Raw genomic sequence first — 54,634 nt, 5'->3', positions numbered from 1 at the left:
CCGGTCTTCGGCACCCGTCCGGGCTGGCTGCATCACACCGCGCGCCGGGCACCGGGGATGCCGGAGGGCGCCCTGGAGGCGGTCAACCTGGAGGCCGTACGGGTCTTCACGGCCGAGGAGGCGCAGTGGCTGCACCTCGGATTCACCCCGTTCGCCGGACTCGGCGCCCAGTACGAGCTGGCGTCCGCGAGCGTGGCGGCGGCGCGGCTGCTGCGACTGGCCGCCGCACACGGCGAGTGGCGCCGCGCGGCGGCCGCGCGGCTCGCCTACCAGCGGATCTGGGATCCGCATCTGGTGCAGCCCGGCTATCTGGCCTGGCGGGGCCGGGCGGCCGCCGGGGCGCTCGGCCGGCTGCTGAAGCTGGCCGAGTCGCCCTGACGGACGCCTCGGGGATCACAGCGTGACCGGCTCCCTGCGCAGGATGTCCTGGAAGCGGGCGCGCAGCGCGTCCCCCGGCTCCAGGCCGAGGCTGTGCGAGAGGCGCTGCCGGGTGCGGTGGTAGGCGTCGAGTGCCTCGGCCTGGCGGCCCGACCGGTACAGCGCGGTGATGAGCTGCTCGCAGAACCGTTCGCGCAGCGGGTACTGGGCGTGCAGCTGCTGGAGTTCGGTGACCACGTCTCGGTGTCTGCCGAGGTCGAGCTCGGCGTCGAAGAGGTGCTCGTACGCCATCAGCCGCACTTCGGTGAGCCGGGTGTAGGCGAGCCGGCTGATCATGCCCTGGCCGGTGTCGAGGAGCGCGGGCCCGCGCCACAGGGCCAGGGCCTCGGTGAGCAGCTTGACCACGCGCTCGGGTGAGGCCCGGCGCGCGGCGGTGGCCTGCCGCACCAGGGCGGTGAACAGCGAGGCGTCGACGTCCCGTTCGGGCAGCGAGAGCGCATAGCCGAAGCTGGACGTCTGGATGAGGCCGCGCAGCCCGTCGCGCCCCGTGCGGGACTCGATGATGCGGCGCAGCCGGGCGACATGGCCCTGGAGCGAGTTCTCGGCGTTGCGGGGGAGTTCCTCTCCCCACAGCTCGTCGATGAGATCGTGCCGTGAGACCGGCCGGTTGGGCGTCAGGGCGAGTGCGGCCACGATGGCCCGTAACTTCTCGCCGGGAATCCGGAAGGTGAGATGGCTGTCGGTGATTTCCAAAGATCCGAGCAGGCGAACTTTCAACGTGCTTCCCCCGTGCTTCGTGCTGGAATCCTGCGACTCCGCCGACGCCTTGAAGGGATCTTCCGGCAGCGCCGGTGGATGTTGATGATCTCCGCTTCGAAGAGCGGTGATCTTACCCCGTAACGAACATGGATGAAGAGTATTTGTCGCTTCTGACAGGGTCAACGCAATTGAAAGTCGAGTGACGCACTGTGAGGTGGCTCACGCCGGAACGCGCCCACCGCCCGGCGCGATTCAGCCGACCAGCCGCAGCGCGGTCTCCGACCGTCCCACGCTCACCGTCTGACCCCACGTCAACTCCAGTGCGTCCGACTCGATTCCGTCGCCGAAGGCGACCAGCCGGTCCGACTCGACGGTCAGACGCAGGCGCTCGGCGCTCTCAAGTACCCCTTCCACCAGGCTCGTTCCGGTCGTGGGCGAGGGCCAGGCCTCCCGTACGAACCAGATGAGCCGGGGGTCGGCCGGGCCAGGCAGGGCGAGGGCGCTGCCGCGCTGCTGCCAGAGCGAGCGCAGCCAGCCCGTGGACCCGGTCCCGGTGCCCACCAGCAGGCCGGAGGAGGCCTGCGGCTCCGGGACGGCGGCCGGGTCGTCCGGGCCCAGGCGGTAGCGGGCGGTCTGGTGGCCCGGCGGCCCCAGATAGATCTCGTTCAGCGCGAGCAGCCGCTGGGTGTCGTCCGCGACCGCCTCCACCATGGTGAGCTCGTCGGCGCGGGTCGTGGCGGCGCTCGGCAGCAACTTTCCGGCGTCGGACGGGCGGTGGCGCACCAGGACGCCCGGGTTGCGACCCGGGTCGGTGTCGATGCCGACCACCGGCTGGCCCGAGAGGTACTTGGCCGCGTTGGCGACCAGTCCGTCCTGCCCGACCACCACGACCACGTCCTCCGGCGCGAACAGGAACCGGTCCAGATCGGCGCGCTCCACCCGCGACTGGCGCCACTGGAGCGGCACGGCCGCCGCCACCTCGGCGAGCGCCCGCCGGGTGCGGTGGTGGCGCTCCGCCACCTCGTCGAGGTCGCGCCCGCGCGAGGCGAGGAAGAACGCGGCCTGGCCGTGGGTGCCGTGCCGGGCCAGCAACTCCTCGTACTCCGTGGTGCGGTGGACGAGCACCGCGCGCTGCGCGAGGCTCACCGGTCCTCCCCGCCCGGGCGGGCCAGCTTGGCGAGCAGCCCGGTGAGGACGTCGGGGGAGAGGGTGAGGCTGTCGATCCGGGGCAGGTTCTCGGCCAGCCGGGTCGCGGTGAGGGCGTGGAGCGTCGCCGTGTCGGCCTCGCCGTGCACGCCCAGCCAGGCGGCCTGCGCCTGGGCGCGGGCCTCGCCGGTCGTGCGGGCCGCCTCGGCCTCGGCCCGGGCGAGCCGGACCGTACGGGCGGCCTCGGCCTCGGCGCGCACGCCGTCGGCGGCCGCGTTCTCCTCGGCCTCGCGGCGGGCGTTGGTGCCGCGCTGCTCGACCAACTGCTCCTCCCTGCGGGCAAGTTCGATCTTGCTGGCGAGTTCGTTCTCGGCGATGGCGCGCTCGCGCTCGACGGCCACGGCCCGGCGCTCGTACGTCGCCCGGTCGGCCTCCTGCTGGATCTGCTCGCGGGCCGGGGTGCGCAGCGCCCGCTCGACCTCCGGCTCCGGGCGGATGGCGACCACCCGTACCGCCACCACCTCCAGACCGGTGGCGGGCAGCCGGGGCTCGGCCGCGAGGCCGTCCGAGATCCGCTGGCGCACCGAGGCCACCCCGTCGACGAGGGCCGCCGCGAGCGGGGTGCGGGCGAGCACGTCGAGCGCGTGCTGCTGGGCTGTCTCGGTGAGCAGCGTGGCCAGTTGCTCCAGCGGGGCGCCGCGCCAGCCGCCGCTGTCCGGGTCGATCGAGAAGTCGAGCCGGGCGGCGGCGACGGCCGGGTCACTGATCCGGTACGTGACGGTGGCCTGCACGGTGACGTCCTGGAAGTCGGACGTCCGGGCGTGGAAGGCCATCGCCAACTCCCGGTCGTCGACGGGCACTTCGGAGAGCGCGGCGGTCAGTGGCCGGAACCAGAAGCTGAGTCCGGGCCCGTCGTGGACGAGCCGTCCGCGCCTGTGGTGGCGGATGTGGGCGGTGGGCGCGGAGCGCAGATGGCGCAGGCCCAGGCGGCGGTTGATGTCGGCCATGGTGGGACCCCCTTGTTTTCGTCATGACGACGATATTGGCTCTCCGGAATATCGTCAAGGTGACGAGATTGGGTGAGAGGGAGTCCCTGCGGGGGTGTGCGGGGTTCACGGCTTTACCCGTCCGGTATGCGCGAAGCCGTTGACATGTACCGGCCGCGTCATGAATCTTTATGCTCGAAACTCCACCGTTCCAAGCATGAACGCGCACGCACTGCACCCTCGTTGTTCGGAAGTGGCTCCGGAATCAGCTCCGGAAGCAGCTCGGTACGAACGGAGAACACTCCTTGCGGAACCTACGACACCGCCGGGGGAGAGTGGCCGCCGCCGTGCTCGCGGCAGCCGCGCTCACCCTCACCGCGCTCACGGTCCCGGCCGCCTCGGCGGCCGACGCCACCCCGCCCTCCGGCACCCTCGACGGCGCCTCCAAGTCCGTCACCTGGCAGAGCCCCGTCTACCCCAAGGGCACGGTCGGCTCGCCCGACAAGTGCGGCACCCCCGCCGAGGACCCGGGCAACGCCGTCTGCGCCCGCTTCGACCTGACGGTGAACCCGCCGGCCGGCGAGTGGGACGACAACCCCGAGGGCGGCGTCCCCGTCTCCATCCAGTGGGAGAAGCCCACCGACGACTTCGACCTCTACATCTACGACTCGGCGGGCAAGAAGGTCGCCGAGAGCGCCGGGACCGCCGACCCCGAGGCCACCGTCATCCCCAAGGCGTCGGGCACGTACCACGTGGTCGTCGTCCCGTACGACGTGCACGACAACTCCTTCACGGGCAAGGCCTATCTGCCCGAGGCGAGCGACGCCGGGAACCTCACCGGCTTCACCGGCGGACACGGCACGTACGAGATCGCGGCGGGCGCGCTCAAGGCCCGCGCCGAGTTCTTCGAGGACGACACCCTGCGCCTGCAGGCCTCACCCGACGGCGTCCTCGCGGACCCGCCGGGCAGCCGCATGATCCAGCACCAGCCCAAGCCGAGGCGGGCGACCAGCTCCTTCGACGCGGGCGCCTACTACGGGATCCGCGCCAAGGACACCGTCCTGCGCGTCTACAAGAAGCCGCTGCGGTTCGGGCTCTACAAGGCCGACAACCGCACCGCGATCTGGCAGGAGGCCGACCCGCTCCGCTGGACCACCGGCGGTCTGCGCCAGAGCCTGACGCGCGGCGCCACCGAGCAGTTCTTCGGCGGCGGCGAGCAGAACGGCAGCTTCTCCCACCGCGACCAGGTCATGAACGTCGGCAACAACACCAACTGGAACGAGGGCGGCTACAACAACTCCCAGCCGTTCTACATCTCCTCGGCCGGCTACGGCGTCTTCCGGAACACCTTCGCGCCGGGCGTCTACGACTTCGGCCCCCACGTCCGCACCGGCCAGCAGGAACGGCGCCTGGACGCCTACTACTTCACCGGTGACGTGAAGTCCGTGATCGGCAAGTACACCTCGCTGGTGGGCAAGCCGTTCATGCCGCCGGTGTACGGGCTCGAACCCGGCGACTCCGACTGCTATCTGCACAACGCCAACCGGGGCGAGCGGCACACCCTGGACGCGCTCAAGGTGGCCGACGGCTATGTGCAGAACCAGATGCCGCTCGGCTGGATGCTCGTCAACGACGGCTACGGCTGCGGCTACGAGAACCTCGCCGAGACCGGCCAGGGCCTCCAGGCGCGCAACGCCCAGCTGGGCCTGTGGACCCAGGACGGCCTCGACAAGCTCGCCGAGCAGGTCAAGGCGGGCCAGCGGGTCGCCAAGCTCGACGTCGCCTGGGTCGGCAACGGCTACGGCTTCGCCCTGAACGCCTGCGACCAGGCGAAGGCCGGCATCGAGGACAACAGCGATGCCCGCGGCTTCGTCTGGCTGCCGGTCTCCTGGGCGGGCGCCCAGCGCTGCGGCGTCCTGTGGAGCGGCGACCAGAAGCTGAGCTGGGACTACATCCGCTGGCAGATCCCCACCTACGCGGGCGCCACCCTCTCCGGCATCGCGTACAACACCGGTGACGTCGGCAGCATCTACACCCACGACCCGAAGATGTACGCCCGCGACCTCCAGTGGAAGGCGTTCCTGCCCGCCATCATGACCATGGACGGCTGGTCGAGCGACCTCACCACGCACAAGCCGCACGACCAGCAGCCGTGGCTGGACGGCGAGCCGTACACCTCGATCAACCGCAAGTACCTCCAGCTCAAGGAGCGGCTCATCCCGTACATGTACGGGCTCTCCAAGGACGCCACGAAGACCGGCGTCGGCGCGGTCCGGCCGCTCTCCCTGGAGTACCCGGACGATCCCAACACGCTGGGGCCGAACGCCAAGTACGAGTTCCTGGCGGGCCCGGACTTCCTGGTCGCCCCGGTCTACAGCGACACGGAGGTACGCGACGGCATCTACCTGCCCAAGGGCACCTGGACGGACTACTGGACCGGGAAGACCTACCAGGGCCCGACCACCGTCAACGGCTACAAGGCCCCGCTCGACACCCTTCCCCTGTTCGTCAAGGGCGGCTCGATCGTGCCGATGTGGCCCAAGGGCACGCTGTCCTGGCAGACCCGGGACAAGGGCGAGCTGGACTACGACATCTACCCGCAGGCCGGCAGGTCCGCGTACACGCTGTACGAGGACGACGGGGTGACCCGGCAGTTCGCGCAGGGCTCCTCGGCCACGCAGAAGGTCCAGGTGCGCTCGGCGGGCCACGGCTCGGTCATCGAGGTCGGCCCCAGCGTGGGCTCCTACGCGGGCAAGCCGTCGGCGCGCGCGTACCGCTTCACCGTCCACGCGAAGTCGGCGCCGGGCGCGGTGACCGCGAGCGGCGAGCGACTGCACCGCTACGGCTCCGCGCAGGAACTCGCGGCGGCGGGGTCGGGCTGGTTCTACGACGCCAAGGCGGGGGTGACGGAGGTGAAGACCGCCTCGGTCCCGACCGCGCACGGCTTCACGGTCACGCTCGGCTGACCCGACGGGCAACCTGACGGGCATACGGAAGGGGCCGCACCGGACATCCCCGGTGCGGCCCCTTTGCCGTCAGCGCGTTGCCGGCCGGGGTGCGTACGTACGGTGCTCAGACCGGCACGCGGGCCGGTTCCGGGGTGCGCGGGGCCGGGGCCGGAACCGAGACCGGGGCGGGTACCGGTTCCTGTACCGGTTCGGCGCCGGTCAGCATGATCACACCGCGCGCGGCGACGGCCGCCGCCGCTGCCGCCGTGAGCCAGCCGAGCGGCCCGCCGTGGAAGCGCTCGCCGAGCAGGGCCACGCCGATCACGGCGGCCGCCGCCGGGTTGGCGAGGTTCACCACGGCCAGCGGCGCCGCGAGCCCGCCCCGGAACGCGCTCTGCGAGAGCAGCAGCCCGCCCACCGCGAACGCCGCCACCAGCACGGCGAGCAGGGTCGTCTGCCACCAGGCCATCGGCCCGCCCGGCAACTCCCGGGCGAGCGAGGCGGTGACGGTCTGGGTGAGCGCGGAGGCCACGCCCGAGGCGACGCCGGACGCGGTGGCGTGGCCGAGCCCGACGCGGCCCGCGCCCGATCCGGCGCGGGAGGCGACCGCGATCAGGAGCGCGGTGGCCGCCGCGACGGCGAGCCCCTCACGCAGGCTGAGCGCGTCACCGGGCGTCGCGGGCCCGGTCACCGCGATCAGTCCGGACAGCCCCGCCAACGTCCAGGCGGCGCCGCGCCATTCGCGGCGCGTGACCCGGCGCCGCTGGTAGTACGCGCCGATCGGCAGCGCCGCGACCAGCGTGAGCGCGCCCAGCGGCTGGACCAGGGTGAGCGGGCCGTAGTGCAGCGCGGCGACGTGCATCAGCGCGCCCGCCGCGTTGAGCCCGACGGCCCACCACCACTGGGGCCGGGCGAGCAGGGCGGCGAGTCCGCCGCCCCCGTTCGCGGAGGCCAGCCGGGACTGGGCGACGGCCGCGAGGGCGTAGCCGGCGGCCGAGGCCAGCGAGAGCAGGATGGCGAGAACCGCGGACTCGTTCATCGCAGCAGCTCCGCGAGCCGGGGAGCGTCGGCGGAATCGGCGGCGGGACCGGCGCTACGGGGAACGCCCGTGCGCCCGGAGATCAGGGCAGAATCCGGGGCACGGGCGGGTTCGGGGGCCACGGCGCGCGTCTCGTGGCCGTTCACCAGCTGCCTGCCGAACTTGTACACGACGAAGAGCGCGGTCACGAGCAGCAGCTCGCGCACCAGGGGCGGCCGGGAGGTACCGGTCGTCTCCGGTCCGGTGGGACGCCTGGTCCCTGGACGTATACCGGCAGCCATTCTCCGGCCCCTCTGAGCAAGAAATCGAGTAGAAGATCGAGCGGAAATCGACAAGCGAACGTAGGGAAGGCTAGATCGGATTTTATCGAGACGCAAACGTCTCGATACGTTTGCGTCTCGGGTGAGCGGGGCCTACTCTCGTACGTGCAGGAGCACTGCCCCACGCACCGGAGGGACACGATGTCCACGCAGGCCGCGACGGCCGCCGCACGCCGCAGCAAGATCAGCCCCGAGCGGGAGCTGGAGCTGTACGAGGCGGTGCTCGACCTGCTGCGCGAGGGCGGCTACGACGCTGTGACCATGGAGGGCGTCGCCGCGCGCACCAAGTGCGGCAAGGCCACGCTCTACCGTCAGTGGAAGTCCAAGCCGGTCCTGGTCACAGCGGCGCTCGACCGGTGCGGCTGCCAGTTCTTCATCGGGATCGACACGGGCACGCTCGCGGGCGACCTGCGCGAGGCGGCGCAGGCCGCGTCCCGCAACAAGGGTCGCGACACCGAGCTGATGGAGGCCGTCGGCCAGGCCTATGTGATGCACCCCGACCTGCGCGAGGCGCTGCGCGAGACCGTCCTGAACCCGGAGATCGCCGCGCTCGACGCGATGCTGCGGCGCGGGGTCGAGCGCGGCGAGGTGGACGCCGGGAACCGCGCCATCGACTTCGTCGCCCCCGCCTTCATGGGCGTCCTGCGCGTCGAGCGGCTCTTCGAGGACCGGTTCGCGGACGCGGACGCCCTGCCGGACTTCCTGGAAGCGGTGATCCTTCCGGCGCTGGGACTGTCCTGACGCCCAGTCAGTTGCCGTACCTCGTACGGGAGTTCACGCCGCCCGGCGCCGTATCCCTTACGGAAGTCACACCGCGAGCACCGTCACGCCCGCGTCGGTGAACCGGGCGAGCGTCTCCTCGGAGGCAGCGGTGTCCGTCACCAGCGTGCCGACCTGATCGGTCGCGCAGATCCGCGCGAAGGTCCGCTTGCCCAGCTTGGTGGAGTCTGCGGCGACCACCACCCGCTCGGCCCGCTCGCACAGCAGCCGGTTGATCCCGGCCTCGTCCTCGTCGTGCGCGGAGGCGCCGTGGGTGACGTCGAAGGCGCCGACGCCCAGCACGGCAACGTCCATGGTGATCTGGTTGAGCACGCCCCCGGCCAGCGGGCCGGTGAGCTCGTACGACTGGGGCCTGGCCACCCCGCCGGTCACCACGATCTTGAACTGGGGCCGTACGGCCAGCTCGTTGGCGATGTTCAGCGCGTTCGTCACGATCGTCAACGCCGGTGAGCCGGAAGCGAGTTCGGGCCGTACGGCAAGGGCGCGCGCCACCTCCGTGGTCGTGGTGCCGCCGGTGAGCCCCACCGCCTCGCCGGGCGCGATCAGATCCGCCACGGCCTTCGCGATGCGCTGCTTCTCCGAGGCCTGCCGGGCCGTCTTGTAGCGCAGCGGAAGCTCGTACGAGACCCCGTGCACCACCGCGCCGCCCCGGGTGCGGACCAGCATCTGCTGCTCGGCGAGCTGGTCGAAGTCGCGGCGGATGGTCGCGGCCGACACGCCGAGCGCCGTCCCCGCCTCCTCGACGTCGAGGCGGCCCTGCTCCACGAGCAGTTCAAGGAGCGCCTGCCAGCGGGCGTCGCGCGACATCCGGACCCTCTTCTCTCCCGTGCTCTCACGCACATTTCACCGTCGTCACCGTCGGTGATGACTTTAACCCACCCCGATATGCTTGATTGTGCTCGAAAGCTAGCTATATTTTGCACAAACACGCATCACGCCTACGTGTCACGCCTACGCATCACGCACACGCATCCAGATCGCGGATCCGGACGACGGATCCGGAGTGAGGGGGAGCCCGGCATGAGCCATGTCGAGAACGAACTCAGCAGCCAGCCCGAGTGCTGGAAGCGCGCCGCCGAGCTGGCGGCGCACCACAAGGACGCCCTGCCCGCGCCGGGCGAGCGGGTCGCGATCGTCGGCTGCGGCACCTCGCTGTTCATGGCCCAGGCCGCCGCCGCACTGCGCGAGAGCGCGGGCCAGGGTGAGACCGACGCCTTCGCCGCGTCCGAGTACCCGACCGGCCGCTCCTACGACCGGGTCGTCGCCCTCACCCGCTCCGGCACCACCACGGAGGTCCTCGAACTCCTCGCGACGGTGCGCGGCGGGGCCCGCACCACCGCGGTCACCGCCGACCCCGAGACCCCGGTGATGCGGGCCGCCGACGACGTGGTCGTGCTGGAGTTCGCGGACGAGGAGTCGGTGGTCCAGACCCGCTTCGCCACCACCGCGCTCACCTTGCTCCGCGCCCACCTCGGCCTCCACACCGAGCAGGCCGTCGCCGACGCGCGCACCGCGCTGGCCGAACCGCTGCCCGAAGGGCTCGTCGAGCGCACCCAGTTCACGTTCCTGGGCCGCGGCTGGACCGTGGGGCTCGCTCAGGAGGCCGCGCTGAAGATGCGCGAGGCGTCGCTGTCCTGGACCGAGGCCTACCCCGCCATGGAGTATCGCCACGGCCCGATCAGCATCTCCACCGGCACCACCGCGACCTGGATGTTCGGCGAGGCCCCGGACGGGCTCGCCGAACAGGTGCGGGCCACCGGGGCCCAGTGGGTGGCCGGGCACCTGGACCCGCTGGCCGAGCTCGTACGGGCCCAGCGCCTCGCCGTCGCCGTCGCGGCCGCCCGGGGCCTGGACCCGGACCGCCCGCGCCACCTCACCCGCTCGGTGATCCTCGACGGCCAGTCGTAGGGGCACGGGGTCGTGACACGTGCGGCTCCGCCGCGACGGGGGTCCCCCCTGTTCGAGCGAAGCCGAGAACTCGGGGGGAGCGACCAGCCACCCACAACCCTCAGCCGACAGACCGTACGAAGAAGGACCCCGGATGCCACTCGCTCAGACCGCCACCCTGGTGACCAACGCTGCGGCCAAGCGCAGCGCGGTCGCCGCCTTCAACATCATCACGCTGGAGCACGCCGAGGCCGTCATCGCCGGCGCCGAGGCCGCGCACTCGCCGGTCGTCCTGCAGATCAGCGAGAACGCGGTGAGGTTCCGCTACGGCCGGGTGCTGCCGCTCGCCCGGGCCGCCGTCGCCGCCGCCGAAGCCGCCGCCGTACCCGTGGCGCTCCACCTCGACCACGTCAAGCGCGACGACCTGCTGCGGCAGGCGGCCGACGCCGGATTCAGCTCGGTGATGTACGACGGCGGCCATCTGCCGTACGACCAGAACCTCGCGGCGACGCGGGCCGCCGCTGATTGGGCGCACACCCAAGGCCTGTGGATCGAGGCCGAGTTGGGCGAGGTGGGCGGCAAGAACGGCGAGCCGCCGCTGGACGCGCACGCGCCCGGCGCCCGGACCGATCCCGAGGAGGCGCGCGTCTTCGTGGCCGAGTCGGGGGTCGACGCGCTCGCCGTCGCCATCGGCAACACACACGCGATGACCACCCGCACGGCCGCGCTCGACCACGGTCTGCTCGCCCGTCTCGACGCGGCGCTGCACGTCCCGCTGGTGCTCCACGGCTCCTCCGGCGTCCCCGACGACGAGCTCACGGCGGCGGTCGCCGGCGGGATGGCGAAGATCAATATCGGCACGGCGCTGAACATCGCCATGACCGACGCGATCCGCGCGTACCTCGCCGCCCACCCGGAGGCGGTGGACGCCCGCAGCTATCTGACGGTCGGGCGTCAGGCGATGGTGCAGGCGGTCACCCGCCTCATCGGGGTGCTGACCACCGAAGCCTGACGCGCACGACGCAGCCGCCGGGCCCCCTTCCCCGGGCCCGGCGGCCGTACGGCGCGCGCGGGGCGGCCGGGCCGGGCGCACCGAACCGGAAGACAGGCCGCCCCGGCGCTCGTGGACCCCCACCCGGCCGGGCACTTCCGGCCCTACCGGTGCTCTTCCGCCACGGGGCCGCTTCGTACACGATGAGCCTGTGGACAGGCATGAGCACGCACGGCTCGACGCGCTCCAGCGCGACCCCTATCCGCACTACGCGCGCGCCCGCCGCGCCGAGGGTCTGACCTTCGTCCCCGAGCTGGACGCCTGGCTGGTCGCGCGCGACGCCGACGTACGGGAAGTGCTGCGCCGGCCCGAGGCGTTCTCCTCGGCGAACGCGCTGCGGCCGGACGTCATCCCGGGCCCGGCGGTCCTCGCCGAGCTCGGCAGCGGCTTCGGCGGCCGCCCGGTCGTGGTCACTTCCGACGGCCCCCAGCACCAGCGGCTGCGCGCCCCCATCGTCCACGGCCTCTCGTCGGCCCGGGTGACCGCCGTACTCCCGTACGCCACCGAGCGCGCGACCGCCCTGGTGGAGTCCTTCGCGGGGCGGGGGCGGGCGGAGCTGATGGGGGAGTACGCGATGCTGCTGCCCGGGGACGTCGTCGGGCGGCTGATCGGCCTGGACCCGGTGGACGTGCCGGTGGCGGTACGCGGCGGACACCGGGCGGAGCAACTGCTGTTCCGGCCGATGGAGGAGGCCGAGCAGATCGCGGCGGCGCGGGACGTCGTGACGATGCAGCAGCTGCTCGACACGTATCTGCGGGCGAGACGGGCCCGGCCGCGCGACGACCTGTGCACGGGCCTGCTCACGGCGCTCGCGCCGGGCACCGGGGAGCTGACCCTGGAGGAGCGCCACGAGCTGGTGGCCCACCTCCAGAACTTCCTCCTGGCGGGCCATCTGACGACGACGGCGCAGATCGGCACGACGGTCCTGCATCTCCTGCGCCACCGCGCGCAGTGGGAACTCCTCTGTGAAAAGCCGGAGTTGATCCCCGCCGCGATCGAGGAGGCGGTACGTTACGACACGGCGCTGCAGGGTTTCCGGCGCATCACGACGCGTCCGGTGCTGCTGTCCGGGACCGAACTTCCGACGGGGGCCGCCGTCTTCGTGGCGTTCGGCTCGGCCAACCGCGATGCGCGCCGCCACGAACGCCCCGACGTCTTCGACATCACGCGCCCGCCGTCCCGCCATCTGTCGTTCGGCCACGGCGCCCACAGCTGCCCCGGCGCGCACCTGGCCAGAGAACAACTCCGCCTGACGATCCACCTCCTGACCACCCACTTCCCGACCCTCCGCCTGGCGGCCCCGGACGCCCCGGTCCCGATGCGTCCGACGCTGATCCATCGGGCGCCGGAGGGGGTGGAGGTGGTGTGGTGAGGAGGGCTGCGAGGCGCTGCGCTGTGCCGGCGGACGGGTGGGGATTGACCTGGCGGTCGTCAGGCGCGGGCCGGTCGCGCAGTTCCCCGCGCCCTTAAAGACCTGGCCGTCGGTCAGGCGCGGGCCGGTGGGGGCTGGTCGCGCCCGCGTGGCGGAGCCGCATATGTCACAGCCCCGCGCCCCTAAAGGCCTGGCCGTCGGTCAGGTGCGGGCCGGTGGGGGCTGGTCGCGCCCGCGTGGCGGAGTCACATATGTCACAGCCCCGCGCCCCTAAAGGCTTGGCCGTGGGTCGTCTGCGGGTCCGTTTGGGCTGGTCGCGCCCGCGTGGCGGAGCCGCATATGTCACAGCCGCGCGCCCCTAAAGGTGCGGGGTGCAGCGGCCGCAACCCCCTAAGGGGCGCGGGGAACTGCGCGACCAGCCACATGCGGCCCGCAGACAAACAGGGGTCCGGGGCGCAGCCCCCGGTAGCCGGCCTGCCCCGCACGCGGGGTCCGGGGCGCAGCCCCCGGCGGCCCGCCCGCCCCGCACGGGGGGACCTCAGCCCACCCCCACCCCCGGAGGGTTAAGGGAACGGGCGGGGTGGGGGAGGCAACTATCCTCAGCCACATGCACGCCCTCATCCTCGCCGGCACCACCGAGGCCCGAGCCCTGGCCACCGCGCTCACCGCGACCGGCATGCGCGTGACCACATCCCTCGCCGGCCGCGTGCGCGAGCCCAAGCCCCTCCCGGGCGACCTCCGCACCGGAGGCTTCGGCGGCCCCGACGGCCTGGCCCGCTGGATGCGCGAGCACCACGTCACCGCACTGCTCGACGCCACCCACCCCTTCGCCACCCGCATCAGCGAGAACGCCGCCGAGGCCGCCCGCCGCACCGGCATCCAGCTCATCGCCCTGCGGCGCCCCGGCTGGACCCCCATCCCCGGCGACCGCTGGCACAGCGTGCGCACCCTCGACGAAGCCGCCGCCCTGCTGCCCACCCTCGGCCGCCGCGTCTTCCTCACCACCGGCCGCCTGGGTCTGCACGCCTTCGTCCCGCAGGGCGAGGCCCACGACCTCTGGTTCCTCATACGCTCGGTGGAGGAGCCCGACCCCCCGACCCCGCACGCCTGTCAAGTCCTCCTCGACAGAGGCCCGTTCACCATCGACGGCGAGCGCGCACTCCTGCGCGAGCACCGCATCGACGTGCTCGTCACCAAGGACAGCGGCGGCCCCGCCACCGCCGCCAAGCTCACCGCCGCCCGCGAGCTCGGGCTGCCGGTCGTGGTGGTGCGGCGGCCCGACCCGCCCGCCGGGGTGCGTACCGCCCCCGACGTGGACACCGTGCTCGCGCTGCTCAGCCCCGCCGCAGCAGATACGTATCCATGATCCACCCCTTGCGCTCCCGCGCCCGCGCCCGGAGTTCCTCGATGCGGTCGGAGACGTCCGACAGCCGCCCCTGCACCAGGATCTCGTCCGGCGTGCCGACGTACGCGCCCCAGTAGATGTACAGGTCCTGGTCGAGGTGGCGCGTGAAGGCCTGGCGCGCGTCCAGCATCACCACCACGTCGTCGACGTCCTCGGGCCAGCCCTCCGCGAGCCGCCGTCCCGTGGTGATCTGCACGGGCCGGGCCACCCGGTTCAGGCCCGTCCGGTGCCTGGCGAGCAGCGCCGAGACGCTGCTGATGCCCGGCACCACCTCGTAGGCGAACTCCACCGAGCCCCGCTCCAGGATCTCCTCCAGGATGCCGAGCGTGGAGTCGTACAGCGACGGATCGCCCCACACCAGGAACGCCCCGCACTCGTCCTCGGCCAGATCCTCCACGATGAACCGCTCGTAGAGGTCGGCCCGGCGGCGCCGCCAGTCGTCGACGGCCGGTGAGTAGTCCGATGTCTTGCGGTCGCGCTCGGGGTCGCGCGCCTCGACGAGCCGGTACGGGCGGCCCGTCACATGCGCGTCGAGAATGTCCCTGCGCAGCCGGGTCAGATCGGACTTCTCCTCGCCCTTCTCCATGATGAAGAAGGCATCCGCCTTGTTCAGCGCCTTGACGGCCTGGAGCGTCAGATGGTCGGGGTCGCCCGCCCCGATGCCGATCACATAGATCTTTCTCACGGCCCCGAGTCTGCCGCATCCCTGCGACGGCGCGAACAGCGAGGCCTACCGGCGCCGGGAACCACCGCCTATCCTCCGACCATGCGTGTCGCACTCTTCGTCACCTGCGTCAACGACGCGGTGTACCCGGCCACGGGCATCGCGACGGTGAGACTCCTCGAACGCCTCGGCGTCGAGGTCGACTTCCCGCCTGGTCAGACGTGCTGCGGACAGGCCCAGTTCAACACCGGCTACCGCCGCGAGACCGAGCCGCTGGTGCGCCGGATGGGAACCGTGTTCGAGGGGTACGACCACGTGGTCACCCCGTCGGGCTCCTGCGCGGCGATGGTCCGCGACAACTACCCCCGCATCGCCCGCAAGGCGGCGGCCGAGGGCCGGGGCAGCGAGCTCGGCGGGATCGCGAGATCGCTCGTCCCGCGCGTGTACGAGCTGTCGGAGTTCCTCGTCGACGTGCTCGGCGTCACGGACGTCGGCGCGTACTTCCCGCACACCGTCACCTATCACCCCTCCTGTCACGGTCTGCGCATGCTGGGTCTGGGGGAGCGGCCGCGCCGGCTCCTGGAGGCCGTCAAGGGCCTGGAGCTGCGCGAACTGCCCGGCGCCGAGGAGTGCTGCGGCTTCGGCGGCACCTTCGCCCTCAAGAACCCGGACGTGTCGGCGGCGATGGGCACCGACAAGGTGAACAGCGCGCTCACCACCGGCGCCGAGGTGCTCTGCGGTGCCGACAGCTCCTGTCTGATGCACCTCGGCGGTATCCTGCGCCGCCGGGGCGACTCCCTGCGCGCCCTGCACCTCGCCGAGATCCTGGCCAGTACGGAAGCGGAGCCCTACGTATGAGTGCCACCTTCGTCGGTATGCCGTCCTTCCCGGTGGCGGCCAAGGGCGCCGTCCACGACGCGACCCTGCGCGCCAACCTCCGGCACGCCACCCACACCATCCGCGACAAACGCGCCAAAGCGGTCGCCGAGCTCTCCGACTGGCAACAGCTGCGCGAGGCGGGCCGACAGATCAAGGACCACACCCTGCGCCATCTCGACCGGTATCTGATGCAGTTGGAGGAGTCCGTCGTACGGGCCGGGGGCACCGTCCACTGGGCCGCCGACGCCGACGAGGCCAACCGCATCGTCGCGGACCTGGTCAAGGCCACCGGCGAACGCGAGGTCGTCAAGGTCAAGTCGATGGCCACACAGGAGATCGGCCTCAACGAGGCGCTCGCCGCCGAGGGCATCTCCGCGTACGAGACCGACCTCGCCGAACTGATCGTGCAGCTCGGCCACGACCGTCCGTCCCACATCCTGGTCCCCGCGATCCACCGCAACCGGGGTGAGATCCGGGACATCTTCCGTGAGGAGATGGGGAGATGGGGCCGCCCTGCTCCGGGCGGCCTGACAGACAGCCCGGCCGAGCTGGCCGAGGCGGCGCGGCTGCACCTGCGGGAGAAGTTCCTGCGCGCCAAGGTCGGCGTCTCCGGCGCGAACTTCATGGTCGCCGAGACCGGCACCCTCGTCGTCCTGGAGTCCGAGGGCAACGGCCGGATGTGCCTGACCCTCCCCGAGACGCTGATCTCCGTCGTCGGCATCGAGAAGGTGATCCCCACCTGGCGGGACCTGGAGGTCTTCCTGCAGACCCTGCCGCGCTCCTCCACGGCCGAGCGGATGAACCCGTACACCACCATGTGGACGGGCACCGCGGACGGCGACGGACCCTCGGCCTTCCACCTTGTCCTGCTCGACAACGGCCGCACCGACACGCTCGCCGACGAGGTGGGCCGCCAGGCGCTGCGCTGCATCCGCTGCTCGGCCTGCCTCAACGTCTGCCCGGTGTACGAACGGGCCGGCGGCCATGCGTACGGCTCGGTCTACCCCGGCCCCATCGGCGCCATCCTCAGCCCCCAACTGCGGGGCACCACCAGCGAGATCGACGCCTCGCTGCCATACGCCTCGTCGCTCTGCGGGGCGTGTTACGAGGTGTGCCCGGTCGCGATCGACATCCCCGAGGTGCTGGTCCATCTGCGCGAGCGCGTGGCGGACCGGGGCGGCAAGGGGCACCGCCTGGAGAAGGCGGCGATGAAGGCGGCGAGTTGGGCGATGGACCGGCCGGGAGTGATGGCGGCGGCCGAACGCGCGGCGACCCGGACGCGCCGACTGCACCCGAAGAAGGTGCCGGGCGCCGGAGCCTGGACGGACAGCCGCGCGCTGCCGGAGCTGCCGCAGGAGTCGTTCCGCGACTGGTGGAAGGGGCGGGGCCGATGACGGACGCCGTTTCGCGTACGGACGACGCCACGGGCCGAAGCTCCCGCGAGCGCATCCTGGCCCGCGTCCGCACGGCCGTGGCCGACGCCCGCGAGGCCCCCGAGGTCAGCCGCGACTACCTGAGCGTCCACATCCCGGAGGACCCCGCCGCCGTACTCGACCTGCTGCACGAGAACCTCGCCGAGTACCGCGCGATCGTGCACCGCACGGACGCCGAAGGGCTGCCGGCGCTGCTGGCGCGGCTGCTCGCCGAGCGCGGCTCGGCCACGGTGCTGGTCCCGCCCGGGCTGCCCGCCGAGTGGCTGGGCGAGGCCGGTCCCGTACGCGTGCGGGACCGCGCGGAGTCCACCGCGGCCGAACTGGACGCCGTGGACAGCGTCGTCACCGGGTGCGCCCTCGCCATCGCCGAGACGGGCACGATCGTCCTGGACGGCGGCCCCGACCAGGGCCGACGCCGTATCACCCTCGTCCCCGACCACCACATCTGCGTGGTGCGGGCGCCGGAACAGGTCGTGGCGTCGGTGCCGCGCGCGATGGCGCGCCTGGACCCCACGCGCCCCCTGACCTGGATCTCGGGCCCGTCCGCGACGAGCGACATCGAGCTGGACCGGGTGGAGGGGGTGCACGGGCCCCGCACGCTGGAAGTGGTCCTGGTCAGCGGCTGAGCCGACGCGCTTCGGGTTGGTTTCCGGGACAGCGGGGGCCCTCGGAGTGGAACCAGAGGTCGCCGGCCCAATGGGCCTCCTCGGACGCCCGGGGTCTGGTTCAGCCCGTGAGCCTCGGGGCCTCGGCCCGCGCGTCCACCGGCCCCGGCAGCCGCTCCGCCAGCCCCCGCGCCCACGCCATCAGCCCGCCCAGGTCGATCCCGTACAGCGGAATCCCTACATACCGCCCCAAGGAGTCGGCGCCCCGCGCGAGCAGCGTGGCGCCGCCCTTCGCGTTGCCGCGCGCGGCGTGGGTGAGCCCGACGGAGAGCTGGGCGAGCCCCCGCCACAGCTCGCGCTCGCTCTCCGGCCCCGACTTCCACGCGTCCTCGAACACCTCGTGCGCGTGGAACGGCATCCCCGCGTCGAGCAGCCGCTGCGCCTCCCGCACGGTCTCGTCCGGGGAGCGCACCACGCCCTCCGGCTGCCGCTCCACTCCGGGTGCCCCGTACGGCAGCGGCCGCCCGAGCCCGTCCCTGGGCCGCGCGTTGCGCGCCCGTCCCTCGGCGTCCCGGTCCCGGCGCGAAGAAGTCTCCATGCGCCCATTGTCACCCGGCGCCACGCCCCGTACCGGATCACGGCCGTGAGTGAGGTATGGTTCTCATGCACGACCGGCCAGGGGAAACCCCAGGTCAGACGGGCACCGGGACGTGGCGCAGCTTGGTAGCGCACTTGACTGGGGGTCAAGGGGTCGCAGGTTCAAATCCTGTCGTCCCGACTCTGCTTCGCGCAGGTCGGAGGCCGTTCTCTCGCTGATGAGAGGGCGGCCTTTTGTGTGTCCGGGGCCATGATGGTCGCAGCGTGGTCGCGCGTCCGGTCTGGGGCTGGTCGGCCGTAGCGCTGAAGGCTGGTGGCGCGGGGAGCGGAGTCGGCGCACAGCCTCGCGGAGCCGGTGGAGGTCGTCGCCTGGTGGTCGCAGCCACGCCGGACGGTCCGTTTGGTTGCGGGCTTGCTCGGCTCCGGTGAGGGTGTGGTCGATGGTGTCGACGGCTTCGCGTGCTGCCTGTTGGGTGAGGTGGCTGTAGAGGTGACGTAGGCGTAGATGTGCCGGTGGGCGAGTTGGTCGAGCTTGAGGTTGCCGAAGGCCGGGATGAGGTCGTTGCGGACATAGTCGCGGTAGCGGGCCATGGTGGTGGGCTTCAGTACAAGGGCCTTCGCTTCGAGCCACGTGTTCAGGTAGGCGGCGACGGTCTGGTTCGGGTCGGCGTTGTATCCGCCGGCTTCGCCTTCGAGGAAGCGGCCCAGGGCCTGCTCGGCTGTGTCCTGGGTGGAGAATCCGCCCCCGGCGCACCGTGGTGCGGCGGTGGTCAGGGGTGGGGACGTCGACGGCGAAGCCCCACGTGCCGTGTTCGCTGTCGGCGACCAGGTGAGGACGACGAGCACCGAGCTGATGGCGATTTCTTCACGTTCGGCATCTTCAGCGTGTCGCTGGAAACCTGTCGTCGACGGCTGAAGATCCGCCCGTCGGCCGCCTGCTGACGGCGAAGCCGGACAGGGCGCCGTCGTGACCGACCATGGAGAAAGAGAGCCCACCCAGAACCAGACGTACTCACCGCGTGCCCTGCCGTGCTGCCTCTCACCAGGGTTGAATCCGGTTTCAGGGACAAGTCGCAACCGGAACCGCCGACGGCGGTCGCGGCACCGCCGAGTGCGTTCGATCGGACGGGCCGCGGTCAATGGGTGTGGCCGTGTGCGCCTGCGGCCGGCGTCCTCCAGTCGATGCCGTGTCGACGGGCCGCGGCGAGAGCTGTGGGCACGCCTTCCGCGTAGGGCTCGCCGTGGCCGGGGAGCAGCGTCGTGGCTGTGATTCCGGCCAGAGCGGTCAGGCTGTCCCATGCCTGTTCGGGGTCGTCGTTGAGGGTGCCGGGCATGATTCCCAGGCCACGTCGGCCGGTGACGACGTCGAGGGTCACCAGGGCGTCTCCCGTAATCAGGACGTCTCGGTCGGCGAGCAGCAGGCAGCTGCTCCCTGGAGTGTGGCCGGGAGTGTGGATCGCCCGAGGCGATCCCGGTACGTCGAGACGCTGCCCATCGGTGTAGCACTCGGCGTGCAGGATGGGCGGGACGGTAAACAGGCCCGCGCGTGCCCAGTTCAGGTTGAGTGCGAAGACGTGAGGCTTCCACAGGTTTCGCCGAATACGGCGGGGTGGTGTGTGGAGCCGGGCGCCTTTGGCCAGCGCCTCGTCGTCCGGGTGTATGGACACCGGCCGGCCGGTGGCGTCGGAGAGCCGGCGGACGATGCCCAGGTGATCGGCGTGTCCGTGGGTGAGCACGATGGCCCGAACGGCGTCCAGACCTTGCCCCCGCTTCGTCAGCCAGTCCATCAGCGCGGGCCAGTGGCTGGGCATACCGCCGTCCACTACGGTCAGGGCGCCCTCCTGCTCGATGACGTACCAGTTGACGTGGCCGTCTCCGAAACGGAACACCCCACGGGCAACCTCGATACCGGCCTGACGCAGTCTCTGCATCTGGAAGCACCTTTCCCCAGCGGCTTCCACGATGGAAGTAATGGGAGGCTAGCAGTTCACTTCCAACATGGAAGCCGCTAGGCTGAGGGCATGCGCTCGACCCTCGCCCTCGACAACTGTCCCGCCGCCCGAGCGCTGGACGTGGTCGGCGAACGATGGGCGCTCCTGGTGGTGCGTGAAGCCCTCGCCGGAGCCCGCCGGTTCGACGAATTCCGCGATCGGTTGCGGATGAGCGAGAACACGCTCGCCCGACGACTGACGGAGCTGACTGCCTCCGGCGTCCTCAGGCGCACGCAGTACAGCCTCAAACCCGCCCGCTTCGAGTACCTCCTCACTGAACAGGGATGCGCCTTGGTGCCGGTGCTCGCAGCCTTGGCCGCCTGGGGAAACGAGTGGACGGATCCCGATCCCGATCTGCCGAAGCCGCCCGCGCGACCGAGCTGGCTCGCCGAAGACGCCGAAGACGCCGAGGTGCCGCAGGCACCGCCGGGCGGAGGGCGTGATCGCCTCTCAAGCGTCCGACGACATCAGTTGTGACAGCCGCGACCCGGCCGTAACCCACCCGCCACCCTGCGTCCGAAGTGGCAGCGCGTGCCGACGTCGCCGGCAGGATGCACGACGACCGCGAAGCCGATGAGTTGACACGAAGGAGACGGTCACCACTGAGTCCGCTGTTCCTGCCCCAGACCCGCGCGCCCGGGTCAGCGAAGGCGGACCAGGGCAAGGCCGCCCGCCGCCCTGCGGCATTTCCGACGACATCGGGCGTGTGGAGAAATGGCAGCTCGCACCCGACATCGCGTCACAACAACACCCAACCCGCACGACCCTGTTCATGCCATGACGTTCATGCCATGACAGAAGCGTGATCGTTGCAGCGTGCCAGGTTGTCGTGCTCTGCCGCCAGGTCAGCCCGGGCTCGCGAGGGTGGAGATGAGGGCTGCGGCGGCTCTGTCGAAAGGCGCGATGCTGCCCGCGGCGCGACACAGGATGTGGGCGCCTTCGAGTGTGACGATCATGAGGGTGGCCAGATCGGCGGCCTGGGATGAGCTCATTCCGGCCTGAGTGAGTTTTCCGGTGAGCTCGCCGACCCAGCCGGTGAACGCTTCGGCTGCGACCGCATGCAGGCTGCTCTGGTCGGCAATGGCTGCACCGCCGTCGACGGTGACCGCCGCGATCGCGCAGCCGCCGCCCCCGGCGGACGCCTGCACCACGGGGCGGACGTTGCCGACGAACGCCTCCACGACTTCGCGGGGCGTGCGGGCCGGCAGTGCGTGCAGGTGACCGCGGACGTCCTCCGCGTTGCGGCGAGCGGCTTCAAGCGCGAGTTGGTGTTTGCCGCCCGGGAAATGGTGATAGATCGCCCCGCGCGCGGCACCGCTCTCGGTCAGGACGTCGGTGAAGGACATCGCGGCCAAGCCGCGGCGTTGCAGCAGTCCGATCGCTGCGCTGATCATGCGGGACTTCGTGTCCGCGGCCATCGCACCCCCTTGACTAGTACGGCCATCCTACTTCATGCTCCCCTTACTAGGACGCACGTACTAGTAGGTGGGCTGGACAGGCCCCGAAACCGGAGGTTCGTGATGGGCAAGACGTTTCTTTACACCGAGATCCAGGCGGCAGTGCCGTTCGAGCAGTTCGACTGGCACCAGGTCAACGCGGCCCTGAAGACTGCGCCGGGTCTGATCCGCAAGACGTGGCTGTCCGGGATCGGCACCCACACCGTCGGCGGTTTCTACGAGTTCGACAGCGCCGAGAATGCCCTGGCCTTCGCTCAGGGCCCCTTCGCCGAAGAGGCCCGCCGGGCCGGCGCCCCGGCCACGACGCGACTCTTCGACGGCGACATCGTCAAAGACGCCAGCATCGACCTGAACTCGCCCTACTACACCTGACACCGCAGGCCGCCGCGGAGTCAGCCCTGGACGCCGCCTCGCTCCCCTGTCGGGGCGAGGCGGCCTCAACGGAAAGTCATCTCGATGAACGTCACGCGGCACCCCGAGAACAGCGTGAGCTGGATCGACCTCGGCACCCCCGACATGGAGACGGCGACGGCGTTCTACACCACGCTGTTCGGTTGGGCCGTCGCCCGACCGGACTCCCATGGCTACAGGCTCTGCACACTGCGCGGACACCTCGTCGCCGCCCTGGGGCCGGCCGAGGACGCCGGCGCACCCTACTGGACGATCAACGTCACAGTGTCGGACATCCAAGCCACCGCCGGCCGCTTCACAGACCTGGGCGCCCAGATCATCGTGCCACCCACCCAGGTCGGGACGTTCGGCCACGCCGCCGTCACCCTCGACCCCGTCGGCGCACCCCTGTCACTCTGGCAGCCGGGCACCCATACCGGTATGCAGCTGACACACGAACCGGGCACCTTCGCCGGCATCAGCCTGCTCACCGACCACCCCGCGCATGCCGCCGCCTTCTACCGACCGGCTCTGCACTGGAACGTCGACCCCCAGCACACCGAGTTCCGGCTGCCGGACAACTCCATCGCCGCCACCGGCCCGCCGCCGGGGAAACCAACGGCACAACGATCACTCTGGCTGGTCAGTTTCGCCAGCAACAGACCCGATACCGACGCCAAGCAGGCCCTGCAGCTCGGCGCAACCGAAGTTCGCCAGGACTCCAACGGAGACGTGGTCCTACGCGATCCCACCGGCGCTCTGTTCGCCATCACCCAGCACACCCGATAGTGCCACTCCGCCCGAACGCATCGCCCCAGGCAATCGCGCGGGGGAGTGTCAGTTTCAGTCGTATGTCACCGTCTTTCCTCCGACCCAGCCATCTGGGGGTCAAGGGGTCGCAGGTTCACATCCTGTCGTCCCGACTTACGTGGACGCGAGTCTGAGGCCGTATCGGAAACCTCCGATACGGCCTCGAGTGTTTTCGGGGCCCGGCTCCGGCTTCTGCCTGTACGGCACGGCGGCCGACGGCGACGCGCTGCGGGCGCTCGTCGACGGATTGCGGGCACGGCCGGGAGACCACGCCGTACGGCGCTGAGCCGTACCGCCGGGAGCGACGGACGCGGGCTGTCCCCGGCTCAGCGGGGGGAGCTGATCTGGCCCAGGAACAGCCCGCGTGCTGCCGTCGACTACGGCGCCGACGCCGTGCCGGATCCCGGGCACGGTGATGACAACGTATCGCCGGGATCCGTGCGGGCCGATCCGGGATGCGTGGCCGTTTCGCGCAGCCTTGGGCGAGGGTGGGCCGGTCAGGGGGTTCCCAGGGTCTGGGAGGGGAGTTCGCCGAAGCGGGTGCGGTAGCTGTCCGCGAAGCGGCCCAGGTGGGTGAAGCCCCAGCGGTAGGCCGCCTCTCCGACGGTCAGTTGGGCGGGGTCGGCCTGGCGCAGCTCCGCGTGGACGCGGGTCATGCGGATGTCGCGCAGATACGCCATGGGGGACATGCCCACATGGCGGCGGAAGCCCTCCTGGAGCCAGCGGACGCCGACTTGGCCGATGCCGGCGAGCTCGGTGGTGGTGAACGGGCGCTCGGGATGGGCGTGTATCGCGTCCACGACCCGCTTGACCGGGCCGGGCAGCCCGGCCCTGACCGGCTTGTCGAGCTCCTCGCGGTAGCGGTGTCCGGTGGCCAGGAGCAGCCCCGTGAGCAGGGCGTCCTGGAGCTGGGCTGCCATCAGCGGCTGGGAGAGGGCCCCGTGCTCGTTGTCCATCTCCCGGACGGCCAGGGCGACCAGGCGCGCCCAGCTCAGGCCCGGCCCCTGGCTGATGTCGAGTTCGGGCGCCAGCCGCATCCCAGTGGGGACCGAGCGGTCCAGCAGGATCTCCAGACGGCCGAGCAGGTCCTGGGTGCAGATCTTGACGGCGAGGAGGCGGCAGTCCCGGTTCCACCGCTCCAGGGTCGGCTCGCCCACGGGGTGGAAGACGGCCGCGCGCCGGGCGTTCGCGGTGGCGGGCGTCCGCGTCCCCTGCCGCCAGACGAGCTCTCCCGAGAGGGGGATGTCGACGTGGTACGCCCCCAAGTCACCGAAGCGCAAGTGCACATCGGTGCCCCACCGCATGTCCCCCAGGGTCAGCGGCCCGAGCTGCACCACGTCGAAGGCGGCGTCGAGGCGGTGCTCGCGGTCCAGTACGGCGATGGAGTTGGCGTAGTACGTCTCACCGATCACCTGGCGCGCCTCGTCGAGGTCGCCGGTACGGAACGAGAGCCGGGACGCGGTCGGCGCACGCCGCGAGCCCGTGTGCGAAGTTGCCTGCATGGCCCACATCTTCCCGGTGGGCGGGCCCGGCCGTCACCCACCGTCCACGAACCGGTCCTGCAGAAATCCGGTGCGGCCCCTCTGTGTTTACCGTGAAAGGCGTTGAACGCGTCGTACTCTGAGGCGGTTATCGGCTATCGGGTTAATTCAGAACTCTCCCGGTCTACACATCACTACATATCTCTACACATCAAGAGTCCGCCGGACGACTGAGGGGAGAGGCGATGCGCGAGATCACCCGAAGGGGAGTGCTCGGGGCCGGACTTGGCGCCGTCGCGGCGGCCGGAGTCGCCGGCTGCGGTACGGAAGGCCGGCCGGGCACTTCTGGGCGACCGCATCCGCCGGGCAACGGGCCAGGTCATCCGGCGGCGCCTAATGCACCGGTAAAATCCCAGGTCAAACTGATCGGTGACGGTTCGACAGCCGATACCGGCCGTCAGCCGCACCAGCCCGCGAAGCCCCTGCCGCTCGAACCGGGCGAGACCCCGCCGCAGTTCGTGATCTTCTCCTGGGACGGCGCCGGAGAAGTCGGCAACGGGCTCTTCCCGCGTTTCCTGGAGCTCGCCCGCGATCACGGCGCGTCGATGACGTTCTTCCTCTCCGGGATCTATCTCCTGCCCGAATCGCGCAAGTCGCGGTACCGGCCGCCGAACAATCCGGTCGGCGCCTCCGACATCGGCTATCTGACCGACGCACATGTGCGCGAGACACTCAAATGCGTGAGCGAGGCGTGGTACGACGGCCACGAGATCGGGACGCATTTCAACGGGCACTTCTGCGGCGGCTCCGGGTCGGTGGCCAACTGGTCGCCCGGCCAGTGGCGCAGTGAGATTGAGCAGGCCGTCTCCTTCGTTACCGAGTGGCGGACCAACACCGGCTGGCACGACCTCGAACCGCTGCCCTTCGACTACCGCAAGGAGCTGACCGGCGGCCGGACGCCGTGTCTGCTCGGGCAGGACAACCTGCTGCCCACCGCCCGGCAGCTCGGCTGGCGTTACGACGCCTCCTCGCCCGGCGGGCGCCAGGTGTGGCCCGAGAAGCGCCAGGGCATCTGGGACCTGCCGCTCCAGGGCGTGCCCTTCCCGGGGCACTCCTTCGAGGTGCTGTCGATGGACTACAACATCCTCGCCAACCAGTCGAAGAACACCACCCGGGGCATGCCGTCGCGCTATCCCGACTGGCGGGAGCAGGCGACCCGGGCCTATCTCGCAGGGTTCCAGCGCGCGTACGAGACCAACCGGGCGCCGTTCTACATCGGCAACCACTTCGAGGTGTGGAACGGCGGCATCTACATGGACGCCGTCGAGGAGGCGCTCAAGGGGATGGCCGGGAAGAAGGACGTACGGCTGGTGTCCTTCCGCCAGTTCGTGGACTGGCTCGACGTCCAGGACCCCCGGGTGCTGGACAAGCTGCGTGCGCTGGGCGTCGGCCAGGCCCCGCCGGGCGGCTGGAACGCGTACTTCAAGACCGCGTGAACCCCCTTTCGGCGACCCGAACGAAAACACCCCGGGACGAACCCCCCGAATGACATCACCCCCGAACGAAGACGACTCCGAACCGAAACGACTCCGAACCGAAACGACCCCGAACGAAAACGAACCTGAACGAAAGGGACGCTGTCGTGCACGAGATGAGAGCCGAGCGGGACCCCGGCGGGGCCGGGGCGGCGGGCCGGGCCGCCCTGCTCTGGCACGTCATGAGCGCCGACGAGCCGAGGACGATGTGCGGCCGCACCCTCGGCCGCCCGGAGGCGGCGGTCCCGCCGGACCCGGACCTCTCCGACGCCGACCGCTACTGCGCGGCCTGTATGGCGGCCTGCTGAGCGTTACGGGAGAACATGGCCGCGCCCCGCGTGCCCGGCGCGCCCCCTCAGGCGCGGTGCACCGGCTCCTCCTGCCGTATCTCCGCCGGTACGTGCCGCGCCGTCACCAGCGTGCCGAGCGTCAGCCACACCGCCGCGAACAGCCAGCCCCCGAGCACGTCGGTCAGCCAGTGCACCCCGAGGTAGACGCGCGAGAGGCCGACCGCCGCGCCCCACAGCAGGATCAGCCCGGCGGCGAGGCGTGCGGAGGCCGAGCGGGAGTGCGCGGTCACGCCCCACACCAGGAGCCCGGCCGTCAGCGCCGCGGTGGTGGTGTGGCCGGAGGGGAAGGAGTGGCCGGAGGCGTGCGTGGCCCAGTCGGCCATCGCGGGGCGGGGCCGGGCGACGGCGGCCATCACTCCGTACCGCACGGCCTGGCCCAGGGCGAGGATCGCGAGCGCGCTGGCGGCCGCGCACAGGCGCTGGCGGGCGTCCCGGCCGGCCAGCAGCCCGGCGCCGACGGCGAGCAGGTAGGGGAGCGCCCCGGTGCCGGTGGCCGTGACCGCGCGGGCCACCGCCTGCGCCACCGGCGGCCGGTGGTCCAACGCCCAGGCGTGCGAGGCCCGGTCGCCGGGCAGCGGTGCCCCGTCCCGTACGGCGACAGCCACCGTGAGCAGGACGAACAGCAGCAGGCACACCGCGGCCCCGACGCGCCGGGCCCTCGTCATCGGGCGGCCACCAGCGGGCGCAGCCGGGTCTCGCCGAGCCGGTCCACCAGCGGCGCGGCCCGGCGCGCGAGCAGGGTGAGGACCAGCGCGGCCACCGCGCCCACGGCCAGGCCGGCCAGGACGTCGTGCGGATAGTGCGCGCCGATCCAGACCCGGGAGGCGGCCATCAGCAGCGCGGCGGGCACGGCGATCGCGCCGAGGAGCCGGTCGGCCAGCAGGAGGGCCACGGCGGCCGCGGCCGCGATCGCCGCGTGGTTGCTGGGGAAGGACCAGTCGCCCAGCGGCGGACAGGCCTCCACGGTCACCACGTGCAGGGTCCGGCAGGGCCGTTGTTCATGGACGCCCGACTTGAACAGGTCGTTGACGGCGAAGGCGGCGACCACGACGAGCGGCGCGGCCAGCGCCATGGCGAGCCGGGCGCCGCCCGCCGGCCGGGCCCGCCACCAGGCGAGGACCATCAGGACCGCGAAGAGCCCGAGGCCGTAGTCCGACCAGAGCCGGACGGCCGTGTCGACGGGGCCGGGCGTGTCCTGGGCGAGCTCGGTGACCCAGGTGTACCACCCGTTGTCGAAGTGCATCAGTGGGCGTCCTCGGTGGTGCGGGCGCGGCGGGCGCGCAGGATTTCCAGGGCGATCGGGAGCAGCGAGACGGCCACGACCAGCGCCACGAGCGGCAGCAGATAGCGGTCGACGTTCGGGATGGACGAGCCCAGCGCGTACCCGCCGAGGACCAGGCCGCACGTCCACACCGTGCCGCCGACGACCTGCCAGAGCGCGAAGACCCCGGCCGGGACGCCGAGCACGCCTGCGAGGGGGTTGAGCACGGTCCGGACGATCGGCACGAAGCGGGCCAGGACGATCGCCTTCGCGTGGCCGTACTTGGCGAGCAGCTCCTCCGCGCGGGCCGCGCCCTCGTGTAGCTTGCGGGACTTGGCGCGGGCCAGCAGCGCGCGGCCGCCGCGGCGGCCGATCCAGTACCCCACCTGAGCTCCGACGAGCGCGCCCGTCACCGAGGCGAGCAGGACCTGCGGCAGGGAGAGCGACACCGGCCCGTCGCCGCCCGGCACGCACAGCAGCCCGGCGGTGAACAGCAGTGAGTCGCCGGGCAGGAAGAAGCCGACGAGCAGTCCGGTCTCGGCGAACAGCACGACGGCGATGCCGATCGCGCCGAACGCCGAGAGCAGCGAGCCCGCGTCCAGCACGTTCACGGCCTGCGGTGAGGCGGCGAACAGGGGTACGGCCATGACGGTGGGCCCCTCCCATAATGGTCTGCGGGCCGCGAGCAGCGCCCAGCCCGACTGACTACAGTGATGTAGACGGTCTACAGAACTGTAGACGAAAGATCGAGGAGGATCGTTCCCATGGGCGTCGTGGACGGGTCCGGCCCCTTCGGCGGCCCTACGGGGGGCCGTACCGGCGGCGACGCGCGGCGGCCCGCCGGCGAGCTGGAGGCGGGCGTCCTCGCGGCGCTGTGGGCCGCCGAAGGCCCGCTCACGCCCGGCGAGGTCCAGGGCGCGCTCGGCGGCAGCCTGGCCCGCACCACGGTGACGACGATCCTCACCCGGCTCTACGAGAAGGGCGCCGTCACCCGGGGCCGCTCGGGCCGGGGCTTCGCCTACACCCCCACCGAGGACTCCCCGGGCCTCACGGCCCGCCGCATGCACACCGAACTCGCCAAGGAGGAGGACCGCTCCACGGTCCTCGCCCGCTTCGTCTCCCAGCTCAGCGACGAGGACGAGCGACTGCTGCGGACCCTGCTCGACGGGGAGGCGGGGGCGTCCGGCGAGGAGATATCCGACGACCGGGCCACCACGGGTTACGGCCAGGCTCCTTCGGGCCACGACCGGGCCACCACGGGCTACGGCCGCTACGGCCAGGTTCCCTCGGCCCCCGACGGGACCCCCTCGGCCTCCGACGGGGCCCCCTCGGCTCACGGCGGGGCCCCCTCCGCCCCCGACGGGGCCCCCTCGGCTCACGGCGGGGCCCCCGCGGCCCACGACCGGGCCCCCTCGCGCCGCGACCCGGCCGGGGGTGACCGGGGATGATCTTCGCGGTGTGGATTCCGCTGCTCGTGCCGTTCCTCGCCGTCCCGGCGGCGCGCCGGCTCGCCGACGCCCTGCCGCCCAGGCCCGCCGCCCGGCTGCTCACCGCTGTCTCGGTCGGCCTCGCCGTCTGCTCGGCGGCCGCCCTCGGACTGCTCGCCGCCGCGGGCGCCCTGCGGCTCCCGTTCGTCGCGGCCCTCGGCCATCTGGTGACCCCGCTCGACGAGGTGCCCGACGCCGTCGCCCTACCCGCCGCCTGCGTGGCCGCCGTCCTGCTCGCCCTCTGCGGCCTCGCGCTGATCCGTACCGCACGCCGCCAGATCGGCGAGGTGCGCGCCGCCCGCCGCCGCCTCGCGCCCTCCACCGGTGAGCTCGCGGTGGTGCGCGACCCCTGCCCGTACGCCTACGCGCTGCCCGGCCGCCCCGGCCGCATCGTCGTGACCACCGGCATGCTCCGCGCCCTCGACCCGGCCGAGCGCGAGGCGCTGTTCGCCCATGAGCGCGCCCATCTGCGCGGCCGCCACCACCTCTTCCTCGCCGCGGCCGAACTCGCCGCGCAGTTGCACCCCTCGCTCCGCTCGCTGCGCGCGCCCCTCGAGTACGCCCTGGAGCGCTGCGCCGACGAGGCCGCCGCCGGGGCCGTGGGCGACCGCGGGCTCGCCGCCCGCGCCATCGGCCGGGCCGCCCTCGCCGCCCGCTCGGCCCCCGGAACACGACCGCGTGCCGCCCTCGCGGCCGTCGCCGGGCCCGTGCCGCGCCGCGTCGCCGCGCTCCTGGACCGCCGTCCGGCCGCCGCCCCGCTCCGCTCGCGCGGCGCCCGGCTGATTGCGGCCGCGCTGGTCGCCTGCCTCTGCGCCTCCGCGGTCTCGGCGGTCGAGGCCGCCGCCGATCTGCACGGCGGCATCGAGACGGCCCAGGGCGAGGACTGAGCCTTCCCGCGCGTGGGGGAACCCGCGCGACGGCTGACCCGTACGGCCCAGCAACGCTGAGGCCCGGCCCCCGCCGCCCCGGAGAGTGGATCCCGTACGCCCCTGACGGCGTGCCACGCCACGAACGGCCACCACGGGAGGCAGCCATGACATGCATCAACCGACGGGACCTCGGACTCCTGGTCCTGCGGGTGGGCACGGGCGCCGTCCTCGTGGCGCACGGCACCCAGAAGCTCCTCGGCTGGTTCGGCGGCGGCGGGATCGAGGGCACGGCCGCCGCGATGGAGCACATGGGCTTCCGCCCCGGCAGGCAGAGCGCGGTGGCCGCGGGGCTCGGCGAGGCGGGCGGGGGCGCGCTCCTGGCCCTCGGCCTCGCCACCCCGGCCGCCGGGGCGGCGGCCGCCGGAGCGATGGCGGGCGCGGTCTCCGTGCACGCCCCGGCCGGGTTCTTCGCCCAGGGCGGCGGCTTCGAGTACCCGGCGTTCCTCGGCTTCACCGCCGCCGCGATCGGTGTCGCCGGGGCCGGTCGCTACTCCCTCGACCACGCCTCCGGCCACGTCCTGGACCGGCCGTGGACGGTCGCTCTGGCCTTCCTCAGCAGCGCCGCGGCGGCCGCCGTGGTCGTGGGCCGGCGTGCACAGGACCAGGACGCCGGCGAGTCCGAGGGCGAGCGGGCGGAGGCCGACGCGTCACCCGAGGCCGGGACGACCGCGTAGGCCGCGGCCCCACCCGTCCCCGACGGCAGGGGCCCGGGGCATTCAACTCGCGCGGCTGTTGAGATCGAGGAGCAGGCCGCGGGCCCGTGCGGCGCACCGAGGTCGTACCCTGTTCGGCGACGGCGCGTACCCCGACCGGGGGCGCGACCCTTTGTACGGCAGGGAGTGACGCTGTGCTGCGCACCATGTTCAAGTCCAAGATCCACCGAGCCACCGTGACCCAGGCCGACCTCCACTACGTGGGGTCGGTAACGGTCGACGCCGAGCTGATGGAAGCCGCCGATCTGCTGCCCGGCGAGCTCGTCCACATCGTCGACATCGACAACGGCGCCCGCCTGGAGACCTACGTCATCGAGGGCGAGCGGGGCTCCGGCGTCATCGGCATCAACGGCGCCGCCGCCCACCTGGTCCACCCCGGCGACCTGGTGATCCTCATCAGCTACGCCCAGGTCGACGACGCCGAGGCGCGCACCCTGCGCCCGAGCGTGGTCCACGTCGACGCGGACAACCGCATCGTCGACCTCGGCGACGACGCCTCGGCGCCGGTGCCCGGCACCGACCAGCGCCGCAGTCCGCAGGCCGTCGCGCCCGTACCCGTCCCTTCGAGCCCCGTCGCCGTTCCCCAGACCTGATCCGGGAGAGACACCATGGCCGGCGCCCCCGCCCCCGACACCCTCGTGAGCCCCGCCGAGGCGCGGCCCGCGAAGAACCCGAGGCCCTGATGAGTCCCCTCGCGCTGCTCCACACCTCGATGGTGCACGTGCCGGTCTTCAACGCCCTGCGTGACGAGAACCACCCGGGTCTCGAACTGCGCCACCTGGTGTACGAGGAACTGCTCGGCCGGGCCCGCGGGCTCGGCTCGGCCGGAGCCGCCGAAGCCACCAAGGAGGTCATCTCCGAGGCCGCGGCCGAGGGCGCGACCGCGGTGCTGTGCACGTGCTCGACGATCGGCGCCGTCGCGGAGGCGGCCGGGGCCGAACTCGGCGTGCCCGTCCTGCGGGTGGACCGTCCGATGGCCGCCGCGGCGGTCGCGTACGGCTCCCGCATCACGGTCCTCGCCGCGCTGGAGGCCACCCTGCGCCCGACCGGAGAGCTGCTCCACGAGGAGGCCGCCGCGGCGGGCCGTGAGGTCTCGTTGCGGCCGGTCCTGGTGGACGACGCCTGGCGCCGATTCGAGAAGGGCGACCTGGAGGGCTACGCGTGGGCGGTGGCCGAGGCCATCGAGGAGGTCGAGGACGCGGACGTCATCGTCCTCGCCCAGGCCTCCATGACCCCGGGCGCGCAACTGGTCCCGTCGAAGATCCCGGTGCTGTCCAGCCCGCGCCTCGGCCTGGAGGCGGCGGCGAAGCTGGTGTGAACGAGCGCGGCCCGGGGGCATCCCGCCCCCGGACCGCGCTCGGGCCGCTTCTCGGACCGCGCTCGGGCCGCTTCTCGGGCCGCGCCCCGCCGCTCAGCCCGCCTCGACCTCCGTGCGGTCGCCGCCCCAGAGCGTGTGGAACGAGCCCTCGCGGTCCACCCGGCGATAGGTGTGCGCCCCGAAGAAGTCTCGCTGCCCCTGCGTGAGCGCCGCCGGCAGCCGCTCGGCCCGCAGCGCGTCGTAGTACGCGAGCGCCGCCGAGAAGCCCGGCACCGGCACACCCTGGCGGGCCGCCGCCACGATCACCGCGCGCCAGTCCTCCTGCGCCGCCCCGATCTCCTCGCCGAACCGCTTGTCCGCGAGCAGGCTCACCAGCTCGGGCTCGGCGTCGTACGCGGCCCGGATCCGGTCCAGGAACGCCGCCCGGATGATGCATCCGGCGCGCCAGATCGCGGCCACCGAGCCGAGGTCCACGCCCCACTCGTACTGCTCGCTGCCCGCCCGGATCTGGTGGAAGCCCTGGGTGTACGACACGATCTTCGACGCGTACAGCGCCTGCTCCACCTGGGCGGCGAACGCTTCGGCCGCCTTCTCGTCGAGCGGCTCGGGCACGGGCCCGGCGAGCGCGCGGGACGCCTCGCGCAGGTCCGCGTGGCCGGAGAGGGAGCGCGCGAACACCGCCTCGGCGATGCCGGACACCGGCACCCCGAGGTCGAGGGCGATCTGCACGGTCCAGCGCCCGGTGCCCTTCTGCTCGGCCCGGTCCTGGACGACGTCGACGAACGGCTTGCCGGTCGCCGCGTCCTCGTGGGCGAGCACCTCGGCCGTGATCTCGATCAGATACGAGTCGAGGCGGCCGGTGTTCCAGCCCCGGAACGTTTCCGCGATCTTGGCGGGGGAGTACCCGGCGACCGTGCGCAGCAGGTGGTAGGCCTCGGCGATGAGCTGCATGTCGGCGTACTCGATGCCGTTGTGCACCATCTTGACGAAGTGACCGGCCCCGTCCGGGCCGACGTGGGTGACACACGGGGTGCCGTCCGGCGCCTTCGCCGCGATCTTCTCCAGGAGCGGGCCCAGCGACTCGTACGACTCCGCCGAGCCGCCCGGCATGATGCTCGGGCCGTGCAGCGCGCCCTCCTCGCCGCCCGATACGCCCGCGCCCACGAAGTGGATGCCGCGCTCGCGCAGCTCGCGCTCGCGCCGGCGCGTGTCCTCGAAGTGCGCGTTGCCGCCGTCGATGATGACGTCGCCCTCTTCGAGCAGCGGGGCGAACTCCTCGATCACCGCGTCCGTCGGCTCGCCCGCCTTCACCATGACGACCAGCCTGCGCGGCCGCTCCAGCGCGGCCACGAACTCCTCGGGCGTCTCGGCGGGGACGAACCGCCCCTCCTCGCCGAACTCCTCCACCAGCGCCCGGGTCTTGGCCGCCGTCCGGTTGTGCACCGCCACCGTGAGGCCGTTGCGCGCGAAGTTGCGGGCGAGGTTGCGCCCCATGACGGCGAGTCCGGTCACGCCGATCTGGGCTGTTCCACTCATGGCTCTGCTCCTCGAATCCTCGGGTGCGCTGCTCGATCAACCCTACGGAAGAGTCCAAGCCGCGCGAGTCGGCCGGCATTCCTTCGAAGGGTGGGTACGCACTCTTGTCACGGTCCGTTCAGAGCCCCTACTTTGGCGGCTCCCGATGCCTTCGAGGGGGACCCATGTCCGTACGCGGGCGGCACCGCCGGTATCAGCCGAGCCGTATCAACCGGGCCTCGCTGACGGTGACGGCGGGTGGGGCGGGCATGGCCCTGCCCCTGATAGGCGCGGGCGCCGCGCACGCCGCCTCGCTGGATGTCTGGGACAAGGTCGCGGCGTGCGAGTCCACCGACAACTGGAAGATCAACACCGGCAACGGCTACTACGGCGGGCTCCAGTTCAGCCAGTCGACCTGGGTGGCCTACGGCGGACGGCAGTACGCCCCGCGCGCGGACCTCGCCTCCAGGAGCGAGCAGATAGCCGTCGCGGAGAAGGTGCTGGAGGCCCAGGGGCCGGGCGCCTGGCCGGTCTGCTCGGGCGAGGCGGGGCTGACCCGGGGCGCCGCGCATCCCGCCTCCGCACACCAGGCTTCCGCGCATCCCGCCTCCGTACACCCGGCCTCCGCCCACTCCACCACGGCGCCGAAGCCGCACCACGCGCCCGCGCCCGCGCCGAAGAAGGCGGCCAAGAAGGCCACGCCGCAGACCGACCCCACCAAGGCCCCCGGCAAGCGCGAGGGCTACACGGTCGTGCGCGGCGACTCGCTCTCCCGGATCGCGCACACCGAGCACGTCAGGGGCGGCTGGCACGAGCTGTACACCGTCAACCGCGAGGTCGTCGGCCCGAACCCGGACCTGATCCTGCCCGGCCAGCGGCTTGCCCTGCCGGACACGGCGGCCCCGCCGAAGGCCCGCCCGGCGCCGACGCACCCGCCCGCCAAGCAGCAGCCGACCAAGCCCACCGCGCCGCACAAGCCCGCCCCGCACAAAACCGCGCCGCACAAGCCCGCGCCCACCCCGGTCACCCACAAGGCCGCCGGATTCACCGCGCCCGTCGACGCCGGCCCCAGCACCCCGTACCACAAGGCCGGTTCGTCCTGGGCGAGCGGCTACCACACGGGCGTCGACTTCCCGGTGTCCACCGGCACTTCGGTACGGGCCGTGGCCACCGGCAAGGTCGTCGAGGCGGGCTGGGGCGGCAGCTACGGCTACCAGGTGGTGATCCGGCACGCGGACGGCAAGTACAGCCAGTACGGCCATCTCTCGGCGGTGAACGTACGGGCCGGACAGCAGGTCAACTCGGGCCAGCGCATCGGCCGTTCCGGCTCCACCGGCAACGCCACCGGGCCGCATCTGCACTTCGAGATCCGCACCGGGCCCGCGTACGGGTCGGACATCGACCCGCTGGCCTACCTCAGGGCGGGCGGCGTCAGCCTCTGACCGGCGTCGGTGCTCTCGGCGCTCTGGCCGGGCGCCGGGATGCCCGGCAGCGTCTTGCGCTCGGCGGTGCGTGAGCGGCGTGAGGCCGCGCCGAGCCGCTCGGTGGTGAGCAGGATCAGACCGCCCGCCGCCACCACGCCGCTGGCGAGGGCGAAGACCAGTCCGGCCGTCCCGTAACGGAACTCCTCGCCGAAGAGCGTGAGCCCGACGGTCGCCGCGACCACCGGGTTGATGACGGTGACGGTCGCCAGCGGCGCCGCGAGCCCGGCGCCCCGGTAGGAGGCCTGGGAGAGCAGCAGACCGGCGGCGGCGAGCACCGCTATGGCCAGCAGGCTCGGCACCTCGGTGAGCTGGAGGCCCGCGTCCCAGTCCTCGGCCACCAGCTTGGTGAAGACCGACGCCATGCCGAAGGAGACACCGGCCGCGGCGGCGAGCAGCACGCTGCGCACCACCGGCCCGTGCACCGCGCGCGAGGCGAGGAAGAGCACCGTCATCCCGCCGAAGGTGGCCGCCGCGAGGAGCAGCCGCTGGCCGCCGCCGACCGAGTCGGCGTCCGCGTCGGTGGTGAGGGCGAGCAGCCCGGCGAGGCCCGCCGTCGCCATGACCGCGCCGCGCCAGGCCGCCGCGCCCGCCTTGCGGCGGACGAAGACGGCGGCCATCGGCAGCGCGAAGACTATGGTCAGCGCGCCCAGCGGCTGGACGAGGGTGAGCGGCCCGCACGCGAGTGCCACGACGTGCAGGAGGGCGCCGAGCCCGTTGAGCGCCACGGAGGCCCACCAGGCGCCTTGGCGGAGGTAGGTGCTGTCGGGGGTGGCCGCGGCCACGCGCTCCTGGACGATCGCCGCGGCCGCGTAGGCGACGGCGGAGATCAGGGAGAGCAGCACGGACAGGGCAAGGGCACTCATGCATCCACGATCTCTCGCGAATCGCCTTCCGTCGTCGTCCTTGAGACCGCATTGACACGTACTGCCATAGGAGTACGCGGCTACTCCAGAAGTCGTCCATACATCGGACATTCGGTACAACAGCTGGTGGGGGGCGGTGTGCTGGGAGAATTTCGGCCACCCGTACCACTAAGGGTGTCCCGTAGTAGTCGCAAGTGTGTGCGATCGAAAATCTGCAAGAATTACGTCGATCCTCGCGCGGGTACGTCAGGTCTTCCCAGGGCCGCACCCATGGGCGGAGACAAAGGGGGGGCGAGTGGTGGATCTGGCCGCGGTGGCCTCGGTGGGCGGGTTCTTCGCGCTGCGCACCGGACCGGCCGACGGCGGGCACCGCCCGCTGGCGCGGCTCTACGCGGGTGAGGGCGGCCCGCTGGCGGCCCGGATCGACACCGTCGCGGCCGCCCTGCATGCACCGGACCGCCGCACCGCCGCCTCCATCGCCCACCTGGGACTCGTCGCCCGGCTCTGGTCGATCTCCCTCGGCTCCGCCGTGCTCCACGGCGAGCTGCCCGACCTCGATCCGCGCGCCCTGTCCTGGGACGGCGGCCGCAGCGCCCCCGACGACCTGGTGCTCGACGGGGTCCGGGCGCTGCCCGGCACCGCCGAGCGGATCCGCGAGAGCGTTCAGCACGGACACCTCGTCCCGCTCGCCGAGGCCTTCCGCCGCGACACCCCCGTCTCGCCCGGCCTGCTGTGGGGGAACGCGGGCTCCGCGCTCGCCGGGGCCGTCCGCGAGCTGCACCGCTGGGCGCGCCGCAACGGCCGCCCCGACGCCGCCCGGCGGGCCCTTGAGCTCGGCGCCGAGCTCTTCGCCCACCCCGACCTGGCGGGCACCGGCACCCTGCTCCCCGGCCCCGCCTTCCGGCGCCGCAGCTGCTGTCTCTACTACCGCTGCCCGGGCGCGGGACTGTGCGGCGACTGCGTCTTCGACCGGCCGCCGGCGCGCGGCTGACCGGCGGCCCGCGAACCCGCGGTTTGGTGCGCGGCGCGATTGCTCCGTACGATTCCGCTTTTGGGAACTTCCACGCGCGGGCGAGACCGCACACATGACCGAGGAACGGCGACGGCGATGACGGTGACAGAGGACATCCAGGACCAGGGGTACGGTCCCGGCATCGGCCAGGAGTCCGGCGAACCCGACGTGGAGTACGGCCCCGGCATCGACCCCGAGCGCCTCGCCGTCTGTCTGAGCGTGCTGGACGAGCTCGACACCATCGAGGTCGACCACCCGGACGCGATCGCCGTGCGCCGCGCCACCGCCGCCATCTACCGGACCGTGAAGCAGCGCCGCCGCCAGGAGCGCCGGGCCGCCAAGACCGCCCACGACCGGGCCGTCACCGAGGCCACCGCCACCGGCTCCGCCGAGCGCATCGACGACGAGACCGAGGGCATCCTGCCGTCGTCCGCGACCCCCACCGGAGAGATCGCGGGGATACTCCAGCGCCCGCGCTCCTGCTACATCTGCAAGACGCGGTACGTCGAGGTCGACTACTTCTACCACCAGCTCTGCCAGAAGTGCGCCGCCGAGAACCGGTTCCGCCGGGAGGCCCGCACCGACCTCAGCGGCAAGCGCGCGCTGCTCACCGGCGGCCGGGCGAAGATCGGCATGTACATCGCGCTGCGGCTGCTGCGCGACGGTGCCCACACCACCATCACCACGCGCTTCCCCAAGGACGCCATCCGCCGCTTCAAGGCCATGGACGACTCCGCGGAGTGGATGCACCGCCTCGAAGTCGTCGGCATCGACCTGCGCGACCCGGCGCAGGCGGTCGCCCTGGCCGAGCAGACCGCGGAGCAGGGGCCGCTGGACATCCTGATCAACAACGCCACCCAGACCGTGCGCCGGCTGCCCTCCGCGTACGCCGCCCTGGTCGACGGCGAGAGCGCGCCGCTGCCCGCCGGTGAGCTCCCCGCCCACCACGTCATCGGCGCCTTCAACTCGGGCGCGGTGGACGGCCTGGCCGCGCTGCCGCTCGGCACCTCCGGCCTCGACGCCCAGCGGGTCGCGGACCTCGCGCTGGTCGCGGGCAACGCCAGCATCGCCCGGCACCAGGACGGCACCGCCATCGACGCGGGCGGCCTGCTCCCGGACGTCGTCGACACCAACACCTGGGTGCAGTCCATCGACCAGATCTCCCCGGTCGAGCTGCTGGAAACCCAGCTCTGCAACTACACCGCGCCGTTCATCCTGATCAGCATGCTCCGCCCGGTGATGGCCGAGGCCGCCCGCAAGGCGCCCAAGGGCCGCGCGTACGTGGTGAACGTCTCGGCGATGGAGGGCGTCTTCAGCCGCGGTTACAAGGGCGCCGGGCACCCCAACACCAACGCCGCCAAGGCCGCCATGAACATGGTCACCCGGACCAGCGGCCAGGAGATGTTCGAGACCGACAAGATCCTGATGACCTCGGTCGACACCGGATGGATCACCGACGAGCGCCCGCATCACGACAAGCTGCGGCTCGCCGAGGAGGGCTTCCACGCCCCGCTCGACCTGGTCGACGGCGCCGCGCGCGTATACGACCCGATCGTGCGCGGCGAGGCGGGCGAGGACCTGCACAGCGTCTTCATGAAGGACTACGCGCCCGGGAAGTGGTAGACCGCGCCGGACAGCGAACGGTGGCCGGGCTCCCCTCGCGGGAGTCCGGCCACCGCTGTCTGTGCCCGCTGTCTGTGCCCGTTGCCGGCGCCCGCGTCCGCCGCGCGGCCCGCGTGTCCGGTGTCGTCACCCGGACGGAGCAGCTGCCCCGGATCGTGGACGAGCCCCGCGACCTGGAGCTCCTTGTCACTCGGATGGGCGCGGTGTGAACTCCTGCCCGGGTGGCGGCTGCTGCCGGTCGGCAGATCATGGCTGGATGAACGCGGTGCTGAACGCATGGCGAAGGAAAGTTGACGCAAAGGAAGTGGCCCCATCGAGCGGGGGCCCGCTCATTTGGTTACTCTGACCTCGACGGAAGCCATCAAAGGATCGACCCATCCTCGATGCCCGTTCCGGGACCGGCCTGCAACCTGGCTCGAGCTTCCGACAGAGTGCCGGCGCCACCGCGTCAGAACTGCCCCTGCCCCCTGCCCCCTTGGGCGGTCGGCGACCGGCAAGAGACCGGAGTCGCCAGTACGCCCAGGGTTACGCGACACAGAGGAGTGCGCGGTGACACCAGAGACGACAGAACGCGAACAGCGGACGCCGGAACGCGGCGACCGGCCGGCCCGGCCCGAAAAGCTCCGCAACCTTGAGGTCTGGGCCCGTTCGGCCCCCATCCGGCTGGCCGGCTACGAGGACGATCTGGCCGAGCCGCACATCCTGCCGGGCATTGACTGAGTGAGTCCGTGCGCCGTGTGCCCCCTGTTCCGGCAGGGGGCACACGGCTGTCCGGGGGTGCCCGGGGTGCGCGGCGGTGTCTTCGTACGGCGGCGGTCCGCTTGCGGGACCGGTGGGCCTCCGGCAGACAATGAGGGACAACTTGGGGCGAATAGGTGGGAGATCTACGTGCGCCCGACCCCGCGCCGGTTCACCCTGGCGGCAGTCGTCATGTCCATCGGAGTGTTCGTCGCGGCCTGCGGCGGCGACAACAACGGCACCAGCGCCTCCGACCAGAAGGAGCTGTTCCTGCAGCCGGTCGCGGAGTCCGGCCCCGACCCCTTCACGGAGTCGACGGCCAAGGCCGCCAAGCCGCTCACGCCCTCCCAGCCGCCGCCGAGCGCCCCCAGCAGCCCCACGGCGAGCGTGCAGACCGTCCGCTCCGTCTCGGGCTCCACGCCCGGCCTCTACGGCGGCACCCAGTCGGTGGCCAGCTGCGACGTGGAGCAGCAGATCCGCTTCCTGAACGCCGACCGGGTGAAAGCCCGCGCGTTCTCGGAGACCGCCGGGATCAACCCGGACGACCTCCCCTCGTTCCTGCGCGGGCTGACCCCCGTGGTGCTGCGGGCCGACACCCGGGTCACCAACCACGGCTTCAAGGACGGCCACGCCACGGCTTTCCAGTCCGTGCTCCAGGCCGGCACCGCCGTCATGGTCGACGACCACGGCACCCCCCGCGTGCGCTGCGCCTGCGGCAACCCGCTGCAGCCGCCCGTCGCCACCCAGGGCGCCGCCTCCCGTGGCCAGTCCTGGCCCGGCTACCAGCCGCAGCGGACCGTCGTCATCAACCGCACCACCACGGTCATCAACAGCCTGATCATCGTGAACGTCATCAACAACACCTGGATCGAGCGGCCGGCCGGCGACCCCGGCATGCGCGACCGCGAGCGGCCCGACATCCAGATCGACCCGACGGCGCCGGTGGTCACCGACTCGCCGAGCACGCCGGTGAGCCCGGACGGGTCCAGCCCGGCCGTCTCGCCGAGCGAGTCCACGCCGTCGACGTCCACCACCGCCCCGAGCACCCTCTGCCCGAGCCCGGCCCCGACCGTCACCGTGACGCAGTCGCCGCTGTCGGCCCCGCCCGGCGGGACCGCGCCGAGCGCGCCCACGGTCTCGGGCTGCCCGACGGCCACCATCACCGTCAGCCCCAAGCGGACCTCGAAGCCCCCGTCGATTCCGGTCACGCCGAGCCAGCAGCTCGTGCCGCCGACGCCGTCCACCGCGCTGCCCACGCTGCCCTCCGAGCCGCCGACGGTCTTCCCGCCGTCGGCCGGTGGCGGCGGGATGCCGTCAAGCGGCGGCGAGATGCCGTCGGGCGGTGGCGAGATGCTCTCGGGCGGTGGGGAGATGCCGTCGGGCGGTGGCGAGATGCTCTCGGGCGGTGGGGAGATGCCGTCGGGCGGTGCCGAGATGCCGTTGGCCATCCCGGACTTCGACACCGAGCCGCCGCTGGACGCCAGACTCCCCTGACGGACGCCCCCGATCGGACCGAGGATCGGAGTGACGATGGACGAGTGGCCCGCGGCCCCCGGTCTCAGCCTCGCCCTCAACCGCATGGGCACCTTCGACTGGGACCTCACCAGCGGGCAGCTGCACATGGACCCGTCGGCGCTGGCCGTCTTCGACATGGTGCCCGAGGAGTACGACGGCCGGCCCGAGACGTTGGGCAGCCGGGTCTCCCCGGCCGAGGCGGCCCGGCTCGACGCGATGGTCTCGCAGGCGCTGAAGAACGGCAGCCTCCATTACGGCGCCTACTTCCGCGTGAGGCTGCGCGACGGCACCGCCCGCTGGACGCACACCCAGGGGTACGTGCGACGGGACGCCACCGGCCGCCCGCAGCGCATCATCGGCGTGGTCCGGGACGCCACCCAGGAGCTCACCGAGTACTCCGACCGGCCCGCCGCCGACGACGAGGGCAGCCGCCGCAGCACCAGCGTGGTGGACAGCACCACGGCGGCCCTGGCGCACGCCCGTACCGTCCAGGACGTCATCGACGTGCTCAAGGGCTCCCACGGCCTTGAACACCTGGGGGCCACAAGCCTGGTGATGGGGCTCCTGGAGGCGGGCCGGATCCATCTGGTGGCCGAGGGTCCCGAGGACAGCTTCGTGCCGGGCACCCGCTGGACCCGGGTCGACGAGCAGTACCCGATGAGCGAGGTCGTCCGCACGCTTGCCCCCCGGTTCATCCAGACCGCGGACGACTTCGCCCGCTCCTACCCCCGCCTGTGGCCGCACATCAGCGGCCTCGGCATCACGGCCGCCGCCTATCTGCCGCTGATCGCCCAGGCCCGCCCGATCGGCGCCCTCGGCCTGCTCTACAGCGACAAGACCGGGTTCACCGCCGACGAGCGCAACCTCCTCGTGGCGCTGGGCAGTTCGATCGCGCAGAGCCTGCAGCGGGCGGTCCTCTACGAGCAGGAGCACGACCTCGCCGAGGGACTCCAGCAGGCCATGCTGCCGCGCCGCATCCCCGAGGTGCCCGGCGCCCAGATCGCGGTGCGCTACCGCTCGGCCCGGCTGGGCCGGGACATCGGCGGCGACTGGTACGACGTCATCCCGCTGCCCGGCGGCCGCGTCGGCGCGGTCATCGGTGACGTCCAGGGCCACGACACGCACGCCGCCGCCGTGATGGGCCAGCTGCGCATCGTGCTGCGCGCGTACGCCGCGGAGGGGCACACCCCGGCGACCGTGATGGCCCGCGCCTCGGTCTTCCTGCACGAGCTGGACACCGACCGCTTCGCCACCTGCACCTACGCCGAGGCCGACCTGTCGACCGGAGTCGTCCAGCTCGTACGGGCCGGACACGTCGACCCGCTGCTGCGCTACTCCGACGGCAGCTGCCGCAGACTGCCCGTCGAGGGCGGCCTTCCGCTGGGCCTGTCGGCCGAGTTCGGACGGCTCGAATACCCCGTCTCCACCGTCGAGCTGGACCCCGGCCAGACCCTGCTGCTCTACACCGACGGCCTGGTCGAGCAGCCCGGCGCCGACCTCGACGACGGGATGCAGCTGCTCGCCGCCCTGGTGCGCTCGGGGCCCGGCGACCTCCAGGAGCTCGCCGACCGGCTGTGCGACGTGATCGACGACCGGGCGGGCGACGACGACGTGGCGCTGCTGCTCCTGCGCCGGCGCGCCCTGGAGGCTCCGCAGAGCGGCGGCCGCCTCCAGCAGCACGTGGCGCAGAACGACCCGGAGGCGCTGAGCTCCTCGCGCCATATGATCCGGGCCGCGGTGCGGGCGTGGGGCGCCCGGGAGCGGGCCGACGAGATCGAGCTGGCCGCCGACGAGCTGATCACCAACGCGCTGATGCACACCGACGGCGGCGCCCTCGTGACCGTACGGGTCCTGGCCGGGCCCGAGCGGCGGTTGCGCGTCGAGGTCGAGGACCGCTCCAGCGCCCTGCCGCGCCGCCGCGAGGCGGGCGACTCCGGGGTGTCGGGGCGCGGCCTGATGTTGGTGGACCGGCTCGCGGACGTGTGGGGCGTGGAGTCGAGAGGCAGCGGCAAGTGCGTGTGGTGCGAGTTCGTCGTCCCGGAGCGCGGCGCCGTCTCCGACGAGTGAGGGGGCGGCGGCCGGGAGCGCGAACGGAATCCTGAGCTCCGCCCGGTTAATCTGTGAGGTATGCCGGAATTGCCCGAAGTGGAAGCGCTCCGCGATTTCCTCACCGCGCACGCCGTCGGGCGGCGCGTCGAGCGGGCGCTGCCCGTCGCGATCAGCGTCCTCAAGACGTACGACCCGCCGCTGGAGGCCCTCGCGGGCCGGACGGTCACCGCCGTCGGGCGGTACGGCAAGTTCCTCGACCTCGACGCCGACGGGCTCCACCTCGTCGTCCACCTGGCCCGCGCCGGATGGCTGCGCTGGTACGACACCCTGCCCGCCGGGCCGCCGCGCCCCGGCAAGGGCCCGCTGGCGCTGCGGGTGGCGCTGGCGGACGGGGCCGGGTTCGACCTGACCGAGGCGGGCACCCGCAAGAGTCTCGCCGCCTACCTCGTCCACGACCCGGCGCTGGTCCCCGGCGTGGCCCGGCTCGGCCCCGACCCGCTGGCCGACGGCTTCGGGCGCCAGGAACTGGCCGCGCTGCTCGCGGGGGAGCGGCGCCAGATCAAGGGGGCCCTGCGCGACCAGTCGCTGATCGCCGGGATCGGCAACGCCTACAGCGACGAGATCCTCCACGTGGCGCGGATGTCGCCTTTCAAGCCGGTGGACCGGCTCACCGACGAGGAGATCACCACGCTGTACGAGGCGGTGCGCACCACCCTCACCGACGCGGTGGAGCGCTCGCGCGGACTCGCCGCGGGCAGCCTCAAGGCGGAGAAGAAGACCGGGATGCGGGTGCACGGCCGGACCGGCGAGCCCTGCCCGGTCTGCGGCGACACCGTCCGCGAGGTCTCCTTCGCGGACTCCTCGCTCCAGTACTGCGCCACCTGCCAGACCGGTGGCAAGGTCCTCGCCGACCGCCGGATGTCCAAGCTGCTCAAGTAGCCCGCCCCGCAAGGCGGCAGCCGCCCCGCGCTCAGCCCGACCTGGTGAGCGTCGCGAGCCGGGCCCCGTCCTGGGTGCGCACCTCGAAGCGGGAGATGTCGGCGGGCGCCAGCGCCGCGGCTCCCCGCATCGTCACCTGTGCCCCGTCCCGCACCGCCCAGGTCGCCACCGTGTTCTCCTCGCCGCCGCGCCCCACCGCCACCAGCGTGCACACCGCCGGACCGCGCACCCCGCCCACATCGAGCCCGACGTCGGTGCCGAATCCGGCGGCCGCGGCCGCCAGCGTGGCTGTCACCCCGGGCGCCGACGCGGTCGCCGTCCACCCCGGCGCGGCGGGGTCCGTCGCCACGGTCAGCGCCGCGAAGGGCGCGCCCACCACCAGCGCCGCCGCGGCCACCAGCAGCCCGAGCCGCCTTCGGCGCTGCGCCCGCAGCCGCGTCCCCACCGCGCCTATCGCCGAGTGCAGCAGTTCGGGGGACGGCGCGGCGACCGGGTCCACCCCGGGGGGCGTCCAGCGGGCGTACGCGGCGAGCAGCGCCTCCACGCTCCCGAGCTCCTCCAGCAGGCGCGCGCAGTGCGCGCACCCCGCCAGGTGCTCCTCGAAGCGGAAGGTGTCGGCGACACCGAGCACACCGAGCGCGTACGCCCCGACGTCCCGGTGGAGTTCCAGCGGCCTCATGCCGTCTGGTACGCAGACGGCGGCCCAATCACTCAAGTCACACGGGAAGGGACAGTAAGGAGTCGTCGCACCTACAATCCGACCGCATGCTGCGCGTACTGGCCGTCGACGACGAAGCCCCCGCCCTGGAGGAGTTGCTGTACCTCCTGCGCTCCGATCCGCGGATCCGCAGCGCCGAGGGCGCCACCGGGGCCACCGACGCGCTGCGCCTGATCGGTGGCGCGCTGGACGCCGGGCCCGAGGACGACCAGGGCGTCGACGTCGTCTTCCTCGACATCCACATGGCCGGGCTCACCGGGCTCGACATCGCCCGGCTGCTGGCCGGGTTCGCCCGGCCGCCGCTGATCGTCTTCGTCACCGCGCACGAGGGCTTCGCCGTCCAGGCGTTCGACCTGAAGGCCGTCGACTACGTCCTCAAGCCCGTCCGCAGGGAACGGCTGGCCGAGGCGGTACGCCGGGTGGCCGAGATGACGGGCGACCGTGCCCCGGCGCTCTTGGAGGTCCAGGGGAGCGCGGCGGGCCACATACCCGTCGAGCTCGGCGGGGTCACCCGGTTCCTGGCCGTCGCCGACATCGCGTACGCCGAGGCGCAGGGCGACTACGCCCGGCTGCACACCGGCTCCGGCAGCCACCTGGTGCGCGTGCCGCTGTCGACGCTGGAGGACCGCTGGCGCGCGCACGGGTTCGTACGCATCCACCGCAGCCATCTCGTGGCGCTCGCCAGGATCGACGAACTGCGCCTGGACGCGGGCAGCATGACCGTCCGCATCGGCGGGGCCGAGCTCCCCGTCAGCCGCCGCCATGCGCGTACCCTCCGCGACCAGCTGCTGCGTCGCGGCGGTCGCTGACGATCCGCCCGCGGTCACCTTCTGATCGGGCGTCAGAACAGATGGATCGCCAGATGCCCGAGCGGAAGGCCGAGTTCCCATGCCGGGGTCCACACCCGCGGCTCGTCCTCGGCCTCGGCGCGCGGGTCGACTCCGCCCGGCACCACCGCGTCCAGGTCCGCGGCCAGCAGCTCGGTCTCCTCCAGCCACCGCCACGCGTCCCGGGCCAGCGCCAGGTCGGGGCCGGACCCGGCCGCCTCCCGCTCCCGGAAGCGCTCGCGGACCCAGCTGTGCCACGGCCGGCCGGCCGCGGTCAGCGAACTCCACTCGTCGAGCCGGGCCACCACCCGCGCGCCGCCGACCGCGCCGTCCGACAGGAAGATCGTCAACGCCAAGGCGTTGCGTCCGGCCCTGAATTCGAGCGTCGTCGGCGGCATGAGATCGCCGGTGCGCAGTAATTCGTCGGCGATGTACTCCGCGTACATCCATGCCATCGGCACCAGCAGCTCGCCACCACTGGTCCCGTTCGTACCCTCCGGACGCATTCCGTCTCGCCTCTTTCATCGACTGTCCAGGCGCTCCAGGGAGCTCCAGGGAGCATTGAACCGGGGGCGCGCGCCCGCCGTGGCCAGAAGGGCAGGATCCGTCGTCCCACACGAGGTGCTCATGCATGTGCGGCAGTTGCTCGGCGCGTACGTCCTCGGCGCCCTCGCGCCGGACGAGGACCGCCGGGTCGCCGGTCATCTGCGCACCTGTCCCGGCTGCCGCGCGGCCTACCTGGAGGTCGCGGAGGCACCCTCGATGCTGGCCCTGCTCTCCGAGGAGGACCTGGCGGACGGGCCGCCGGACGAGTAGCCCGGCAGGACCCGCGCCAGGGCCCGCAGAGCATAGTACGAACGGGACTTGACGGTGCCGCACGGCACCCCCAGGACCTCGGCCGCCTCGGCCACGCTCAGGCCCCGGAAGTAGATCTGCGCCAGCACCGCCCGGTGCTCCGGGCTCAGGGTGCGCACCGCGTCCCGCACGTCGAGCGCCGCCGCCGACCGCTCGGCGTGGTCGTCCTGCGCCTCCACGCGCGCGTCCAGCACGGCGTCGTGCACCTCGACCGGCCGCGCCTGCCGGTTCCTGCGGGCGTCGATCGCCAGGCGCCGCCCGACGGTGAACAGCCACGGCCGCATCGACGCGTACGGGCCCTCGAACGCCTCCGGGTGCTGCCAGGCCCGCACCAGCGTCTCCTGGAGCAGGTCCTCGGCGCGCTGGCGGTCGCCGTAGGTGAGGCCGAGCAGGAAGTGCATCAGGGCGGGGCCGTGCTCGCGCTGGAGCGCCGCGAGATCGGGCTCGCGGGTGTACTTGGTCACGTGGTGCTCCCCTCCCCGGAGGTCCGCAGGCCGCAGCCCGTATCCGAGCGCAATCGGGCGGGGAGGGACAGCGGCCGGACCGCGACATGCGACGAACGGTCGAATGGAGCGGCGAATGGTGCGGCGAACGGTCCAGGAACCGGGCGAAATATGCATGATACGGATATCTGATAACCCATCAGGTTTTCCCGACTCATGGAGCCCGGTGCCATGACCAGCACAACGAGCCGGCGGACGGCGGCCGTCGCGGCCCTCGTCCTCGCCGCGACCGCCGGGTGTGCGGCGGAGCACCCCGCCCCCGCGCGCCTGCCGCACCACCAGGACTCCGAGCGTCCCGGCACGCCCTCGTCGGCCGGCGGGTCGGCGACGGCGGGTCCGCGCCCCTTCACGCTGGTCGCGACCGGTGACGTACTGCCGCACTCCTCGACCATCGAGCGCGCCGCCTCCGACGCGCCTGGGCGGGAGAGCTACGACTTCCGGCCGATGCTCGCCGGGGTCAAGCCGGTCATCTCCCGGGCGGACCTGGCGATCTGTCACATGGAGACGGTGTACGGGCCGGACGGCGGGCCCTTCACGGGCTATCCGGCGTTCAAGTCGCCGCCCCAGGTGGCCGCCGCCCTCAAGGACACCGGGTACGACTCCTGCTCGACCGCGTCCAACCACAGCCTGGACGACGGGGCCGACGGGATCGCCCGGACCCTGCGGGCCTTCGACAAGGCGGGCCTCAAACACACCGGTTCGGGCCGCACGGCCACCGAGTCCGCGACCCCGGCCCTGCTGGAGGCGGGCGGCGCCAAGGTGGCCCAGCTGGCGTACACGTACGACACCAACGGCTATCCGATGCCCGACGGCCAGCCCTGGGCCGTCCACCTCATCGACGAGCACAAGATCCTCGCGGACGCGCGCGCGGCCCGCAGGGCGGGGGCCGACGTGGTCGTGGTCAGCCTCCACTGGGGCACCGAGTGGCAGACCGAGCCCGACGAGCAGCAGCTCAAGCTGGGCAAGGCGCTCACCGCCTCGCGCACCGGCGGCCGCCCGGACATCGACCTGATCCTGGGCACGCACGCGCACATCCCGCAGGCGTACGAGAAGGTCAACGGCACCTGGATCGTCTACGGCGAGGGCGACCAGATCGCCGGGGAGATGTTCAACAACAGCGGCGCGCGCGACCCTCGCGGCAACATGAGCTCCATCGCCCGCTTCACCTTCGCGCCGCCCGCGCGGGCCGGGGCGCGCTGGGAGGTCACCAAGGCGGAGTTCATTCCTCAGTGGGTCGACGCGGACCGCGGCCGCGTCGTCAGCCTCCCCGAGGCCCTGCGCGCCTCCCCGGACCGGGAGGACTACCGCGCGGCGGAGGCGGAGATTCGGGAGGCGGTGCTGGGGCGGGGGGCGGCGCGGGACGGGCTGCGGATGGCGGAGCGGTAGGCCGTTTCCCGGGGGCTGCGCCCCGGACCCCTGTTTGTCCGCGGACCGTGCTGGGTTGCTCGCGCGGTTCCCCGCGCCCCTGGGATGCGCCCCCGCGGGGCGCCCAGGGGGATGCCGCGCAGCGGCATTTCCAGGGGCGCGGGGAACCGCGCGACCAGCCACAGACGGTCCGCAGGTGAACGGAGACCCGGCCGCCCGCCAGAGGGCTTCAGGGAAGGGGCGGGGTGGGGAACCGACCCCCTACGGCACCACCGTCACCGGCCACCGCCCCGCCTTCACCAGACGCACCGCCACCGACCCGACGATCCGGTGGCCCGCCGACTCCGACGCGCCCACCACCACCGCGTCCGCCTTGAGCTCGTCGGCGGCCGTCACCAGACCCCCGTACGCGTCGCCGCGCAGGGTGTGGAACTCCCAGCGCACGGTCCAGAGGTCCCTCACCCGTTCCGCCGCCGCGCGGATCTCCTCGGCGAGCTCCTCGGCGATCTCCCCGGTGGTGTCGGCGACCGGCGCCCCCATCGCGGCGCCCGCCGGCACCACGGGCTGGACGTAGACCACCGCGAGCAGCGCGTTCTGGCGCCGGGCCAGGCCGCTCGCGTACGCCGCCGCGCGCAGCGAGGAGTCCGAGCCGTCCACCCCGACGACGATGACCTTGGGGCCGTCCGTACCGCGTTCGAATGCTGTTGTCACACGTCCGAGGCTAACGCGGCGGACCTCGCCCGACAGGCGGCGCTGCCTGGCGCTCCCTAGAGTGCAAGGCATGAGTGTCAGCGAGGAGACGCCCATAACGGCACGGGCCCGGACGCCCGCGCGGTCCCGGTTCCTGAACCGGGTGCCGGAGGCCTTCGCGATGTTCTTCGCCGGGCTCGGGCTGTACTGCGGGGTCATCGCCCTGGTGCCCGCCGTGCGCCGGCTGCTGCAGCCCGTCTCCTGGTTCCTCGACCGGGTCACCGTCCCCGTCAGCGCCAACCTCGCCTACGCCGTCTTCCTGCTGCTGCTCGCCGCCGCCATCGGCGCCCGCAAGAAGGTCGCCTGGTGGCTGGTGGTCGGCTACCTCGGGCTGCTCTTCCTCGCCGATGTGCTGCTCGTCGCCGTCGCCGAGTGGATGTGGGCCGCCAACGGCATCGTGTGCGGGGCCGCGCTGGTCGTACTGATCCTGGCGCGCGGCGAGTTCTACGCCGAGACCCGGCGCGGCGCCGTCCACCGGGCGCTGCTCGTCCTGGTGCTCGGGCTCGCCGCGGGCGTCCTGGCGGGCTGGGCTCTCGTGGAGATCTTCCCCGGTACGCTGCCGCGCGGCCAGCGGCTGCTGTGGGCCACCAACCGGGTGCTCGGCGGACTCGCCTCCAACGGCCAGTTCGACGGCCGCCCGCCCCGCCCGCTCTACTTCTTCCTCGGCCTGTTCGGCGCGATCGCCCTGCTCAGCGCCGCCACCACGCTCTTCCGCTCGCAGCGCATGGAGGCCGCGCTGCACGGCGACGAGGAGCCGCGCATCCGCGCCCTGCTGCGCGCCTACGGCCGGGACGACTCGCTCGGCTACTTCGCCACGCGCCGCGACAAGGCGGTCGTGTTCTCGCCGAGCGGCAAGGCGGCCGTCACCTACCGGGTGGAGGCCGGGGTCGCGCTGGCCAGCGGCGACCCGGTGGGCGACCCCGGGGCGTGGGGGCCCGCCATCGCCGCCTGGCTGGACGTGGCCAGGAAGTACGCCTGGGCGCCCGCCGTGATGGGCGCCTCCGAGGAGGGCGCCACCGTCTACGCCCGGCACGGTCTGGGCGCCATGCAACTGGGCGACGAGGCGATCCTGCACGTGGCCCGGTTCGACCTGGACGGGCGTGAGATGCGGGTCACCCGGCAGGCTGTCCGCCGCGTCGCCCGCACCGGCGCCACCACCCGCATCCGCCGCCACTCGGCGCTCACCGACGAGGAGATGGGCCAGATCGTCGACCGGGCCGACGCCTGGCGCGACACCGAGACCGAACGCGGCTTCTCCATGGCGCTCGACCGCCTCGGCGACCCGGCCGACGGCGACTGCCTGCTGGTGGAGGCCTTCGACGCCGACGGCAAGCTCATCGCGCTGCTCTCGTTCGTGCCGTGGGGCCCGGACGGCATCTCGCTCGACCTGATGCGGCGCGACCGCAGCGCGCCCAACGGCGTCATGGAGTTCATGGTGGCCGAGCTGTGCGCGAACGCGCCGAAGCTGGGCGTACGGCGGATCTCGCTCAACTTCGCCGTGTTCCGCTCGGCCTTCGAGGAGGGCGCCCGGATCGGCGCGGGCCCGGTGCTGCGGCTGTGGCGCAGGCTGCTGCTGTTCTTCTCCAAGTGGTGGCAGCTGGAGGCGCTGTACCGGTCGAACGTGAAGTACCAGCCGCAGTGGTTCCCGCGCTTCCTCTGCTACGGCGACGCGGGCTCGCTCGCCCGTGTCGGCCTCGCCTCCGGCATCGCCGAGGGCTTCGTCTCCGTACCCAGTCTGCGCAAGCTGTGGGGCAAGGGGCACCCTCGGGGCGTCACCAGCCCGGTCACCACCGCGCACCTGCCGTCCATCGAGGCGCTCGGGCTCTCCGCGCCGGGCGCCGAGGCGGCGGGGGAGCGGCAGCTGCCCGAGCAGGTGCGGGTGCGTCACCGCAAGCTGGAGCGGCTGCGCGCCGAGGGCACCGAACCGTATCCGGTGGTCATCCCGCCGCGTACGCACACCCTGGCCGAGCTGCGCACGGCTGGGGCGGGAACGGCCGCCACGGTGGCCGGGCGCGTGATGGCCGTACGGGACTTCGGCGGGGTGGTCTTCGCCGTGCTGCGCGACTGGTCGGGCGACCTCCAGCTGGCGCTCACCCGGGACGGCACGGGCGCGGAGGTCCTCGACCACTTCACCCGCGACGTCGACCTCGGCGACCACATCACCGCCACGGGCACCACCGGCACCACGGCCAAGGGCGAGTACTCGCTCTTCGTCACCGGCTGGCAGATGACCGGAAAGTGTCTGCGCCCGCTGCCCGACAAACGGCTGGGCCTGGCCGACCCCGAGGCCCGGGTGCGCCGCCGCTACCTCGACCTGGTGGCCCGGCCCGAGGCCCGCGACGTCGTACGGGCCCGCTCCACCGCGGTCCAGGCGCTGCGCCAGGGCCTGCTGGAGCGCGGCTATCTGGAGGTCGAGACGCCGATGCTCCAGCAGATCCACGGCGGCGCCAACGCCCGCCCCTTCACCACCCACATCAACGCCTACGACCTGGACCTGTATCTGCGGATCGCCCCCGAGCTGTATCTGAAGCGGCTGTGCGTCGGCGGGGTCGAGAAGGTCTTCGAGATGGGCCGCACCTTCCGCAACGAGGGCGTCTCGTACAAGCACAACCCCGAGTTCACGATGCTGGAGGCCTACCAGGCCTTCGCCGACTACGACGTGATGCTCGATCTGACCCGCGAGCTCATCCAGGGCGCGGCGACCGCCGCGTTCGGCTCGCCGGTGGCGCACAAGGCCGGGCCCGACGGGCGGCTCGTGGAGCACGACATCTCCGGCCCCTGGCCGGTCAGGACGCTGTACGGGGCGCTCTCCGAGGCACTGGGCGAGGAGGTCGGCGCCGACACCGACGAGCGGGAGCTGCGCCGGCTGTGCGACCGGGCCGGGATCCCGCACACGCCCGAGAACACCCGGGGCGATGTGGCCCTGGAGATGTACGAACGGCTGGTCGAGGAGAAGACCCAGCTGCCCACCTTCTACAAGGACTTCCCGACCGACGTCTCGCCGCTCACCCGCCAGCACCGCCGTGACCCCCGCCTGGCCGAGCGCTGGGATCTGGTGGCGTTCGGCACCGAACTGGGCACCGCCTACTCGGAGTTGACCGACCCGGTGGAGCAGCGGCGGCGGCTCACCGAGCAGTCGCTGCTCGCGGCGGGCGGCGACCCGGAGGCGATGGAACTGGACGAGGAGTTCCTGGACGCGCTCGAGTACGCCATGCCGCCCACCGGCGGGCTCGGCATCGGCGTCGACCGGCTCGTCATGTTCCTCACCGGGCTGACGATCCGTGAGACGCTGCCGTTCCCGCTGGTGCGCCGCCACTGACCGGCGTCAGCACAGCGGGACCGGGTACGCCCCAACGGGTGTTTTCGACCGCTCGGGCGGTGCGCTTCTGCCGTCCGGGGCACGCGCCGTGCGAGCCATGGGTCATGAAAAAGGATGAGATGCTCCCCGGGCGGCGCACGCTCCTGCGCGTCGGCGCCTGTCTGGGAGCCGCCGCCGCCCTGCGGATGCTGACCGCCGAGGACACCGGCGCGCCCGAGAGCGGGGCCGCCGGGGCGGACGCCGGGCCCGCCGCGGGCCCGCAGCCCGCCGTGCCCCGGCTCAAGTCCACCGCGTACCGGCTGGAGCCGATGACCGCCGAGGCCCCGCCGCAGTACCGCACCGCGCTGCCGCCGGTGCGGCGCCGGCCGTTCCTGAGCATGCCCGCACTCGGCCCCCGCACCATGGTGCTGACCTTCGACGACGGCCCCGACCCGCGCTACACGCCGGAGATCCTGCGGACCCTGCGCGAGCACGACGTGCGCGCGATGTTCTTCGTCTGCGGCGAGATGGCCACCGACAACCGCGACCTGCTGCGCGAGATGCGCGACGAGGGGCATGTGATCGGCAACCACTCCTGGACCCACCCGCTGCTCATCAAGATGGCGCGGGAGGCGGTACGCGACGAGATGACCCGTACCAGCGAGGTGATCGAGGAGGCGCTGGGCGAGCGGCCGCAGTGGTTCCGCGCCCCCTACGGCGCCTGGAACCGCAACTCGTTCCAGATCGGCGCCGAACTCGGCATGGAGCCGATGGGCTGGACCCTCGACACCCTCGACTGGACGACACCCGGCACCGACACGATCGTGCGCCGGGTGCGGGAAGGCGCCGCCCCGGGTGTCGTGGTGCTCTCGCACGACGCCGGCGGCGACCGCTCGCAGAGCGTGGCGGCGCTGCGCACCTATCTGCCCCGGCTGCTCACCTCGGGCTACCACCTGCGGGTGCCGCCCAAGCGCCGCTGAGGCGGGGCCGGTTCAGCGGGTGGCCACCATGCGGGCGAAGACGACCACGTTGCCGTCGTAGCCCTTGGCCCGGGTGAAGCCGCCGCCGCAGGTGATCACCCGTAGCTCCGGGTGCCCGGTGTCCCCGTACACCCGGGCGCCCGGGAAGTTGTTCTTGTCGTAGACCTCGACGCCGTACACCTCGAAGACGGCCACGTGCCCGTCGTAGCGGGTCACCTCGACGTGGTTGCCCTTCTTGAGCGAGCCCAGGCCGTAGAAGACGGCGGGGCCCCGCAGGGTGTCGACGTGGCCGACCATGACGGCGGTGCCGCGCTGGCCGGGGGCGATCGCGTTCTGGTACCAGCCCGCCAGGTTGGGGTCGTTCGGCGGCGGTGCCTGCACCCAGCCGTCCTGGTCGATGCCGACCTCGATGACCGGGGCGTCGACCCTGATCGCGTCGATCTTCACCCGGGAGGCCGGCGCGTACGGCAGGGGCTCGACCGGGGCGAGGGACGTGGCGGGGACGAACACCTCCGGCCGGCCCGTCAGCGCGGCGGCCGCCGCGGGCTGCGGGGGGCCCATCGTGACGTCGGCGCCGTTCCGCATCAGAGCCAGACCGGTGAGCATCACCAGGGCCAGCGCCCCCCACGGCGACCGCCTCCGACGCTCCGAGCCGCCCTCTTCCTGCCCCATCTCGCTCCCTCCAAAGCCCTCCGTGCCACCTTGTAGGCACGGTAAGGGCCTGATCGCACTCCGGCGATCAGGGAGGTGCGAACGGGTGGTGGCCGCGATCGCGGCCGGGGTGGCGGTCCGCACCGGGTGGCATCCGGGGTGACCCATTCGTGTCATGGTCCGATAAAAGTTCTGACGGTCTGTGACCTGCGGGTCCGTCAGATCGGCGGTCCGCCCATCGGCGTGTCGGCTCACCAGGGTGGACCAGCGCGACATGCGAGGTGGAGATCGTCCGGTGAGGGTTCGTCATGGGAGGCGTACTCGTCGAATTTCCCGGAGCACGGCTTTGGGGCGCCCTCCCTCGGAGGTTCAACCATGCGTGCTGCACGCGCTCTCCCGGTGGCCGTGGCCGCCTTCGCGGCGGTGGGGCTCTCGGCCCCGCTCGCCGCCGCCAACTTCGGCCCGACCAATGTGACCGTCAACCCGAGCGCGGTGCACCCGGGCGCCACGCTGACGATTACGGCCAACGGCTGCGGCCACGGCGGCATCGTGACATCCAACGCCTTTTCCCCCACCTCCCTCTCGGGTGGGGACACCGGATTCGCGACCGCCAGAATCCACGACCACATCACCCCGGGGACGTACAACCTGTCGGTCCGCTGCAACGACAACCCCAGAACGGAGACGCGCAGCTTCACCGTGCTGCCCAGCCGGGGCGCGATGGGCGGGCTCGGGGGCTCCGCGGGGCCGACCCAGACCGAGATGGCCGTCGGCGGGTCCCTGGCGGGGCTCGCCGCCATCGGCGGTGCCGTGTACGTGGCACGGCGCCGCCGCCAGGCCGGCGGGGGGATCTGACCGGCCGAACCTCCCGGACAGAGCCGAACCGCCCGTCGCCCTCCCAGCCCTGGAACCGGGGCGGCTTCGCCAACAACCTGGTGCAGCGGGTGGAGGTGTTCTGCCCGCGGGACGGCTGAGCCG

At 72.6% G+C, this 54,634-nt stretch carries 54 protein-coding genes, 1 tRNA gene and 2 pseudogenes (1 of these 57 cut by a window edge); 34 read left to right on the top strand and 23 right to left on the bottom strand.

All coding sequences use genetic code 11. From position 1 onward, the window contains the following. On the top strand, positions 1-378 hold the 3' portion of the coding sequence (locus AB0G17_RS28470; RefSeq protein WP_361388853.1) for a DUF2156 domain-containing protein. 576 nt of this gene lie to the left of the window's left edge; only the last 378 of its 954 coding nucleotides appear in the window; its start codon lies off the left edge, out of view; the stop codon is at positions 376-378. Between the two features lie 15 nt (positions 379-393). On the opposite strand, the gene AB0G17_RS28465 is transcribed toward AB0G17_RS28470, so the two are convergent. The 3 genes from AB0G17_RS28465 to AB0G17_RS28455 all read right to left on the bottom strand — a co-directional run bounded on the left by AB0G17_RS28465 (position 394) and on the right by AB0G17_RS28455 (position 3,290). Continuing rightward, positions 394-1,155: an AfsR/SARP family transcriptional regulator gene (locus tag AB0G17_RS28465; protein ID WP_361388850.1), complete on the bottom strand. Its 762-nt coding sequence runs from the start codon at positions 1,153-1,155 to the stop codon at positions 394-396. A gap of 234 nt (positions 1,156-1,389) precedes the next feature. Continuing rightward, complete coding sequence (locus AB0G17_RS28460) at positions 1,390-2,283, bottom strand: hypothetical protein (RefSeq protein WP_361388847.1); 894 nt, start codon at positions 2,281-2,283, stop codon at positions 1,390-1,392. Then, positions 2,280-3,290, bottom strand: a complete 1,011-nt coding sequence (locus AB0G17_RS28455) for an SPFH domain-containing protein (protein ID WP_361388844.1) — start codon at positions 3,288-3,290, stop codon at positions 2,280-2,282. The genes AB0G17_RS28460 and AB0G17_RS28455 overlap by 4 nt, the downstream gene beginning before the upstream one ends. Positions 3,291-3,574: 284 nt before the next feature. Here AB0G17_RS28455 and AB0G17_RS28450 point away from each other — a divergent pair, with 284 nt between their 5' ends. After that, positions 3,575-6,235 carry a TIM-barrel domain-containing protein gene (locus AB0G17_RS28450; protein WP_361388841.1) on the top strand — a complete coding sequence of 887 codons (2,661 nt, stop codon included), beginning with the start codon at positions 3,575-3,577 and terminating at the stop codon, positions 6,233-6,235. Positions 6,236-6,341: 106 nt separating this feature from the next. Here the strand turns inward: AB0G17_RS28450 and AB0G17_RS28445 are convergent, their stop codons facing one another. Together AB0G17_RS28445 and AB0G17_RS28440 are read right to left on the bottom strand one after the other, a co-directional pair. Continuing rightward, positions 6,342-7,256, bottom strand: a complete 915-nt coding sequence (locus AB0G17_RS28445) for a DMT family transporter (RefSeq protein WP_361388838.1) — start codon at positions 7,254-7,256, stop codon at positions 6,342-6,344. Further along, positions 7,253-7,537: a hypothetical protein gene (locus tag AB0G17_RS28440; RefSeq protein WP_361388959.1), complete on the bottom strand. Its 285-nt coding sequence runs from the start codon at positions 7,535-7,537 to the stop codon at positions 7,253-7,255. The genes AB0G17_RS28445 and AB0G17_RS28440 overlap by 4 nt, the downstream gene beginning before the upstream one ends. Positions 7,538-7,717: 180 nt before the next feature. On the opposite strand from AB0G17_RS28440, the gene AB0G17_RS28435 reads away from it, so the two are divergent. Further along, complete coding sequence (locus AB0G17_RS28435) at positions 7,718-8,317, top strand: TetR/AcrR family transcriptional regulator (RefSeq protein ID WP_361388835.1); 600 nt, start codon at positions 7,718-7,720, stop codon at positions 8,315-8,317. Positions 8,318-8,383: 66 nt separating this feature from the next. Here the strand turns inward: AB0G17_RS28435 and AB0G17_RS28430 are convergent, their stop codons facing one another. Continuing rightward, entirely contained in the window at positions 8,384-9,163 is a 780-nt protein-coding gene (locus AB0G17_RS28430; protein ID WP_361388832.1) for a DeoR/GlpR family DNA-binding transcription regulator, read from the bottom strand. Positions 9,164-9,376: 213 nt separating this feature from the next. Here AB0G17_RS28430 and AB0G17_RS28425 point away from each other — a divergent pair, with 213 nt between their 5' ends. The 4 genes from AB0G17_RS28425 to AB0G17_RS28410 all read left to right on the top strand — a co-directional run bounded on the left by AB0G17_RS28425 (position 9,377) and on the right by AB0G17_RS28410 (position 14,032). Further along, positions 9,377-10,264 carry an SIS domain-containing protein gene (locus AB0G17_RS28425; protein WP_361388829.1) on the top strand — a complete coding sequence of 296 codons (888 nt, stop codon included), beginning with the start codon at positions 9,377-9,379 and terminating at the stop codon, positions 10,262-10,264. Positions 10,265-10,397: 133 nt separating this feature from the next. Further along, entirely contained in the window at positions 10,398-11,255 is an 858-nt protein-coding gene (locus tag AB0G17_RS28420) for a ketose-bisphosphate aldolase (RefSeq protein ID WP_361388826.1), read from the top strand. A 190-nt stretch (positions 11,256-11,445) separates the two neighbouring features. Then, positions 11,446-12,666, top strand: coding sequence for a cytochrome P450 (locus AB0G17_RS28415; protein ID WP_361388823.1), 1,221 nt, complete (start codon positions 11,446-11,448; stop codon positions 12,664-12,666). Between the two features lie 607 nt (positions 12,667-13,273). Beyond that, positions 13,274-14,032 (top strand): cobalt-precorrin-6A reductase, encoded by a 759-nt coding sequence (locus AB0G17_RS28410; RefSeq protein ID WP_361388820.1) that lies wholly within the window; start codon positions 13,274-13,276, stop codon positions 14,030-14,032. On the opposite strand, the gene cobF is transcribed toward AB0G17_RS28410, so the two are convergent. Beyond that, complete coding sequence (gene cobF / locus AB0G17_RS28405) at positions 14,001-14,756, bottom strand: precorrin-6A synthase (deacetylating) (RefSeq protein ID WP_361388817.1); 756 nt, start codon at positions 14,754-14,756, stop codon at positions 14,001-14,003. The two genes, AB0G17_RS28410 and cobF, sit on opposite strands and share 32 nt — an antisense overlap. Positions 14,757-14,837: 81 nt before the next feature. Between cobF and AB0G17_RS28400 the strand changes: the two genes are divergently transcribed. The 3 genes from AB0G17_RS28400 to AB0G17_RS28390 are packed head-to-tail and all read left to right on the top strand — an operon-like array spanning position 14,838 to position 17,673. Next, positions 14,838-15,593 (top strand): (Fe-S)-binding protein, encoded by a 756-nt coding sequence (locus tag AB0G17_RS28400; RefSeq protein WP_361388814.1) that lies wholly within the window; start codon positions 14,838-14,840, stop codon positions 15,591-15,593. Beyond that, on the top strand, positions 15,590-17,008 hold the full coding sequence (locus tag AB0G17_RS28395; RefSeq protein ID WP_361388811.1) for a LutB/LldF family L-lactate oxidation iron-sulfur protein: 1,419 nt from the start codon (positions 15,590-15,592) through the stop codon (positions 17,006-17,008). Before AB0G17_RS28400 ends, AB0G17_RS28395 begins: the two co-directional genes overlap by 4 nt. Beyond that, entirely contained in the window at positions 17,005-17,673 is a 669-nt protein-coding gene (locus AB0G17_RS28390; protein ID WP_361388808.1) for an LUD domain-containing protein, read from the top strand. Before AB0G17_RS28395 ends, AB0G17_RS28390 begins: the two co-directional genes overlap by 4 nt. 100 nt (positions 17,674-17,773) lie before the next feature. Here AB0G17_RS28390 and AB0G17_RS28385 read toward each other — a convergent pair whose 3' ends face one another. Beyond that, positions 17,774-18,250 carry a DUF309 domain-containing protein gene (locus AB0G17_RS28385; protein ID WP_361388805.1) on the bottom strand — a complete coding sequence of 159 codons (477 nt, stop codon included), beginning with the start codon at positions 18,248-18,250 and terminating at the stop codon, positions 17,774-17,776. 106 nt (positions 18,251-18,356) lie between these two features. On the opposite strand from AB0G17_RS28385, the gene AB0G17_RS28380 reads away from it, so the two are divergent. Next, positions 18,357-18,430 (top strand) — tRNA-Pro (locus tag AB0G17_RS28380). Here AB0G17_RS28380 and AB0G17_RS28375 read toward each other — a convergent pair. Next, positions 18,412-19,095, bottom strand: a complete 684-nt coding sequence (locus tag AB0G17_RS28375; protein ID WP_361388803.1) for an N-terminal phage integrase SAM-like domain-containing protein — start codon at positions 19,093-19,095, stop codon at positions 18,412-18,414. The two genes, AB0G17_RS28380 and AB0G17_RS28375, sit on opposite strands and share 19 nt — an antisense overlap. Before the next feature lie 290 nt (positions 19,096-19,385). Beyond that, positions 19,386-20,210 (bottom strand): MBL fold metallo-hydrolase, encoded by an 825-nt coding sequence (locus tag AB0G17_RS28370; RefSeq protein ID WP_361388800.1) that lies wholly within the window; start codon positions 20,208-20,210, stop codon positions 19,386-19,388. A 60-nt stretch (positions 20,211-20,270) separates the two neighbouring features. Between AB0G17_RS28370 and AB0G17_RS28365 the strand changes: the two genes are divergently transcribed. Then, positions 20,271-20,717 (top strand): helix-turn-helix domain-containing protein, encoded by a 447-nt coding sequence (locus tag AB0G17_RS28365; protein WP_361388797.1) that lies wholly within the window; start codon positions 20,271-20,273, stop codon positions 20,715-20,717. A gap of 368 nt (positions 20,718-21,085) precedes the next feature. On the opposite strand, the gene AB0G17_RS28360 is transcribed toward AB0G17_RS28365, so the two are convergent. Further along, positions 21,086-21,658, bottom strand: coding sequence for a TetR/AcrR family transcriptional regulator (locus tag AB0G17_RS28360; RefSeq protein ID WP_361388794.1), 573 nt, complete (start codon positions 21,656-21,658; stop codon positions 21,086-21,088). Between the two features lie 102 nt (positions 21,659-21,760). Between AB0G17_RS28360 and AB0G17_RS28355 the strand changes: the two genes are divergently transcribed. Both AB0G17_RS28355 and AB0G17_RS28350 read left to right on the top strand, forming a co-directional pair. Then, entirely contained in the window at positions 21,761-22,069 is a 309-nt protein-coding gene (locus AB0G17_RS28355) for a hypothetical protein (protein ID WP_266661825.1), read from the top strand. An 84-nt stretch (positions 22,070-22,153) separates the two neighbouring features. Next, positions 22,154-22,876: a VOC family protein gene (locus AB0G17_RS28350; protein WP_361388791.1), complete on the top strand. Its 723-nt coding sequence runs from the start codon at positions 22,154-22,156 to the stop codon at positions 22,874-22,876. A 518-nt stretch (positions 22,877-23,394) separates the two neighbouring features. Here AB0G17_RS28350 and AB0G17_RS28345 read toward each other — a convergent pair. Beyond that, complete coding sequence (locus AB0G17_RS28345) at positions 23,395-24,399, bottom strand: AraC family transcriptional regulator (protein ID WP_361388788.1); 1,005 nt, start codon at positions 24,397-24,399, stop codon at positions 23,395-23,397. A 224-nt stretch (positions 24,400-24,623) separates the two neighbouring features. Between AB0G17_RS28345 and AB0G17_RS28340 the strand changes: the two genes are divergently transcribed. After that, entirely contained in the window at positions 24,624-25,874 is a 1,251-nt protein-coding gene (locus AB0G17_RS28340; RefSeq protein WP_361388785.1) for a hypothetical protein, read from the top strand. A 146-nt stretch (positions 25,875-26,020) separates the two neighbouring features. Then, a complete protein-coding gene (locus AB0G17_RS28335; RefSeq protein WP_361388782.1) occupies positions 26,021-26,221 on the top strand; it encodes a hypothetical protein in 201 nt (66 codons plus the stop codon). Between the two features lie 47 nt (positions 26,222-26,268). Here the strand turns inward: AB0G17_RS28335 and AB0G17_RS28330 are convergent, their stop codons facing one another. Genes AB0G17_RS28330 through AB0G17_RS28320 form a run of 3 tightly spaced genes read right to left on the bottom strand, consistent with a single transcriptional unit; the run spans position 26,269 to position 28,171 of the window. Next, positions 26,269-26,928 (bottom strand): phosphatase PAP2 family protein, encoded by a 660-nt coding sequence (locus AB0G17_RS28330; protein ID WP_361388779.1) that lies wholly within the window; start codon positions 26,926-26,928, stop codon positions 26,269-26,271. Then, positions 26,925-27,506, bottom strand: coding sequence for a phosphatase PAP2 family protein (locus AB0G17_RS28325; RefSeq protein ID WP_361388776.1), 582 nt, complete (start codon positions 27,504-27,506; stop codon positions 26,925-26,927). The genes AB0G17_RS28330 and AB0G17_RS28325 overlap by 4 nt, the downstream gene beginning before the upstream one ends. Then, complete coding sequence (locus AB0G17_RS28320) at positions 27,506-28,171, bottom strand: DedA family protein (RefSeq protein ID WP_361388773.1); 666 nt, start codon at positions 28,169-28,171, stop codon at positions 27,506-27,508. Before AB0G17_RS28320 ends, AB0G17_RS28325 begins: the two co-directional genes overlap by 1 nt. 117 nt (positions 28,172-28,288) lie before the next feature. On the opposite strand from AB0G17_RS28320, the pseudogene AB0G17_RS28315 reads away from it, so the two are divergent. From AB0G17_RS28315 to AB0G17_RS28295, 5 genes and pseudogenes are all read left to right on the top strand, one after another. Next, positions 28,289-28,696: pseudogene (locus AB0G17_RS28315) on the top strand (BlaI/MecI/CopY family transcriptional regulator); the annotation flags it as partial. A gap of 272 nt (positions 28,697-28,968) precedes the next feature. Then, positions 28,969-29,898 carry a M56 family metallopeptidase gene (locus tag AB0G17_RS28310; protein ID WP_361388770.1) on the top strand — a complete coding sequence of 310 codons (930 nt, stop codon included), beginning with the start codon at positions 28,969-28,971 and terminating at the stop codon, positions 29,896-29,898. Between the two features lie 146 nt (positions 29,899-30,044). Beyond that, positions 30,045-30,614: a DoxX family membrane protein gene (locus tag AB0G17_RS28305; protein WP_361388767.1), complete on the top strand. Its 570-nt coding sequence runs from the start codon at positions 30,045-30,047 to the stop codon at positions 30,612-30,614. A gap of 173 nt (positions 30,615-30,787) precedes the next feature. Next, on the top strand, positions 30,788-31,246 hold the full coding sequence (gene panD, locus AB0G17_RS28300) for an aspartate 1-decarboxylase (RefSeq protein WP_361388764.1): 459 nt from the start codon (positions 30,788-30,790) through the stop codon (positions 31,244-31,246). An 89-nt stretch (positions 31,247-31,335) separates the two neighbouring features. Next, positions 31,336-31,971: an aspartate/glutamate racemase family protein gene (locus AB0G17_RS28295; RefSeq protein WP_361388761.1), complete on the top strand. Its 636-nt coding sequence runs from the start codon at positions 31,336-31,338 to the stop codon at positions 31,969-31,971. A gap of 93 nt (positions 31,972-32,064) precedes the next feature. Here AB0G17_RS28295 and gndA read toward each other — a convergent pair whose 3' ends face one another. Then, on the bottom strand, positions 32,065-33,507 hold the full coding sequence (gene gndA / locus AB0G17_RS28290) for an NADP-dependent phosphogluconate dehydrogenase (protein ID WP_361388758.1): 1,443 nt from the start codon (positions 33,505-33,507) through the stop codon (positions 32,065-32,067). Between the two features lie 164 nt (positions 33,508-33,671). Here gndA and AB0G17_RS28285 point away from each other — a divergent pair, with 164 nt between their 5' ends. Further along, positions 33,672-34,928 carry a transglycosylase family protein gene (locus AB0G17_RS28285; protein WP_361388755.1) on the top strand — a complete coding sequence of 419 codons (1,257 nt, stop codon included), beginning with the start codon at positions 33,672-33,674 and terminating at the stop codon, positions 34,926-34,928. Here AB0G17_RS28285 and AB0G17_RS28280 read toward each other — a convergent pair. Further along, positions 34,898-35,833 carry a DMT family transporter gene (locus tag AB0G17_RS28280; protein WP_361388752.1) on the bottom strand — a complete coding sequence of 312 codons (936 nt, stop codon included), beginning with the start codon at positions 35,831-35,833 and terminating at the stop codon, positions 34,898-34,900. The genes AB0G17_RS28285 and AB0G17_RS28280 overlap by 31 nt on opposite strands. A gap of 298 nt (positions 35,834-36,131) precedes the next feature. Between AB0G17_RS28280 and AB0G17_RS28275 the strand changes: the two genes are divergently transcribed. After that, positions 36,132-36,824 (top strand): (2Fe-2S)-binding protein, encoded by a 693-nt coding sequence (locus AB0G17_RS28275; protein WP_361388950.1) that lies wholly within the window; start codon positions 36,132-36,134, stop codon positions 36,822-36,824. Positions 36,825-36,941: 117 nt separating this feature from the next. After that, complete coding sequence (locus tag AB0G17_RS28270) at positions 36,942-38,468, top strand: SDR family NAD(P)-dependent oxidoreductase (RefSeq protein ID WP_361388749.1); 1,527 nt, start codon at positions 36,942-36,944, stop codon at positions 38,466-38,468. A gap of 92 nt (positions 38,469-38,560) precedes the next feature. Here the strand turns inward: AB0G17_RS28270 and AB0G17_RS28265 are convergent. Continuing rightward, a pseudogene (locus AB0G17_RS28265) lies at positions 38,561-38,671 on the bottom strand (metal-dependent phosphohydrolase); the annotation flags it as partial. A gap of 346 nt (positions 38,672-39,017) precedes the next feature. Between AB0G17_RS28265 and AB0G17_RS28260 the strand changes: the two are divergent. The 4 genes from AB0G17_RS28260 to AB0G17_RS28245 all read left to right on the top strand — a co-directional run bounded on the left by AB0G17_RS28260 (position 39,018) and on the right by AB0G17_RS28245 (position 43,709). Further along, on the top strand, positions 39,018-39,188 hold the full coding sequence (locus tag AB0G17_RS28260) for a hypothetical protein (RefSeq protein WP_361388746.1): 171 nt from the start codon (positions 39,018-39,020) through the stop codon (positions 39,186-39,188). A 168-nt stretch (positions 39,189-39,356) separates the two neighbouring features. Then, complete coding sequence (locus tag AB0G17_RS28255) at positions 39,357-40,700, top strand: DUF6777 domain-containing protein (RefSeq protein ID WP_361388743.1); 1,344 nt, start codon at positions 39,357-39,359, stop codon at positions 40,698-40,700. Positions 40,701-40,736: 36 nt separating this feature from the next. Further along, entirely contained in the window at positions 40,737-42,788 is a 2,052-nt protein-coding gene (locus AB0G17_RS28250) for a SpoIIE family protein phosphatase (protein WP_361388740.1), read from the top strand. 60 nt (positions 42,789-42,848) lie between these two features. Continuing rightward, the gene (locus tag AB0G17_RS28245; protein ID WP_361388737.1) at positions 42,849-43,709 is read left to right on the top strand and encodes a DNA-formamidopyrimidine glycosylase family protein; all 861 of its coding nucleotides are present in this window, start codon (positions 42,849-42,851) and stop codon (positions 43,707-43,709) included. Between the two features lie 31 nt (positions 43,710-43,740). Here AB0G17_RS28245 and AB0G17_RS28240 read toward each other — a convergent pair whose 3' ends face one another. Further along, a complete protein-coding gene (locus AB0G17_RS28240) occupies positions 43,741-44,388 on the bottom strand; it encodes a zf-HC2 domain-containing protein (protein ID WP_361388734.1) in 648 nt (215 codons plus the stop codon). A gap of 86 nt (positions 44,389-44,474) precedes the next feature. Here AB0G17_RS28240 and AB0G17_RS28235 point away from each other — a divergent pair, with 86 nt between their 5' ends. Continuing rightward, positions 44,475-45,236 (top strand): LytTR family DNA-binding domain-containing protein, encoded by a 762-nt coding sequence (locus tag AB0G17_RS28235; RefSeq protein ID WP_361388731.1) that lies wholly within the window; start codon positions 44,475-44,477, stop codon positions 45,234-45,236. A 32-nt stretch (positions 45,237-45,268) separates the two neighbouring features. On the opposite strand, the gene AB0G17_RS28230 is transcribed toward AB0G17_RS28235, so the two are convergent. Continuing rightward, entirely contained in the window at positions 45,269-45,760 is a 492-nt protein-coding gene (locus tag AB0G17_RS28230; protein ID WP_361388728.1) for a hypothetical protein, read from the bottom strand. Positions 45,761-45,881: 121 nt separating this feature from the next. Between AB0G17_RS28230 and AB0G17_RS28225 the strand changes: the two genes are divergently transcribed. Then, positions 45,882-46,070, top strand: coding sequence for a zf-HC2 domain-containing protein (locus AB0G17_RS28225; protein ID WP_361388947.1), 189 nt, complete (start codon positions 45,882-45,884; stop codon positions 46,068-46,070). Here AB0G17_RS28225 and AB0G17_RS28220 read toward each other — a convergent pair. After that, positions 45,989-46,573, bottom strand: a complete 585-nt coding sequence (locus AB0G17_RS28220) for a sigma-70 family RNA polymerase sigma factor (protein ID WP_266985826.1) — start codon at positions 46,571-46,573, stop codon at positions 45,989-45,991. The genes AB0G17_RS28225 and AB0G17_RS28220 overlap by 82 nt on opposite strands. A 210-nt stretch (positions 46,574-46,783) precedes the next feature. Between AB0G17_RS28220 and AB0G17_RS28215 the strand changes: the two genes are divergently transcribed. After that, a complete protein-coding gene (locus AB0G17_RS28215; protein WP_361388725.1) occupies positions 46,784-47,998 on the top strand; it encodes a CapA family protein in 1,215 nt (404 codons plus the stop codon). 240 nt (positions 47,999-48,238) lie between these two features. On the opposite strand, the gene AB0G17_RS28210 is transcribed toward AB0G17_RS28215, so the two are convergent. Then, on the bottom strand, positions 48,239-48,688 hold the full coding sequence (locus AB0G17_RS28210) for a universal stress protein (protein ID WP_361388722.1): 450 nt from the start codon (positions 48,686-48,688) through the stop codon (positions 48,239-48,241). Between the two features lie 70 nt (positions 48,689-48,758). Between AB0G17_RS28210 and lysX the strand changes: the two genes are divergently transcribed. Continuing rightward, the gene (lysX, locus tag AB0G17_RS28205) at positions 48,759-52,046 is read left to right on the top strand and encodes a bifunctional lysylphosphatidylglycerol synthetase/lysine--tRNA ligase LysX (RefSeq protein WP_361388719.1); all 3,288 of its coding nucleotides are present in this window, start codon (positions 48,759-48,761) and stop codon (positions 52,044-52,046) included. A 104-nt stretch (positions 52,047-52,150) separates the two neighbouring features. Continuing rightward, a complete protein-coding gene (locus tag AB0G17_RS28200) occupies positions 52,151-53,005 on the top strand; it encodes a polysaccharide deacetylase family protein (protein ID WP_361388716.1) in 855 nt (284 codons plus the stop codon). Between the two features lie 12 nt (positions 53,006-53,017). On the opposite strand, the gene AB0G17_RS28195 is transcribed toward AB0G17_RS28200, so the two are convergent. Continuing rightward, on the bottom strand, positions 53,018-53,677 hold the full coding sequence (locus AB0G17_RS28195) for a class F sortase (protein ID WP_361388713.1): 660 nt from the start codon (positions 53,675-53,677) through the stop codon (positions 53,018-53,020). 354 nt (positions 53,678-54,031) lie between these two features. Between AB0G17_RS28195 and AB0G17_RS28190 the strand changes: the two genes are divergently transcribed. After that, complete coding sequence (locus tag AB0G17_RS28190) at positions 54,032-54,511, top strand: hypothetical protein (RefSeq protein WP_361388710.1); 480 nt, start codon at positions 54,032-54,034, stop codon at positions 54,509-54,511. Positions 54,512-54,634: the final 123 nt, after the last annotated feature.

Source organism: Streptomyces sp. NPDC023838, assembly GCF_040639555.1.
Taxonomy (GTDB): Bacteria; Actinomycetota; Actinomycetes; order Streptomycetales; family Streptomycetaceae; genus Streptomyces.
The sequence above is the reverse complement of the archived record's forward strand: the minus strand, read 5'-3'. Positions and strand labels throughout refer to the sequence as shown.

What these genes read in the sequence shown, in the direction of transcription:
- AB0G17_RS28455 (WP_361388844.1), bottom strand. Translation starts at nt 3,290, where the DNA reads ATGGCCGACATCAACCGCCGCCTGGGCCTGCGCCATCTGCGCTCCGCG.
- AB0G17_RS28445 (WP_361388838.1), bottom strand. Translation starts at nt 7,256, where the DNA reads ATGAACGAGTCCGCGGTTCTCGCCATCCTGCTCTCGCTGGCCTCGGCC.
- AB0G17_RS28440 (WP_361388959.1), bottom strand. Translation starts at nt 7,537, where the DNA reads ATGGCTGCCGGTATACGTCCAGGGACCAGGCGTCCCACCGGACCGGAG.
- AB0G17_RS28435 (WP_361388835.1), top strand. Translation starts at nt 7,718, where the DNA reads ATGTCCACGCAGGCCGCGACGGCCGCCGCACGCCGCAGCAAGATCAGC.
- AB0G17_RS28430 (WP_361388832.1), bottom strand. Translation starts at nt 9,163, where the DNA reads ATGTCGCGCGACGCCCGCTGGCAGGCGCTCCTTGAACTGCTCGTGGAG.
- AB0G17_RS28425 (WP_361388829.1), top strand. Translation starts at nt 9,377, where the DNA reads ATGAGCCATGTCGAGAACGAACTCAGCAGCCAGCCCGAGTGCTGGAAG.
- AB0G17_RS28420 (WP_361388826.1), top strand. Translation starts at nt 10,398, where the DNA reads ATGCCACTCGCTCAGACCGCCACCCTGGTGACCAACGCTGCGGCCAAG.
- AB0G17_RS28410 (WP_361388820.1), top strand. Translation starts at nt 13,274, where the DNA reads ATGCACGCCCTCATCCTCGCCGGCACCACCGAGGCCCGAGCCCTGGCC.
- AB0G17_RS28400 (WP_361388814.1), top strand. Translation starts at nt 14,838, where the DNA reads ATGCGTGTCGCACTCTTCGTCACCTGCGTCAACGACGCGGTGTACCCG.
- AB0G17_RS28395 (WP_361388811.1), top strand. Translation starts at nt 15,590, where the DNA reads ATGAGTGCCACCTTCGTCGGTATGCCGTCCTTCCCGGTGGCGGCCAAG.
- AB0G17_RS28390 (WP_361388808.1), top strand. Translation starts at nt 17,005, where the DNA reads ATGACGGACGCCGTTTCGCGTACGGACGACGCCACGGGCCGAAGCTCC.
- AB0G17_RS28385 (WP_361388805.1), bottom strand. Translation starts at nt 18,250, where the DNA reads ATGGAGACTTCTTCGCGCCGGGACCGGGACGCCGAGGGACGGGCGCGC.
- AB0G17_RS28365 (WP_361388797.1), top strand. Translation starts at nt 20,271, where the DNA reads ATGCGCTCGACCCTCGCCCTCGACAACTGTCCCGCCGCCCGAGCGCTG.
- AB0G17_RS28360 (WP_361388794.1), bottom strand. Translation starts at nt 21,658, where the DNA reads ATGGCCGCGGACACGAAGTCCCGCATGATCAGCGCAGCGATCGGACTG.
- AB0G17_RS28355 (WP_266661825.1), top strand. Translation starts at nt 21,761, where the DNA reads ATGGGCAAGACGTTTCTTTACACCGAGATCCAGGCGGCAGTGCCGTTC.
- AB0G17_RS28350 (WP_361388791.1), top strand. Translation starts at nt 22,154, where the DNA reads ATGAACGTCACGCGGCACCCCGAGAACAGCGTGAGCTGGATCGACCTC.
- AB0G17_RS28345 (WP_361388788.1), bottom strand. Translation starts at nt 24,399, where the DNA reads ATGCAGGCAACTTCGCACACGGGCTCGCGGCGTGCGCCGACCGCGTCC.
- AB0G17_RS28340 (WP_361388785.1), top strand. Translation starts at nt 24,624, where the DNA reads ATGCGCGAGATCACCCGAAGGGGAGTGCTCGGGGCCGGACTTGGCGCC.
- AB0G17_RS28330 (WP_361388779.1), bottom strand. Translation starts at nt 26,928, where the DNA reads ATGACGAGGGCCCGGCGCGTCGGGGCCGCGGTGTGCCTGCTGCTGTTC.
- AB0G17_RS28325 (WP_361388776.1), bottom strand. Translation starts at nt 27,506, where the DNA reads ATGCACTTCGACAACGGGTGGTACACCTGGGTCACCGAGCTCGCCCAG.
- AB0G17_RS28320 (WP_361388773.1), bottom strand. Translation starts at nt 28,171, where the DNA reads ATGGCCGTACCCCTGTTCGCCGCCTCACCGCAGGCCGTGAACGTGCTG.
- AB0G17_RS28310 (WP_361388770.1), top strand. Translation starts at nt 28,969, where the DNA reads ATGATCTTCGCGGTGTGGATTCCGCTGCTCGTGCCGTTCCTCGCCGTC.
- AB0G17_RS28305 (WP_361388767.1), top strand. Translation starts at nt 30,045, where the DNA reads ATGACATGCATCAACCGACGGGACCTCGGACTCCTGGTCCTGCGGGTG.
- AB0G17_RS28295 (WP_361388761.1), top strand. Translation starts at nt 31,336, where the DNA reads ATGAGTCCCCTCGCGCTGCTCCACACCTCGATGGTGCACGTGCCGGTC.
- gndA (WP_361388758.1), bottom strand. Translation starts at nt 33,507, where the DNA reads ATGAGTGGAACAGCCCAGATCGGCGTGACCGGACTCGCCGTCATGGGG.
- AB0G17_RS28285 (WP_361388755.1), top strand. Translation starts at nt 33,672, where the DNA reads ATGTCCGTACGCGGGCGGCACCGCCGGTATCAGCCGAGCCGTATCAAC.
- AB0G17_RS28280 (WP_361388752.1), bottom strand. Translation starts at nt 35,833, where the DNA reads ATGAGTGCCCTTGCCCTGTCCGTGCTGCTCTCCCTGATCTCCGCCGTC.
- AB0G17_RS28270 (WP_361388749.1), top strand. Translation starts at nt 36,942, where the DNA reads ATGACGGTGACAGAGGACATCCAGGACCAGGGGTACGGTCCCGGCATC.
- AB0G17_RS28250 (WP_361388740.1), top strand. Translation starts at nt 40,737, where the DNA reads ATGGACGAGTGGCCCGCGGCCCCCGGTCTCAGCCTCGCCCTCAACCGC.
- AB0G17_RS28245 (WP_361388737.1), top strand. Translation starts at nt 42,849, where the DNA reads ATGCCGGAATTGCCCGAAGTGGAAGCGCTCCGCGATTTCCTCACCGCG.
- AB0G17_RS28240 (WP_361388734.1), bottom strand. Translation starts at nt 44,388, where the DNA reads ATGAGGCCGCTGGAACTCCACCGGGACGTCGGGGCGTACGCGCTCGGT.
- AB0G17_RS28235 (WP_361388731.1), top strand. Translation starts at nt 44,475, where the DNA reads ATGCTGCGCGTACTGGCCGTCGACGACGAAGCCCCCGCCCTGGAGGAG.
- AB0G17_RS28230 (WP_361388728.1), bottom strand. Translation starts at nt 45,760, where the DNA reads ATGCGTCCGGAGGGTACGAACGGGACCAGTGGTGGCGAGCTGCTGGTG.
- AB0G17_RS28225 (WP_361388947.1), top strand. Translation starts at nt 45,882, where the DNA reads ATGCATGTGCGGCAGTTGCTCGGCGCGTACGTCCTCGGCGCCCTCGCG.
- AB0G17_RS28215 (WP_361388725.1), top strand. Translation starts at nt 46,784, where the DNA reads ATGACCAGCACAACGAGCCGGCGGACGGCGGCCGTCGCGGCCCTCGTC.
- lysX (WP_361388719.1), top strand. Translation starts at nt 48,759, where the DNA reads ATGAGTGTCAGCGAGGAGACGCCCATAACGGCACGGGCCCGGACGCCC.
- AB0G17_RS28200 (WP_361388716.1), top strand. Translation starts at nt 52,151, where the DNA reads ATGAAAAAGGATGAGATGCTCCCCGGGCGGCGCACGCTCCTGCGCGTC.
- AB0G17_RS28195 (WP_361388713.1), bottom strand. Translation starts at nt 53,677, where the DNA reads ATGGGGCAGGAAGAGGGCGGCTCGGAGCGTCGGAGGCGGTCGCCGTGG.
- AB0G17_RS28190 (WP_361388710.1), top strand. Translation starts at nt 54,032, where the DNA reads ATGCGTGCTGCACGCGCTCTCCCGGTGGCCGTGGCCGCCTTCGCGGCG.